Annotated in this window: 50 protein-coding genes and 1 pseudogene (1 of these 51 cut by a window edge); 31 read left to right on the top strand and 20 right to left on the bottom strand. The window is 61.8% G+C overall.

The features are described 5' to 3' along the window. The first annotated feature begins 393 nt into the window (after window positions 1-393). The 3 genes from J2Z31_RS02535 to J2Z31_RS02525 all read left to right on the top strand — a co-directional run bounded on the left by J2Z31_RS02535 (window position 394) and on the right by J2Z31_RS02525 (window position 4,211). Complete coding sequence (locus J2Z31_RS02535; RefSeq protein ID WP_209600305.1) at window positions 394-2,355, top strand: elongation factor G; 1,962 nt, start codon at window positions 394-396, stop codon at window positions 2,353-2,355. 337 nt (window positions 2,356-2,692) lie between these two features. Further along, entirely contained in the window at window positions 2,693-3,496 is an 804-nt protein-coding gene (locus J2Z31_RS02530) for a nucleotidyltransferase family protein (protein ID WP_209600304.1), read from the top strand. Window positions 3,497-3,500: 4 nt separating this feature from the next. Next, a complete protein-coding gene (locus J2Z31_RS02525) occupies window positions 3,501-4,211 on the top strand; it encodes a metallophosphoesterase family protein (protein WP_209600303.1) in 711 nt (236 codons plus the stop codon). Between the two features lie 24 nt (window positions 4,212-4,235). Here the strand turns inward: J2Z31_RS02525 and J2Z31_RS02520 are convergent, their stop codons facing one another. Next, window positions 4,236-5,405 (bottom strand): zinc-dependent alcohol dehydrogenase, encoded by a 1,170-nt coding sequence (locus tag J2Z31_RS02520; protein ID WP_209600302.1) that lies wholly within the window; start codon window positions 5,403-5,405, stop codon window positions 4,236-4,238. Between the two features lie 192 nt (window positions 5,406-5,597). Here J2Z31_RS02520 and J2Z31_RS02515 point away from each other — a divergent pair, with 192 nt between their 5' ends. The 9 genes from J2Z31_RS02515 to J2Z31_RS02475 all read left to right on the top strand — a co-directional run bounded on the left by J2Z31_RS02515 (window position 5,598) and on the right by J2Z31_RS02475 (window position 16,664). After that, window positions 5,598-6,434 carry an N-formylglutamate amidohydrolase gene (locus J2Z31_RS02515; protein ID WP_209600301.1) on the top strand — a complete coding sequence of 279 codons (837 nt, stop codon included), beginning with the start codon at window positions 5,598-5,600 and terminating at the stop codon, window positions 6,432-6,434. After that, window positions 6,431-8,323 (top strand): flavohemoglobin expression-modulating QEGLA motif protein, encoded by a 1,893-nt coding sequence (locus J2Z31_RS02510; RefSeq protein ID WP_209600300.1) that lies wholly within the window; start codon window positions 6,431-6,433, stop codon window positions 8,321-8,323. Before J2Z31_RS02515 ends, J2Z31_RS02510 begins: the two co-directional genes overlap by 4 nt. A 9-nt stretch (window positions 8,324-8,332) precedes the next feature. After that, a complete protein-coding gene (locus J2Z31_RS02505) occupies window positions 8,333-9,379 on the top strand; it encodes a glutathione synthase (RefSeq protein WP_209600299.1) in 1,047 nt (348 codons plus the stop codon). Between the two features lie 184 nt (window positions 9,380-9,563). Next, the gene (locus J2Z31_RS02500) at window positions 9,564-10,316 is read left to right on the top strand and encodes a FadR/GntR family transcriptional regulator (RefSeq protein ID WP_209600298.1); all 753 of its coding nucleotides are present in this window, start codon (window positions 9,564-9,566) and stop codon (window positions 10,314-10,316) included. A 64-nt stretch (window positions 10,317-10,380) separates the two neighbouring features. After that, window positions 10,381-11,286 (top strand): 5-dehydro-4-deoxyglucarate dehydratase, encoded by a 906-nt coding sequence (gene kdgD, locus J2Z31_RS02495; RefSeq protein ID WP_209600297.1) that lies wholly within the window; start codon window positions 10,381-10,383, stop codon window positions 11,284-11,286. Between the two features lie 84 nt (window positions 11,287-11,370). Further along, window positions 11,371-12,876 carry an ABC transporter substrate-binding protein gene (locus J2Z31_RS02490; protein ID WP_209600296.1) on the top strand — a complete coding sequence of 502 codons (1,506 nt, stop codon included), beginning with the start codon at window positions 11,371-11,373 and terminating at the stop codon, window positions 12,874-12,876. Window positions 12,877-13,113: 237 nt separating this feature from the next. Further along, window positions 13,114-14,028 (top strand): ABC transporter permease, encoded by a 915-nt coding sequence (locus J2Z31_RS02485; RefSeq protein WP_209600295.1) that lies wholly within the window; start codon window positions 13,114-13,116, stop codon window positions 14,026-14,028. A gap of 3 nt (window positions 14,029-14,031) precedes the next feature. Next, a complete protein-coding gene (locus J2Z31_RS02480; RefSeq protein ID WP_209600294.1) occupies window positions 14,032-14,955 on the top strand; it encodes an ABC transporter permease in 924 nt (307 codons plus the stop codon). Then, window positions 14,952-16,664 carry an ABC transporter ATP-binding protein gene (locus J2Z31_RS02475; protein ID WP_209600293.1) on the top strand — a complete coding sequence of 571 codons (1,713 nt, stop codon included), beginning with the start codon at window positions 14,952-14,954 and terminating at the stop codon, window positions 16,662-16,664. The genes J2Z31_RS02480 and J2Z31_RS02475 overlap by 4 nt, the downstream gene beginning before the upstream one ends. A 97-nt stretch (window positions 16,665-16,761) precedes the next feature. Here J2Z31_RS02475 and J2Z31_RS02470 read toward each other — a convergent pair whose 3' ends face one another. Further along, on the bottom strand, window positions 16,762-17,070 hold the full coding sequence (locus tag J2Z31_RS02470; RefSeq protein WP_209600292.1) for a hypothetical protein: 309 nt from the start codon (window positions 17,068-17,070) through the stop codon (window positions 16,762-16,764). Window positions 17,071-17,423: 353 nt separating this feature from the next. Between J2Z31_RS02470 and J2Z31_RS02465 the strand changes: the two genes are divergently transcribed. The 4 genes from J2Z31_RS02465 (at window position 17,424) to J2Z31_RS02450 (ending at window position 21,633) form a co-directional block, all read left to right on the top strand. Continuing rightward, entirely contained in the window at window positions 17,424-19,604 is a 2,181-nt protein-coding gene (locus J2Z31_RS02465) for a GDSL-type esterase/lipase family protein (protein ID WP_209600291.1), read from the top strand. A 229-nt stretch (window positions 19,605-19,833) separates the two neighbouring features. Beyond that, window positions 19,834-20,877 carry an acyltransferase family protein gene (locus J2Z31_RS02460; protein WP_209600290.1) on the top strand — a complete coding sequence of 348 codons (1,044 nt, stop codon included), beginning with the start codon at window positions 19,834-19,836 and terminating at the stop codon, window positions 20,875-20,877. Between the two features lie 160 nt (window positions 20,878-21,037). Then, a complete protein-coding gene (locus J2Z31_RS02455; RefSeq protein ID WP_209600289.1) occupies window positions 21,038-21,214 on the top strand; it encodes a hypothetical protein in 177 nt (58 codons plus the stop codon). After that, window positions 21,211-21,633 carry a DCC1-like thiol-disulfide oxidoreductase family protein gene (locus tag J2Z31_RS02450; protein WP_209600288.1) on the top strand — a complete coding sequence of 141 codons (423 nt, stop codon included), beginning with the start codon at window positions 21,211-21,213 and terminating at the stop codon, window positions 21,631-21,633. Before J2Z31_RS02455 ends, J2Z31_RS02450 begins: the two co-directional genes overlap by 4 nt. 49 nt (window positions 21,634-21,682) lie before the next feature. Here the strand turns inward: J2Z31_RS02450 and J2Z31_RS02445 are convergent, their stop codons facing one another. After that, a complete protein-coding gene (locus J2Z31_RS02445; protein WP_209600287.1) occupies window positions 21,683-23,155 on the bottom strand; it encodes a thiol-disulfide oxidoreductase in 1,473 nt (490 codons plus the stop codon). A 282-nt stretch (window positions 23,156-23,437) separates the two neighbouring features. On the opposite strand from J2Z31_RS02445, the gene J2Z31_RS02440 reads away from it, so the two are divergent. Beyond that, window positions 23,438-24,922 (top strand): lipopolysaccharide biosynthesis protein, encoded by a 1,485-nt coding sequence (locus J2Z31_RS02440; RefSeq protein ID WP_209600286.1) that lies wholly within the window; start codon window positions 23,438-23,440, stop codon window positions 24,920-24,922. A 171-nt stretch (window positions 24,923-25,093) separates the two neighbouring features. On the opposite strand, the gene J2Z31_RS02435 is transcribed toward J2Z31_RS02440, so the two are convergent. Genes J2Z31_RS02435 through J2Z31_RS02425 form a run of 3 tightly spaced genes read right to left on the bottom strand, consistent with a single transcriptional unit; the run spans window position 25,094 to window position 28,021 of the window. Next, window positions 25,094-26,089: a phosphoribosyltransferase family protein gene (locus J2Z31_RS02435; protein ID WP_209600285.1), complete on the bottom strand. Its 996-nt coding sequence runs from the start codon at window positions 26,087-26,089 to the stop codon at window positions 25,094-25,096. A gap of 34 nt (window positions 26,090-26,123) precedes the next feature. After that, window positions 26,124-26,567, bottom strand: a complete 444-nt coding sequence (locus J2Z31_RS02430; RefSeq protein WP_209600284.1) for a hypothetical protein — start codon at window positions 26,565-26,567, stop codon at window positions 26,124-26,126. A gap of 11 nt (window positions 26,568-26,578) precedes the next feature. After that, complete coding sequence (locus J2Z31_RS02425; protein WP_209600283.1) at window positions 26,579-28,021, bottom strand: GMC oxidoreductase; 1,443 nt, start codon at window positions 28,019-28,021, stop codon at window positions 26,579-26,581. 563 nt (window positions 28,022-28,584) lie between these two features. Here J2Z31_RS02425 and J2Z31_RS02420 point away from each other — a divergent pair. After that, a complete protein-coding gene (locus J2Z31_RS02420; RefSeq protein WP_209600282.1) occupies window positions 28,585-28,848 on the top strand; it encodes a hypothetical protein in 264 nt (87 codons plus the stop codon). Window positions 28,849-28,914: 66 nt separating this feature from the next. On the opposite strand, the gene bfr is transcribed toward J2Z31_RS02420, so the two are convergent. Both bfr and pepT read right to left on the bottom strand, forming a co-directional pair. Then, window positions 28,915-29,400, bottom strand: a complete 486-nt coding sequence (gene bfr, locus J2Z31_RS02415; protein WP_209600281.1) for a bacterioferritin — start codon at window positions 29,398-29,400, stop codon at window positions 28,915-28,917. 255 nt (window positions 29,401-29,655) lie between these two features. Further along, on the bottom strand, window positions 29,656-30,903 hold the full coding sequence (gene pepT, locus J2Z31_RS02410; RefSeq protein WP_209600280.1) for a peptidase T: 1,248 nt from the start codon (window positions 30,901-30,903) through the stop codon (window positions 29,656-29,658). Between the two features lie 246 nt (window positions 30,904-31,149). Here pepT and J2Z31_RS02405 point away from each other — a divergent pair, with 246 nt between their 5' ends. Next, window positions 31,150-31,359, top strand: coding sequence for a dodecin (locus tag J2Z31_RS02405; RefSeq protein ID WP_209600279.1), 210 nt, complete (start codon window positions 31,150-31,152; stop codon window positions 31,357-31,359). A gap of 157 nt (window positions 31,360-31,516) precedes the next feature. Here J2Z31_RS02405 and J2Z31_RS02400 read toward each other — a convergent pair whose 3' ends face one another. Continuing rightward, a complete protein-coding gene (locus J2Z31_RS02400; RefSeq protein WP_209600278.1) occupies window positions 31,517-31,918 on the bottom strand; it encodes a hypothetical protein in 402 nt (133 codons plus the stop codon). Between the two features lie 328 nt (window positions 31,919-32,246). Here J2Z31_RS02400 and treY point away from each other — a divergent pair, with 328 nt between their 5' ends. The 4 genes and pseudogenes from treY (at window position 32,247) to J2Z31_RS29915 (ending at window position 39,035) form a co-directional block, all read left to right on the top strand. Next, window positions 32,247-34,856: a malto-oligosyltrehalose synthase gene (treY, locus tag J2Z31_RS02395; protein WP_209600277.1), complete on the top strand. Its 2,610-nt coding sequence runs from the start codon at window positions 32,247-32,249 to the stop codon at window positions 34,854-34,856. 131 nt (window positions 34,857-34,987) lie between these two features. Beyond that, window positions 34,988-35,917 carry a pca operon transcription factor PcaQ gene (gene pcaQ, locus J2Z31_RS02390; RefSeq protein ID WP_209600276.1) on the top strand — a complete coding sequence of 310 codons (930 nt, stop codon included), beginning with the start codon at window positions 34,988-34,990 and terminating at the stop codon, window positions 35,915-35,917. Window positions 35,918-36,095: 178 nt separating this feature from the next. Next, entirely contained in the window at window positions 36,096-36,800 is a 705-nt protein-coding gene (locus tag J2Z31_RS02385) for a LysM peptidoglycan-binding domain-containing protein (RefSeq protein ID WP_209600275.1), read from the top strand. 773 nt (window positions 36,801-37,573) lie between these two features. Next, window positions 37,574-39,035: pseudogene (locus J2Z31_RS29915) on the top strand (DUF2254 domain-containing protein). An 80-nt stretch (window positions 39,036-39,115) separates the two neighbouring features. On the opposite strand, the gene J2Z31_RS02375 reads toward J2Z31_RS29915, so the two are convergent. Next, window positions 39,116-39,382 (bottom strand): hypothetical protein, encoded by a 267-nt coding sequence (locus tag J2Z31_RS02375; protein WP_209600274.1) that lies wholly within the window; start codon window positions 39,380-39,382, stop codon window positions 39,116-39,118. A gap of 156 nt (window positions 39,383-39,538) precedes the next feature. Beyond that, the gene (locus J2Z31_RS02370) at window positions 39,539-40,297 is read right to left on the bottom strand and encodes an SDR family oxidoreductase (RefSeq protein ID WP_209600273.1); all 759 of its coding nucleotides are present in this window, start codon (window positions 40,295-40,297) and stop codon (window positions 39,539-39,541) included. 355 nt (window positions 40,298-40,652) lie between these two features. Here J2Z31_RS02370 and J2Z31_RS02365 point away from each other — a divergent pair, with 355 nt between their 5' ends. Both J2Z31_RS02365 and J2Z31_RS02360 read left to right on the top strand, forming a co-directional pair. Further along, window positions 40,653-41,129, top strand: coding sequence for a COG4315 family predicted lipoprotein (locus tag J2Z31_RS02365; RefSeq protein WP_209600272.1), 477 nt, complete (start codon window positions 40,653-40,655; stop codon window positions 41,127-41,129). Between the two features lie 114 nt (window positions 41,130-41,243). Then, a complete protein-coding gene (locus J2Z31_RS02360; RefSeq protein WP_328243160.1) occupies window positions 41,244-42,179 on the top strand; it encodes a YihY/virulence factor BrkB family protein in 936 nt (311 codons plus the stop codon). A gap of 489 nt (window positions 42,180-42,668) precedes the next feature. Here the strand turns inward: J2Z31_RS02360 and J2Z31_RS02355 are convergent, their stop codons facing one another. From J2Z31_RS02355 to J2Z31_RS02330, 6 genes are all read right to left on the bottom strand, one after another. Next, window positions 42,669-43,082: a hypothetical protein gene (locus J2Z31_RS02355; protein ID WP_209600270.1), complete on the bottom strand. Its 414-nt coding sequence runs from the start codon at window positions 43,080-43,082 to the stop codon at window positions 42,669-42,671. Between the two features lie 63 nt (window positions 43,083-43,145). Next, entirely contained in the window at window positions 43,146-43,697 is a 552-nt protein-coding gene (gene petA / locus J2Z31_RS02350) for a ubiquinol-cytochrome c reductase iron-sulfur subunit (RefSeq protein WP_209601040.1), read from the bottom strand. A 338-nt stretch (window positions 43,698-44,035) separates the two neighbouring features. Beyond that, window positions 44,036-44,452 (bottom strand): hypothetical protein, encoded by a 417-nt coding sequence (locus J2Z31_RS02345; RefSeq protein WP_234939224.1) that lies wholly within the window; start codon window positions 44,450-44,452, stop codon window positions 44,036-44,038. A 394-nt stretch (window positions 44,453-44,846) separates the two neighbouring features. Beyond that, window positions 44,847-45,068, bottom strand: coding sequence for a hypothetical protein (locus J2Z31_RS02340; protein WP_209600269.1), 222 nt, complete (start codon window positions 45,066-45,068; stop codon window positions 44,847-44,849). A gap of 365 nt (window positions 45,069-45,433) precedes the next feature. Then, window positions 45,434-46,237, bottom strand: a complete 804-nt coding sequence (locus tag J2Z31_RS02335) for an ion transporter (RefSeq protein ID WP_209600268.1) — start codon at window positions 46,235-46,237, stop codon at window positions 45,434-45,436. A gap of 157 nt (window positions 46,238-46,394) precedes the next feature. Continuing rightward, window positions 46,395-46,844, bottom strand: coding sequence for an MgtC/SapB family protein (locus J2Z31_RS02330; RefSeq protein WP_209600267.1), 450 nt, complete (start codon window positions 46,842-46,844; stop codon window positions 46,395-46,397). A gap of 490 nt (window positions 46,845-47,334) precedes the next feature. On the opposite strand from J2Z31_RS02330, the gene J2Z31_RS02325 reads away from it, so the two are divergent. The 6 genes from J2Z31_RS02325 (at window position 47,335) to J2Z31_RS02300 (ending at window position 54,109) form a co-directional block, all read left to right on the top strand. Further along, on the top strand, window positions 47,335-48,855 hold the full coding sequence (locus J2Z31_RS02325; RefSeq protein WP_209600266.1) for an ABC transporter substrate-binding protein: 1,521 nt from the start codon (window positions 47,335-47,337) through the stop codon (window positions 48,853-48,855). 12 nt (window positions 48,856-48,867) lie between these two features. Then, window positions 48,868-49,806 carry an ABC transporter permease gene (locus J2Z31_RS02320; RefSeq protein WP_209600265.1) on the top strand — a complete coding sequence of 313 codons (939 nt, stop codon included), beginning with the start codon at window positions 48,868-48,870 and terminating at the stop codon, window positions 49,804-49,806. Further along, window positions 49,803-50,627, top strand: a complete 825-nt coding sequence (locus J2Z31_RS02315) for an ABC transporter permease (protein ID WP_209600264.1) — start codon at window positions 49,803-49,805, stop codon at window positions 50,625-50,627. Before J2Z31_RS02320 ends, J2Z31_RS02315 begins: the two co-directional genes overlap by 4 nt. Continuing rightward, window positions 50,624-52,033, top strand: a complete 1,410-nt coding sequence (locus tag J2Z31_RS02310; protein ID WP_209600263.1) for an ABC transporter ATP-binding protein — start codon at window positions 50,624-50,626, stop codon at window positions 52,031-52,033. Before J2Z31_RS02315 ends, J2Z31_RS02310 begins: the two co-directional genes overlap by 4 nt. A gap of 92 nt (window positions 52,034-52,125) precedes the next feature. Continuing rightward, window positions 52,126-52,575, top strand: coding sequence for a DUF2231 domain-containing protein (locus J2Z31_RS02305; RefSeq protein WP_209600262.1), 450 nt, complete (start codon window positions 52,126-52,128; stop codon window positions 52,573-52,575). Continuing rightward, a complete protein-coding gene (locus J2Z31_RS02300; RefSeq protein WP_209600261.1) occupies window positions 52,568-54,109 on the top strand; it encodes a PQQ-dependent sugar dehydrogenase in 1,542 nt (513 codons plus the stop codon). Before J2Z31_RS02305 ends, J2Z31_RS02300 begins: the two co-directional genes overlap by 8 nt. A 12-nt stretch (window positions 54,110-54,121) precedes the next feature. On the opposite strand, the gene J2Z31_RS02295 is transcribed toward J2Z31_RS02300, so the two are convergent. The 3 genes from J2Z31_RS02295 to J2Z31_RS02285 all read right to left on the bottom strand — a co-directional run. Further along, window positions 54,122-55,675, bottom strand: a complete 1,554-nt coding sequence (locus J2Z31_RS02295; RefSeq protein ID WP_209600260.1) for an adenylate/guanylate cyclase domain-containing protein — start codon at window positions 55,673-55,675, stop codon at window positions 54,122-54,124. 14 nt (window positions 55,676-55,689) lie between these two features. Continuing rightward, on the bottom strand, window positions 55,690-56,061 hold the full coding sequence (locus tag J2Z31_RS02290; RefSeq protein ID WP_209600259.1) for a response regulator: 372 nt from the start codon (window positions 56,059-56,061) through the stop codon (window positions 55,690-55,692). A 61-nt stretch (window positions 56,062-56,122) separates the two neighbouring features. Beyond that, window positions 56,123-56,202, bottom strand: the final stretch of a protein-coding gene (locus J2Z31_RS02285; RefSeq protein ID WP_209600258.1) for a response regulator. The gene runs 2,677 nt beyond the window's last position; only the last 80 of its 2,757 coding nucleotides appear in the window; its start codon lies beyond the right edge, outside the window; it ends in the stop codon at window positions 56,123-56,125.

Genomic DNA, 56,202 nt, shown 5'->3' with positions numbered 1-56,202 from the left:
TGCCTTTTGCGGCCGGGCTAATCTTATAGCCGCGGAATTCCCGGTTGCGGCACGTGGGAGGCCGTCTGCCTTGACAATGAGTTGCAAAGTTCCACGTTTTCAACGGCTTACAGTCCGATAAGATGCGGCGGTAAGTCGACGGCCGCCCTCTGTTTCCGGCAGCAATCGTGGGATTTGCGTGGGCAGTGCGTCGTTCTTGCGGCCAGCGACCGCCGCGGATCTTGCGCTCGCGCCTATAGCTTTGCGCGTCCACCCGGCGGCGCCAAGGCATGCACGAGCACCGTGCGGCAGGGTTTCCCGGGTTGTCGCAAGAAAAATCAACAATCTCTGGCGCTTTGGCCTTTCGAGAGGCATCCTGTCAGCAGTGTCATCCAGGCAGAGGGAGGAACGCCGATGCGCTGTTTCACTGTACTTGGTCCTTCGCAGATCGGAAAATCCACGCTCGTGGGAAGGTTGGGCTCGCTGGACGGCGAGCCGAAGAAGTCTGTTTCTCCATACGGTCTGGCAATCACCGAATTCGAGTTCGGCGGCGAGCCGTGGTGCGCCCTCGACGTGCCGGGCAATAATGAAGCGCTGGCGCTGGCGCAGGATGCGCTGCTCGCAAGCGACGCTTGCGTGCTCTGCGTTTCGCCGGTGTTGGAGGAGGCCGTTCTTGCCGCCCCCTATCTGCGTGTGATCGAAGCTTCGGGCACGCCCTGCATTCTCTTCGTCAATCGCATGGACGAGCCGCGGGCACGGCTCCGAGACGTCGTCGCGGCGCTTCAGGATTATTGCAGCCGCCCACTCGTGCTCAGGCAGATACCCATCCGCGACGGCGACAAGATCATCGGCAGTTGCGATCTCATCTCGGAGCGGGCCTGGCGTTATCGTGAGGGCCAGACATCCGCCTTGTTCGAAATCCCCGAAAGTGCGATCGAGCGCGAGCACGAGGCACGTACCGAACTGCTGGAGCATCTTTCGGAGTTCGACGACTGGCTGCTCGAGGAACTGATCGAGGATCGAGCGCCGGCGAGCGATACGATCTATTCGATCTCGACGCGGGTGCTCTCCGAAAACAAGATAATTCCTGTGCTCCTGGGGGCTGCAAGCCACAGCAACGGCATCATGCGGCTGATGAAGGCGCTGCGCCATGAGGCGCCGCGGGTCGAAGCGCTTCGTAAGAGGCTGGCCGAATCCGCCGGCATTGACGGCTCGACGCTCGTCGCCGTCAGCTTCCATGCCCATCATCGCCAGAGCGTCGGCAAAACCGTCGTCGCCCGCGCGCTTCAGAACGGCGTGAAACAGGGAGCGGCGCTCGGCGGGGCCGGCCTCGGCGCGCTGCAGGATCCGGCAAATGGCCGCCCGATGGCTTCGGGCATCACCGTGGCCGGGCAGATCTTCGCCGCCGTGAAGTCGGACCACCTTACGGTTCCCGCCCTGCTCACGGCCAACGCTGTGATCGCGCCGCCCGACTGGACGACGCCGCCGACGCCGATGTTCGAGCGGATCCTGGTGCCGGAAAGCGAGCGCGACGAGAACAAGCTCTCCGAGACGCTGGCGAAACTTGCCGAAACGGATCGCGGACTAAAGGTGATGCAGGAGGAGGGGACGGGTGCGCAGATGGTCTGCGCGCAAGGGCCGGTGCATCTTCGAGAAATCTCCAGAATGCTCTCCGACGTCTTCCACGTGACCGTGACCGACAGGGCACCGAGCCCGGTCTATCGCGAGAGCATATCGAAATCCTCCGACGTCCATTACCGCCACCGCAAGCAGACCGGCGGCGCCGGTCAATTTGCCGACGTGAAGCTCAGCATCCACCCGAATGATCGCGCGGAGGGGTTCACTTTCGCCGAGACGGTCAAGGGCGGCGCGGTTCCGCGCAATTTCATACCCGCCGTCGAAGCCGGTGCCCGGGAAGCAATGGAGAAAGGGCCGCTGGGCTTCAAGGTCATCGACGTCGGCGTAACCCTTACCGACGGGCAGCATCATTCGGTCGACAGCTCCGAATATGCATTCCGGACAGCGGGAAAGCTGGGCGTGCGGCAGGCGCTCACGCAATCCGCTTCGGTGCTGCTGCAGCCGATCTTCCGCGTCGAGATCCATGTGCCCTCGATCTACTCCGGCGGGCTCGTGCCGATCGTCTCTACCCTCAAGGGCCAAGTCCTCGGCTTCGACCGCGAGGAGGGGGCGAAGGGATGGGATATTTTCCGTGCGCTCATTCCGGGAGGCGCGCTGGAGGAACTGGCGCGCTCCCTGAGGTCTGCCACCCAGGGCATCGGCTATTTCGCGAAGGTCTTCGATCACTTCGAGGAACTCTACGGCAAGGAGGCGCAAGCGATCGTCGCCGCACACGGGACGCATGCCAACGAGCATTAGATCATGATGATTTGGGTCGGAACGAACCAAATCCTGATGGGATCGATTCTGCAGCGCCGCGCGCCTCCTCAGGCGTGAAATAGTCGCTGTGGGCTTTGTCCTTAGATCGAGGCCGATCAAGGTGACATGCGGTAGAAGGGCTGAATGCGGGCGGAAAATCGCGCACGCTCTTCCTCATTCCAAGCCGGAGGGGAGGGCGGCTGCTGCATGTCTCCTTGATGAAGCTACGACGGACTGTTGTGCATTTGCCACGGCGCGCGTCGCCACAGGCAAGACGAGGGGAACTACTCGAGTTCTCGAATGTTCTCGTAGGAATTCTTTCGTCGGAGACAAGAACATGGCGAGGTCACCGCAGCAGAAGTCCGGCGCTCGTACTCCACTGGCCCTGCCGCAACTCGCCGGCGCGGAGGCGGAAGATTTTGTCGCGACTGCCATCGCCGATCTCCTGAAGTCGAAAATCCCGTTCCTGGTCGCAGGCACCTTCGCCGTCAGCGCCTATACCGGCATCTCGCGGTTGACCAAGGACCTCGACATATTCTGCAAGGCGGGCGATTACACCCGCATCCTCAACCATTTTCAATCGCTCGGCTATACCGTCGAGATCGAGGACGACCGCTGGCTTGGCAAGGTTTACAAGGGCAAGCTCTTCTTCGACGTCATATTCTCCTCCCCGAACGGCACCATGCTCGTCAGCGACGCCTGGTTCGAACATGCGCTGACGGTGAAGATCAATGCCAACACCGTGTCGATCGTTGCCCCGACGGAACTGGTCTGGTCGAAATCCTTCATCCAGCTTCGCGAGCGCTACGATGGCGCCGACGTGGCGCACATGATCCTCAAGACCCACGATCAGATCGATTGGCACAGGCTGCTCAACTACATGGATGCGCATTGGGAGGTATTGCTGGTCCACCTGCTCAACTTCCGGTGGATCTATCCCTCCGAACGCGACCGGGTTCCGCCATGGCTGATCGACGAGCTCTTGCGCCGGCTGGCCGCGCAGCGGGAACTGCCGCTGCCGCAGACGAAGATCTGCCGCGGACGAATGTACTCGCGAGCCGATTATGAAGTCGACGTCACGGAATGGGGCTTCGCAGACGTCGGCGGCGACGTCGAGATGCGCACAGGAAACAAGGAGTAGCGCGATGGGCAAGACGAAAGTGGCTGCGGTCGCGGATCTTCACGTGAAAGAGGACGGCTCGGTCTCCTATTCGGAGCTGTTTTCAGAGATCTCGCGGGTTGCGGACGTGCTCGCGATAGCCGGCGACCTCACCGACCTGGGTAAACCCGCGGAAGCGGAACTCCTCGCCGCCGACCTGAAGTCTTGCACGGTCCCGGTGGTGGCGGTGCTCGGCAATCATGATCACCAATGCAACGCCGTCGAGGAGATATCGGCGATCCTGATGAAGGCCGGGGTTCACCTCCTCAATGGGCAGGCGGTAGAAATCGCTGGCGTCGGCTTTGCCGGCACGAAAGGCTTCGTCGGCGGCTTTGGCCGCTATATGCTCGGCTCCTTCGGCGAGGCCGCCATCAAGACAATGGTCTCCGAGACGGTCGACGAGGCGATGCGCCTCGAGAACGCCTTGCGAAAGACCAGCGCACCGCACTCCGTCGTGGTGCTCCACTATGCCCCGATCGCGGAAACGGTCGCCGGAGAGCCGGAGGCGATCTACCCGTTCCTGGGCTCCTCGCGCTTTGCGGAAACCATCGATCGGTTTCGCGTGAGTGCCGTCGTTCATGGCCACGCGCACAGGGGCACCTACAGGGGGAAGACACCCGGCGGTGCTCCTGTTTACAATGTCGCCGCCCATGTCGAGAAGCCGACCGGGCGGCCCTACGCGATTTTGGAGTTCTGACGGCTGCGGTGCAGGCCGACTTCCTCACGGCGTAAGGACTACTTTCACGCAGCCGTCCTTTCGCTCGTTGAAGGTCTTGTAGAGGTCCGGCCCATCCTCCAGTCTTCCGCGATGGGTAATGACGAAGGACGGGTCGATTTCGCCATTGCGGATGCGTTGGAGCAGCGACGGCAGATAGCGTTGCACCGGTGTTTGCGCCATGCGAAAGGTCAAGCCGCGATTGATCGCCGATCCGAAAGGTATTTTGTCGAGCAAGCCGCCATAGACGCCGACGATAGAAACCGTGCCGAAGTTGCGGCAGCAATGGATCGCCTGCCGCAGCACATGCGGCCGGTCCGTGCCGAGATAGGTCGCAACCTTCACCCGGTCGACAAAGGAATCGAGACTGGCCCGGCTGTGGGCTTCGGTCCCGACGGCATCGATGCAGGCATCCGCGCCGCGGCCATGGGTCATCTCCATGATGCGGTCGTAGATATCCTCTTCCATGAAATCGATCGTCGCCGCCCCGGCTGCCCCGGCAAGCCGCAAGCGTTCGGGCACGGTATCGATGGCGATGACGCGCTCTGCCCCGAGGAGGAAAGCTGAACGTATCGCCATCTGGCCGACTGGTCCGCAGCCCCAGATGGCGATGGTGTCGCCGGGCACGATGTCGCAGAACTCCGCCGCCATGTATCCGGTCGGAAAGATATCCGACAAGAAAAGCACCTGATCGTCCGTCAGCTCGTCAGGGACCCTGATCGGCCCGACGTCCGCATGCGGCACGCGCAGATACTCCGCCTGGCCGCCGCGATATCCGCCGAGAAGATGCGAGTAGCCGAACAGGCCGCCTGGCGAATTGCCCCACAATTTCCTTGCCTTTTCCCGGTCGGGGTTGGTGCGTTCGCAGGCCGAGTAGAAACCCCGCTGGCAGAAGAAGCATTCGCCGCAGGAGATGGTGAAGGGCACGACCACGCGGTCGCCGACCTTCAGCCCGGTCGCGGCCTTGCCGACCTCCACCACCTCGCCCATCGCCTCGTGGCCGATCACGTCGCCATGGTCCATCGACGGTATCAGCCCGTTGAAGATATGCAGGTCAGACCCGCAGATGGCGCAAGCCGTCACCTTGATGATGGCGTCGCGGTCGTCCTCGATCCGGGGATCGGGAACGCTCTCGCAGCGGATGTCGCCTTTGCCGTGCCAGGTCAACGCCCTCATCTCGATACTCCTTCACTCACGTTGAAGATCGCCTTCCAGGATTCCGCCGGCGCCAAGGTGCTGACCAACTGCGGGTGGGTTAATATGTTCCGCCGCGGACGGCAGCGCATGAGGTTCTGGAACTGAAAAGTCGTTTTCGGAATTGTAGCTCCATGACGCATTGGCCGAGTTCAGTGGGATGAGCGGTGGACGATGGACATGAAGAAAGCCCGGGATCCAATCGTGGACCTGGCGCCGCCCGTGACAGCCGAATGGTGGACCCAGCATCGCGGCTACTCGCCCGTCGTGGCGACGGCAATACATAACGGCCACATGACGCGCGATGCGGTGGAGCGCTGTTTCGCGGTGCCCGAGGACGCGCGCCTGCGCGAGGAAGACCCTTTCACCGAGTTCATCATTCGCGATTTCCCCAACCGGCTCGTCGTGCACCGCTCGCGTTTCGAGGTCGACATCAACCGACCGCGCCACGGCGCAATCTACATCCGCCCGGAGCAGGCCTGGGGCCTCAATGTCTGGACATGCGAACTTCCCCATGACGTGGTCGAGCAGTCGCTCGCCATTCATGAGGAATATTACGCGATGCTGAAATCGTTCCTTGCGGGCATCGAGCGGTGCCACGGGCGCTTCGTCGTGCTTGATGTTCACAGCTACAACCATCGGCGCGGTGGCCCCGAAGCCGAGCCGATGGCCGCGGCGGAAGCACCGGACGTCAATCTCGGCACCTTTTCGATGGATCGCCGCAAGTGGGCCCATGTGGTCGACGCCTTTGCCGAAGCCCTGCGGACCTTCGATTTTCCAGGAGGCCCCCTCGACGTCCGGGAAAACATCGCGTTTCAAGGGCGCGGTGAACAGGCGCGTTTCATCCATGAACATTTCCCCGACACCGGCTGCGCGATCGCCGTCGAATTCAAGAAGTTCTTCATGGAGGAATGGACGGGCACGCCATCCGTGGACAGCCTCGTCGCGCTCAGGCAGTTGCTCGCATCGACGCAGCCGGTGCTCACCGAAGCTCTGGAGAAGGGCAGATGAAACTTCCGAGCCCGCGGATTCCCCCAGAGGCGAACCTCCAGGACTGGATGGCAGAGGTTGTAGCGGCGATCGAGGCCGGTAAGCCCGTACGCAGGGAACTTGCAGGCGGCGGGCGTCTGCATGTCGATCGAGCGCTGCCCTTCATTTGCGTCCACCTCTCGGGCGACGACAGCGAGCCTGTGGCACGGGAAGTCGCCCAGGCGAATGCGTCCTACCTGATTGCTCCCGATGCGACCGTCGCCGCCGCGATCATAGCAGCAATCGGAACTGCGCTCGAACGCCGCTTCGGCGCCTTCATGGTGCTCGAGATCGGAGAACTGGCGGCGGACGAGTTGCTGGAAGACAAGGCGCCATTTCTTTCGCCCTTTACAGTGGAAGTCACGGCCGGGGCCCAACGGGAGATCCGGGCGGCTGCGAGGTCCTTCGTCGACGCCGTCGAGGCGATCCAGGCGAAGTTCCGCACGCCACGCGTCGAATTTCGCGAATTGGCGGATGGCGTAGACGACGAAAGCCTCAAGGTGCCATTTCAGAAACTGCGTGTGCGCTTTGCACCGATCTACCGCCAGCGCCAGTCGAGCAAGATCTATCCGGAGATCCGCGAGCGCTTGATCGCCAGCATCTTCGACGCCGGCCTGCACGCCTTTGCTGCGTTTGCAAGCGCAACGGGAAGCCTGACGATCACCACGCATCGCGCGCTCGGACGGAGGGCCTTCGTCGATGCCGTGGAGCGCGCCGATCGCAACATGGACGAAGTGGCTGCAAGCTTCGACTTCCTGCTTGCCGTCACTCCGATCAATGCAGAAGCCGCCTGGAACGAGTTCGCCGCAAAGGATTGCTCGCGGGCGCCTCGCTTTCTCTACCGGCCTCTGGCGCTCCAGGTGGAGGCGGCGAAACGAAAGCTCTTCTCCATTCCCTTCGACCACCTCGAAGATCCGGTGCTTTACCAGCTCTACCGCGAAAAACAGCAGGAGCTTGATCTGCAGCTGTCGATGCTTTCTGCGCGGGAAACGGCAAAATTCCTGGAATTCGGCCGCGCGCTCTACGGTCCCGTCGAGCCAGCGCTCTGGCAGGCGGCAAAGGACATCCTTGCCCGCAGCAACGGCCGCGCGGACAAGGGCGGTTTCGGCACGCGTCCACCCGAGCCGCCCGCAGACTGTCACCTGATAGAAAGGCGGGCGCGCGAAATGATCGGCGAATATGCCCACCGTTGCAGCGACTTCGACGCGCGTGTCGAGGTGCGGGACGACCTTCCCCCTGGGCTGCTCGTCTCAGGCAAGCGGCTGCTCATCGCTCGAACCACGGTGATGGACAAAGATCGTGTCGAGCCAATCCTCAGTCACGAGATCGGTGTCCATCTGCTGACCTATTTCAATGGGTCGGCGCAAGGGCTGCGCCTGTTTCGCTCCGGCCTCGCCGGCTACGAAGGCATGCAGGAGGGCCTGGCCGTCTTTGCGGAATACCTTTCGGCCGGCATGACGGCCGAGCGATTGCGGCTCATCGCTGCCCGTGTGGTTGCCTGCGCTGCCATGCTCGACGGCGCATGCCTGCCCGAAACCCATCGGCTGCTCGTGCACGAGCATGGCTTTCCGAAAGCGGATGCGTTCAATGTGGTCCTGCGCGTCTATCGCGGCGGCGGGCTCGCCAAGGATGCGATCTATCTCAGGGGGCTTCTGCAATTGCTCGACCATTTGGCAGAAGGCGGGGCGCTCGAACCCTTCTGGATGGGGAAGATTGCCGCCTCGCACTTCGGCGTGATGCAGGAACTGAATGCCCGAGGCTTGCTCGGTGGACCGGCGGTCCGCCCGATTTTCCTCGATTCCGCGGGTGCGACGCCGCGGCTTTCCAGGGCGCGATCGGCAAGGACTCCGCTCGACCTTATGGACCAATAGGAGCCGGATATGCGTATTGCCTTTCTCGTCAATTCCATTGAAGGCGAGATGGCGTACTATACGACGACCTGGCTCGCTCTTGCCGCGCTCGGGCGTGGGCACGAGGTTTGTTACGTCACGCCGGGCGATTTCGTGCTCCGGCAGGATAACAGCCTGCTGATCCGCGCGATTACGTTGAACGGCTCGAAACCGAAAAAGCCTGAAACATTGCTCAACGCGCTCAAGCGCGAACGCGCGAAGATCTCCACGATCGATATACGGGAAGTCCAGGTGCTTTTCCTCAGGAACGATCCCTCGGAGGATGCCGAAAGACGTCCGTGGGCAGTCTATGCCGGAACCAATTTCGGCAGGCTGGCGGCGGCTGCGGGCGTCATCGTGGTCAATGATCCCGATGGCTTGGCGCTTGCGCAGAACAAGCTCTATTTCCAAGGTTTTCCTGATATTGTCCGTCCGACGACGCTGATCTCCAGGAGCATCGAGGAGATCCGCGCCTTCATCGAGGACCATCCCGACGGCGTCATATTGAAACCCCTGCAGGGATCGGGCGGCAAGAATGTCTTCAAGATCCGGTCCAAGGAAGAGGCGAATCTCAACCAGATCTTCGAGGCGGCAAGCGGCGCCGGATATCTTATAGCCCAGAATTACCTGACAGAGGCTACCGCCGGCGACATCCGACTGTTCCTGATGAACGGGCGTCCGCTCGAGCGTGACGGCGTTTATGCCGCCTTCCGTCGGATCCCGGCACAGGGCGACGTCCGGTCGAATCTGCATGCGAGCGGCACGGCCGAGCCGGCGACGATCACGCCGCAGATTCTCTCGGTCGCGGAAAAACTGCGCCCGAAGCTCATGGATGACGGCATGTTTCTCGTCGGGCTCGATATCGTCGGCGACATCGTGCTCGAGGTGAACGTCTTCACGCCCGGCGGCTTCCCCGAGATCGCCGCGATGCACGGGGTCGATTTCAGCGAAGATGTGGTGATCGCGCTCGAAGACAAGCTTCGCGTGCGAACGCTCTATGGCGGCGCCCTGTCCAACCATGCGCTCGCAACCCTTTGAACGAGCGTTCGGATGAGCGCGGGTCCGTGGCCATCGCCGGCGGCGTCACGGCTGGATGGATTTCCAAATCAGTTTAATTCATACTATGACTTTGAAGAAGGCATAATGGATTTCATAAGGTGGTCTTGCCTTTGGCGCCCGCCGGAGTATTCCAGGTCCGAGAATGACTAAGTCTGGAGGGATCATGCAGCAGGCCGAACATCCCACGTCACGCCGGTCATTGGCGTCGCAGGTCGCGGAGGCCCTGCGCGGGCAGATTGAAGCCGGCTTCTACGCGCCGGGTGACAAGCTGCCGACCGAACCCGCGCTCATCGACCGCTTCGGCTTCAGCCGCACCGTGATCAGGGAGGCGATTGCCGAACTGCGTGCCGACGGGCTGGTCGAGTCGCGGCAGGGGGCGGGCGTCTTCGTGATCGGCGCGAAACCGGCCGACGAAGGGCTGAAGCTGTTCACGGACGAGACGGACAAGATCTCCGACATCATCGAGGAACTCGAGCTTCGCATCGGTATCGAGGTCGAAGCCGCAGGCCTTGCGGCGGCCCGCAGTTCGCCAGCGCAAGAAGCCGAAATCCAGGCACAAGTCGACAGGTTTGCCGATCTCGTGGAGGAGGGAAAACCCACTGACGAGGCGGATTTCCAGTTCCATATGGCGATCGCCGCCGCGACGAACAATGCCAGGTTCAAGGCCTTCCTGGATCATGTCGGTCGTCGGATGATCCCGCGGGTGAAGTTCAAATCCGTCATGGGCGGGGTCGATCCCTTGCCCAATCGCGACCAGCCGATCCTCGAGGAGCATCGCGAAATCGCCGAAGCGATCCTTGCCCGCGATCCGGAGAAGGCGCGCGAGGCGATGCGCCGCCATCTCGTAACCGGCATCAAGCGCTATCGCGCATTGATGATCCGCCGCTCCGCGGGTCGAGGCAACAGGGACGATTGACTCATCGAGAAAGTCATCATATGAATCTTCCACGACATCATACTACTTCGTGGGAGGAATTCCTTTGTCGCCAGATGAAATCAAGTCCCGAATCGGCTCGGGCCTGCTGTCGTTCCCGGTCACGCACTTCCATGACGACTTCAGCCTCAATCTCAAGAGCTATCGCGAGCACGTGGCATGGCTTTCCGGCTTTGGGGCAGCCGCCCTCTTCGCCGCCGGAGGCACGGGCGAATTCTTCTCCCTCACCCCTGAAGAGGTCGGGCGAGTCACCCGGGCGGCCAAGGAAGCATCCGGCGACGTACCGATCATCGCTGGCTGCGGCTACGGGACGGCGCTCGCCAGGGAGACGGCCCGCCAGGCCGAAGCCGCCGGCGCGGATGGTCTGCTGCTTTTGCCGCACTATCTGACCGAAGCGCCGCAGGAGGGCATCTACCGGCACGTGAAGGCCATATGCGAATCGACTGGCCTTGGCGTCATCATCTACAACCGTGCCAATTCCGTCGCCGGTGCCGAAACCGTGGCGCGCCTTGCAGAAGCCTGCCCGAACCTCATTGGCTTCAAGGACGGCACCGGAAAAGTCGATCTGGTCCGTCACGTGACGGCGAAGCTCGGCGACCGGCTCTCCTATATCGGCGGCATGCCGACCCATGAGCTCTTCGCCGAGGGCTTCAACGGCGTGGGCGTCACGACCTATTCCTCAGCCGTCTTTAACTTCGTCCCGCAACTGGCGCAGCGCTTTTACGAGGCGATGCGCGCGAGCGACCGGGCAACCATGGAGGGGATCCTGCACCGCTTCTTCTTCCCCTTCGCGGCTTTGCGTGATCGCGAGCAGGGCTACTCGGTGTCGATCATCAAGGCGGGCGTGGAACTCATTGGCCGGACTCCGGGCCCGGTTCGCCCGCCGCTGTCGGACCTGAAGCGCCAGGAAAAGGAGATGCTGCGCGACCTGATCGAAAAGGCGGCAGCTTAAGGAAGCATGCTCAGCGGCCGGTGGTCGACGGGACGAGGAAGTCCACAGGCCAGATCGAATACAAAACACCAAGGGAGGAGAAACATGCGCAGAACAGGTGTTCTTACGATTGCGTCCGCCATCCTGAGCGCCGCGGCCTCATCGGCCATGGCGCAGGGGGCACAGGAAATCCATGTGGTCTTGCCGGAACAGCCGGCCAATCTGGAGCCCTGCGGCACGATCATCACCAATGTCGGCCAGATCCTGAGCCAGAATGTCGTCGAGCCGCTGACGGCCATCGATCCGAAGACCGGGCAGCCGCAGCCGAAGCTTGCGACCGAATGGACCCAGGTCGACCCGACTGCGTGGCACATCCGGCTGCGCGAGGGCGTGAAATTCCAGGACGGCTCGGACTTCAATGCGGAAGCCGTCGTCTTCTCGATCAACCGCATGACCGGCGGCAAGATCACCTGCAGCAACAACGCCAAATTCGGCGACGCGAAGCTGACGGTCACCGCCATCGACGACCTCACCGTCGAGATCAAGTCGGACAAACCGCAGCCGATCCTGCCGACGCTCCTCAGCGTCGTCATGGTCGTCTCGCCCAAGACGGCGGAGGACAAGGCCGTCAACGATCCGGTCGGGACCGGCCCCTTCAAGCTTTCGAGCTTCTCGCCGCAGGCCGTCGTACTAGAGGCCTTCGACGGCTATTGGGGCAACAAGCCGGAAATCACCAGGGCGACCTATGTCTGGCGTCCGGAATCCTCGATCCGGGCGGCGATGGTCGAAACTGGCGAAGCGGACCTGACGCCATCGATCGCCATCCAGGATGCGACCAATCCGGAAACGGATTTCGCCTATCTGAACTCGGAGACGACAGCGATCCGCATCGACACGAGCCAGCCGCCGCTTGATGACCTGCGCGTTCGCAAGGCGCTGAACCTTGCGATCGACTGGGAAGGCATGGGGCAGCTCTTCGGCGACGACGTCAAGCGTGCGTCGCAGATGGTCGTTCCCGGCATCAACGGCCACGACGCTACCCTGGAGCCATGGCCGTATGATCCGGAGCAGGCGAAGAAGCTGCTCGAGGAGGCGGCAGCGGACGGCTTTGCGATCGATGCAGAGATCAAGCTCATCGGCCGCAACGGCATCTATCCAAACGGTGCCGAGGCGATGGAGGCGATGATGACGATGTGGCAGGCCGTCGGCCTCAACGTCAAGCTCACCATGCTCGACGTCGCCGATTGGCTCAGATACCTGCAGAAGCCCTTCCCGGAAGAGCGCGGCGCCAACCTGTTGCAGATGATGCATGACAACAACAAGGGCGATGCGGCCTTCACGATCCCGATCTTCTACCGTTCGAGCGGCAACTACTCCACGCTGTCGGATGCAGCTCTCGACAAGGAGATCGATGCCGCAATGGCCGCCACCGGCGAGGCGCGCACGCAAAGCTTCAAGGCGCTCTTCGACAAGGCGCGCAAGGAGGTCGTTGCCGACATCCCGATGTTCCACATGATCGGATACACGCGGGTCGGCCCGAGATTGGATTGGGCGCCGGACATCACGACCAACAGCGAAATCCCACTGGCCAATATCCGGCTCAAGGACTGACTAGGATTTTAGGATGCGGGCAGAAAACCGCGCAGGGTTTTCCGCATCCCGCGCTACGGCGCCGCGCGTCTTATCAGACGCGCAAAGGTCGCTGTAGCACTTTGAAGCGCTGCATGTCTTTGTCCTTAAATCGAGGTCGATTTAAGGAGACATGCAGTAGAGGGCAGGGCGGTGAAGCCGCCCTGCATTGCCCTCGAAGCGGTTTCGGCAAGCCATGTCGCCTGAAGGACATTGGAAATGTTCAGCTATATTGGACGCCGTGCGTCCCACAGCATTCTGTCGGTCATCGGCCTTTTGACGTTGGTCTTCTTCCTGACAAGGCTTACCGGCGACCCATCGGCCCTGTACCTGCCGCTCGACGCAACGGCGGAGGCGCGGGCGGCTTTCGCCAGTCTGAATGGCCTCGACCAACCCGTTCATTGGCAGTTCGCGGAATATCTGAAGGATCTGCTGCAACTCGATTTCGGCCAATCGCTGCGCCAGAACCGCTCGGCGATGGAGGTCGCGCTCCAGGCCTTTCCGGAAACGCTGAAGCTTGCCCTCGTCGCGATCACGCTCTCAACGGCATTGGCGATCCTGGTCGGATCGCTCGCTGCCGCGCGCGCCGGCAGCCTCTTCGACCGTATCGCCGGCGTCGCCTCCCTTGCCGGCGCCAGCGCGCCGGATTTCTGGGTGGCGATCGTCGGCATTCTCGTCTTCGCGGTCGGCCTCGAGCTCCTGCCGACATCCGGCACGGGAACCTGGGCGCACTGGATCATGCCGATCTTCGTGCTGACGCTTCGACCCTTCGGGCTTCTGGTGCAGGTCGTGCGCGGGGCCATGCTCTCGGCACTTGCCTCGCCTTACATCAAGACGGCGCGGGCGAAGGGCGTTCGCCGAACGAAGATCATCTTCGGCCATGCGCTGCGCAACTCGCTTCTGCCGATCGTCACCGTCGCGGGCGACCTGGCGACGAGCCTCGTCAACGGCGCTGTCGTCGTCGAGACGATCTTCGGTTGGCCGGGCATCGGCAAGCTGATGATCGATGCGATCATCCAGCGCGATTTTGCCGTCGTCCAATCGACGATCCTGGTCACGGCAACCGCCATCTTCATCCTGAACATCGCGGTCGATCTGCTCTATGCGTTTCTCGATCCGCGCATCCGGTATTAAGCCATGACGATCCTCCTTCCCGACACGAAGTCCACAGAGGAACCGGGCACCGCTCGTGTCCTGCATGCCTATCTGAAGCGCGACAGGCTTGCGCTGGCCGCCGCAGTTTTCCTTGCGCTTTTCGTCTTGGCCGCGATGCTGGGACCATGGCTCGTTGGCGACGCAGCTTCGCGGCTCGGGCTGCGCCAGCGCAATCTGGCTCCCTTCTCACTTGAGCAGTCGTGGATCTATTTTCTTGGCGCCGACACTCTTGGCAGGCCGATCCTCGCAAGGCTGATCGTCGGCGCCCAGAACACGCTCGGCATTGCCGCCGCCGCCGTTTTTTCCTCGATGCTCATCGGAGGCGCGCTTGGTCTGGTGGCGGGTTATTCGGAACGCTGGTACAGCCATCTCATCTTGCGGCTCGCAGACGTCATCATGAGCTTTCCGTCGCTGCTGCTCGCCCTCATCGTGCTCTACACGCTCGGCCCGAGCATCACCAATCTCGTGATCGTTCTCGCCATCACGCGCATGCCGATCTATCTCAGGACCGCGCGCGCCGAAGTGCTGGAACTGCGCGAGCGCATGTTCGTGAGCGCCGCGAGATCCATGGGCGCGAAGCCTGTTCGCATCATCCTCAGGCATATCGCGCCTCTCGTCCTGCCCACCCTGGTGACGATATCCGCGATCGATTTCGCAACGGTCATCCTGTCGGAATCCGCCCTGAGTTTCCTCGGCCTCGGCATCCAGCCGCCGGACTTCACCTGGGGCGCCATGGTGGCGAACGGCCGCGGCTATCTTTCGACGGCCTGGTGGATCGCCTTCTGGCCGGGTCTCGCCATCATGCTGACGACGCTGTCGCTCAACATTCTTTCGAACTGGGCGCGAACCGTCGCCGATCCGCAGCAACGCTGGCGTCTGCAGACATTGCGAAAGGCGGCGCGATGAAGAACGTAGGCAATCCCATTCTCAAGGTCGAAGGGCTGACGGTCGATTTCCTCTCGAATGACGAGCCGGTGCGCGCCGTCGACAACGTCTCGTTCCACGTCAATCGCGGCGAGACGCTCGTAATCCTCGGGGAAAGCGGCTCGGGCAAGAGCGTCAGCACGAGCACCGTGATGGACCTCATCGATTGCCCGCCGGGTGACATCGTTGCCGGCTCCTGTCTCTTCGACGGCACCGAGCTCTCTCGTCTTGACGCCGATGCCAGGCGAAACATCAACGGGCGGCGGATCGCTATGATCTTCCAGGATCCGCTCGCCTATCTGAACCCGGTCTACACCGTCGGTCGCCAGATCGAGGAGGTCTACGAGAGCCACGGCGAGGCGGGCGGCAGAGAAGCACGCGCCCGGGCAATGGAACTGCTGCAACGTGTCGGAATTCCGGAGCCGGAGACGCGTATCGACTATTACCCGCATCAGTTTTCCGGCGGGCAGCGCCAGCGCATCATGATCGCCATGGCGATCGCGCTGAAGCCGGACATCCTGATCGCCGACGAGCCGACGACGGCGCTGGACGTCAGCGTTCAGGCCCAGATCCTCGATCTTCTGCGCGACCTCCAGCGGGAGACCGGTATGGCGCTGATCCTGATAACCCATGATCTCGAGGTCGCCGCCTCCATGGCGGACCGCATCATCGTCATGAGCGCCGGCAAGGTCGTTGAGACAGGCCCCGCCCGGGAGGTCTTTAGCAATCCGAAGCACGCTTATACCTGCCGCCTGATTTCCGCATCGCCCGATGGCGATCCGGCGGAAGCCTCGAACAAGCGGGCGACGAAGATCGGCAGCGAAACGCTCCTGAAGGTGGAGCACCTGACGAAGGAATATGCGCTTTCCTCCGGTGCCTTCGCCCCCAAGCGCAGGTTCAAGGCGGTGGATGACGTCAGCTTCGAAGTGAGGAGAGGCGAGACGCTCGGCATCGTCGGCGAATCCGGCTCGGGCAAATCGAGCATTGCACGCATGCTCCTGCGGCTCAGCGACCCAAGCTCCGGCAAGGCCCTCTTTTCGGGCGAGGACGTCTTCGAGATGGGCGGAAAGACCCTCATGGCGTTTCGCCGCAAGGTCCAGATGGTGTTCCAGGACCCGTTCGGCTCCATGAACCCGCGCATGACCGTCCGTTCCATCATCTCCGAACCCTGGGCGATCCACCGCGATATCCTGCCAAGGCACCAGTGGAAGGAGCGTGTGGCGGAGCTTCTCGAACTGGTCGGTCTGAAGCCGGACCATGCCGATCGTTACCCGCACCAGTTCTCCGGCGGCCAGCGGCAGCGCATCGCCATCGCCCGGGCGCTCGCGAGCGAGCCGGAATTGATCGTCTGCGACGAGGCCGTCTCCGCGCTCGACGTCTCGATCCAGGCACAGGTGATCGATCTGCTGGCCGATCTCCGCACGAGGCTCGGCCTCTCTTACATCTTCATCACGCATGACCTGCCGATCGTGCGCCAATTCGCCGATCGAATACTCGTGATGAAACAGGGAAAGGTGGTCGAAGAAGGCGACACCGCGACCTTGTTCAGGGCGCCGCGCCACGAATACACACGCGGCCTGCTGCAGGCGGTGCCGAAGCCGAAATGGCTGATGTCGGAGAACGAGCCGCCGGCCGAAGGTGCCGATGTATTTTGGTCCGACCGGCCGCGGAGCGGGAGTTTCTCAGGATGACTTCAGCGGGACCTGCTGCAGGCGAATAGGTCGGCGACGCCGGCGCCGCAGCGCACACGAAGCCGTTCGTCGCCGGCGAGCCTCGATGGGACGCCGACTACCGCTCGCCGCCCCAGATCACCCGCCCGCCATAGCGATAAGCCAGGTTGCGCGCTTCACGACAGCTCGTCGGCGGCGGCTGGTGGCCAGGCGGACGATCGTCGAACCACACGCGGCAGCTTCCCGGAGGGGGTAGATGCCCGCGGGGAATGTCGTAGTGCCTGAATTCGTACCCGTCTGGCTCTAGCCAGTCACGATCCCGGTAAACGCGGTAAGAGCCCTTGCCGCTCTCATCATTATAGGGATCACCGAGCGCGGGGGAGGCGATTAGAGCGACGACACCAGCAAGGAAGAAATATCTGAGCATTGCTGCATACCTCGCCAGCAGTTTGATGCCGCAAACCCCTCTCATATGCCGCCTGAACAGGCGCTGAATGGCGCTGCAGATCCGGTCCGATTTGAACCCGAAAGCGCGCCCCGGCCGCAATGGAGTTGGAGCGGAAACAATTTATCTTGCACTGCACAACTTCTCTGATAAGATGCAGCAAGGAAGTTATTCTCCTAAAAGCTGTGTTCAGCGGCATATCATGCGTGTCAGCGGGCCGCATGCCCGCAAAAACCCCCGAGACTTTTGGCGCAGAAGCAATCCGAACAGCTTTGCGCCTCCTCGCGGGACTTTCCTGACCGAAGCTCGACGCTCTGCTTTAGAGGAGAGATTCCATGGCAGAAACCATGATTGTCGGCGGTCCTGGCCGCGATGTGTTCCATGACGACAACGAGCCGCATGCGTTCGATGGCGGCGGGGGAGTGGACACCGTCAGCTATGCGGGATCCAGCCGCGGAGTCATTGCCGATCTCGCATCCGGATACGCTTACAAGTTGCTCTCGATATTGCCCTTCGGCGATTCCATCACCTACGGCGTGATCGCAAGTTCGAGCGATACCGAAAGTGGCGGGTATCGGACATTCATGCAGGATCAACTGCGCGCCCTCAATGTGACTGTCGATTTCGTGGGATCGCTGGCCAACGGCCCGGCCGACATGCAGGACCGCGACCACGAAGGGCACCGTGGTTGGACGCTCAACCAGTTAAATAGCATCGACGAAGGCGTCCTGGCAGCAACCCGGCCGGACGCGGTGCTGCTGATCGCCGGCACCAATGACAGTTCGACCGACAGCGTGTCGACGATGCTGCAGGACCTGCGCAACCTGTTGAGCAGCCTGACGTCTGAGGATCCCAACGTCACCATCTTCGTTGGTTCCTTGCCGCCCGTGCGTGTCGGACAGCAGTCGCAGGCGCGGGCCGACCGGGTCGACGCCTACAATGACGCAATGCCCGCACTGATCGAGGAACTGGCCGCTGAGGGGCGGAAGGTGGTCTTCGTCGATATGCGCGACCTGACGCCCGATGACATCACTGCGCCGCCGCTCGACAGCGGATTGCATCCGACGGCCGAAGGTTATGCGAAGATCGCCGAACACTGGCTCAATGCGCTGGAGCAGCATTTCGGCCTGAGCCAAACGGGGATCGGAACCGATCGCGATCGCTTCATCAGCATCGAGAACCTCACGGGATCGACCTTTGCCGATCAGTTGAGTGGTAATGATGGCGCCAACACCCTGGACGGCCTCGCCGGGGACGACGTGCTGCGCGGGCGGGGCGGTGCCGACGTGCTGATCGGCGGAACCGGCGCCGATATGATGACGGGCGGGGCCGGCGACGATGTTTATTATGTCGACAATTCCGGGGACCGGACGATCGAAGAGGCTGGCGGCGGCGTCGACCAAGTGCATGCTTATGTCAGTTGGACCCTTGCCGATCACGTCGAAAATCTGTTCTTGAGGTCGGCCGCCAACCTGGCGGGAGCCGGCAATGCCGGGGCCAATGCGATCATCGGAAATAGCGGAGCGAACAGCATCGAGGGGCGCGGCGGTGCCGACGGCCTCGACGGACGCGGCGGATCCGACCGCATCATCGGCGGCACCGGCAACGACATGCTGACCGGCGGGACCGGCGACGACACATTCGTCTTTGCCAAGGGCGACGGCCAGGACGTCATCACGGATTTCGACGTTTCCGGCAATGATACCTTGGAAATTGCGGGCTACCAGGGCTACAGCGAGCTCCGTCAGGTCGGCGCCGACACCTTGGTCGTCTTTTCCAGCAGCGATACCCTGCTGCTGAAAGGCGTGGAGAGCACGTCCTTGAGTGCGGCAGACTTCATTTGGACCAACCCACCGCAACCCACGCCTTCCGGAGCGATCGTCGGAGATGCCGGAGACAATACGCTCAGGGGAGGAAGCGGTGCCGACCAGATTTATGGATTGGGCGGAAACGACATTCTGGATGGAAAGGCTGGAGCCGATACGCTTGTCGGCGGCACCGGCAATGATGCCTACGTCGAGAACATCGGAGACGAGACCGTCGAAGAGCCGGGCGGCGGGATTGACGAAACCCATGCCTATGTGAGCTGGACGCTGGCCGACAACGTCGAGAACCTGTTCCTAAGATCGTCCGCCAATCTCGATGGCCGGGGCAATGCGCTCGCCAATGCGATGATTGGCAATAGCGGCAACAATGGACTCGAAGGCGGCGCCGGCGACGACGTGCTGGACGGGCGCGGCGGCAACGACCGGCTGGCGGGTGGCACCGGCGACGATGTCCTGACGGGCGGGACGGGGGATGACGTCTTCGCCTTCACCGCCGGTGACGGCCACGACACGATCACCGACTTCAACCCGTGGGGCGACGATCTGATGGAGATTGCCGGATATCTCGGCTACCAGGAACTGCGCCAGGTCGATGGCGATACCCGCGTCGTGCTCTCCGATAGCGACACGCTCATGCTGAGGGGCGCGATGGCGTCGAACCTGTCGAGCAGTGATTTTGCCTTCGTATAGCCGTGGCTAGATGTGGAGCCTCAACAGGTTGTCCTCGGTTAGACCGAGTCTGCTGATGGGTGTCTTTGCGTTCAGACTGCCGTGCGGCCTGTGCCAATTGTTAACCAGGAAAGGCTCTAAAACCCCAACTTTATGAGGGTTGCTAATCCTTTCGGGCTACGCACAATCTTGCTGGTCTTAAAAATGCCCCTCGAGCGAGCTATTCGATCGCGGCACTGGAGGCTTAGCAATGCGCCAGACTTGGCTCGACGTGGCCAAGGGCGTGGGCATCGTTCTCGTCGTCCTGGCCCACGTCCTGACCCACAGCAAATGGCAATGGGCACCTGAGGTCTATTTCACGATCTCGTTGTTCTACATGCCTTTCTTCTTCGTGATCTCGGGATATCTTTTCACCGCGTCCGACCGACAGGCGCTGCTGTCGAAGCGGATACGTGGTCTGCTGATCCCGTATGTCGCCTTTCTCGGACTCATCATTACTGGCATGCTGCTCGTCGACGTTTTTCGCGGTGACATACCAGCTCCCTGGCAAATCAGGCACTTAATGACAGAAGCCGTGTTGGGCGGGCGATACCTGACCCGCGAACTCGGCGTCTTCTGGTTCGTCACCTGCCTCTTCGCGACCCAGCTTCTCTACAACGAGGTTGCGCTTAGGAGCAAAGGGCCGACCGATCCCGTCATACTGAACTTCGTGGCGGGCTCTGTCGTCCTTGCCTATGTCATTCAGGCCGCTTGGCCGGAAATCCGCTCGCCTCTTGCCCTCAGCAATGTGCCTCTCGCCATCGGCGCCTTCTGGTTCGGGCACCTCCTGCGCGAAGGAAAACCGGGCAGTATTGCGATTGCCTCGGCTGCAATTGCGGTCTTCGGTGTCTCGATCGCAGCCGCCTCTGCGGGGTTCGACTTCACCTTCAGCATGAAGAACACCAAATTCGGACCGCCTGTCCTCGGCCTGCTGCTTGCGCTAGCCATCTCCGTCGCCGTACTCGGTCTCATCCGCCTGATAGCGCGGGATGCCGCCGATCCGATCGCACCGGTGGCCGAACTCGGCAAGGCCTCGCTGGTCATCATGTTCGCCCACCAGTTCGTCCATTTCACCCTGCGCGAATCGGGCCTGACTTCGGATCTTCCGCTGATTGTCCTCTCGATTGGAGTACCCTATCTCCTCTATCGCCTGCTGAAGTCGTCGGCCGTGCTGTCGCCCTGGTTTTTGGGGGAGGGATCGCTGTCGCTCAGCGTTCACCGGATGCGGCGGACCTTGGCTAGCCGCGCGAAATGAATGTCGCGGCGCCGAGTTCTGCAGGCCCGTTGCCGCAACCTATGCGTTGAACATGGCTTGATCTTCGCGCTGATTTGAGCGATATTGTGCAGTGCACAAGGCGGATGAAGCAAATCAGATGTTGCAAACCCATAGGGAATGAACCGGGATGCTTCGGGAGATGCCAGTTTACAAGAAACTGATTGCGCTCGGCATCGTCGCCCTCGCATTCATCGGCGTGCTTGATGCGCTTGCCAACCTGCCCGTCGTCTCCGGCTGTTCGTTCTACGGCAACTGCGCTTTGAGCGACGCTTCGACGCCGCCGACGGACCTCGGCAGCGATCCGGTGGCGCAATGAACAGCCCCGCGAAAGCGGCGCTTATCGTCTATGACGGCGACTGCGTCTTCTGTCAGAACTATGTCCGTTTCATGCGCCTGCGCGACACCGTGGGTCCGGTCGAGCTCATCGACGCCCGCTCGGGCGATCCGCGCGTGACGGGCTTTCAACGCCAGGGCTACGACCTGAACGAAGGCATGCTCTTCGTTTTCGACGGCTGCGTCTATCATGGCGACGAGGCCGTCAATCTGTTGGCGATCCTCAGCTCGCCTTCGACGCTGTTCGGCTGGCTCAACCGCGCGCTCCTTTCGAGCAGGACGGCCGCAAGGCTGATCTACCCGGCCCTCAAACTCGGCCGCCGCGTGACGCTGCGGCTGCGCGGCCGACAGCTTATCCCCGACGATCTCGGCCGCTCGCCCGATCCGGGCCGAGACTGGTGAAGAGACCGCGCGAACGCATGTGAGCGCGTCACGCCGCCGGCGACATTCATCAGTGCGTGCAGACCTTCGGGCGGGAGAAGTCCACCAGCTTGAAGATCAAGAGCTTGCGCTCGAGAATGTTAGGCATCTCGTCGGCCAGACTTGCTGCCGTCGCGCGTGTCACGGTGACGCCATCCTTCATATAAGTTACCCATGCGTCCGGATTCCACCGAAGCCGAAGCTTCAGATCGTGCAGGATGTGATAGTTGCCGGCCTGCGACTCGCGCACCCAGCGCTGCTCGGAGGAATCGGCGACCTTCACCACCTCGTTCTGATAATTGAAAAGATAAGGCGGCTTGGAAAAGAGCAGGTGATTGGTCTGACCGGCCTCCGTATGCAGGTTGCTGAACATGTTGATGGAACTCTCGGTTTTCAGGCCGAGATAAGGCGACCAGCAGGAGACGAAAAACAGGCAGGGCACCACATAGACCCAGGTCGGTGGGCGAGGTGCGGAGACATTTTCGCAAGGCAGGTTCTGCAGCGCCACATAGGTGAGCACAATCATGGCCGCGCCACCCGTGACCGCCCAGACGAGAATCCAGACCGAGTGGACGACCATGTCGAAGGAACGTTCCGGAAAGCCAAGCGTCAAGAGCATGACGATCGCTGCGGCGTTCAGCATGAGAGCCAGGCCGGGCAAGAGCGTACCGATCCGTCCGAAGTTCTCGCGCAGCCCATTGGCTACCTTCAGCGAAATGCCATAGAGCATCTCGCTCGCGGGCATCGGGATGCTCAGCACGTAGAGCGCAAAGACCAGGCTGGAAAAATCCATGTACCAGGAATAGGCGGAAATCGGGATGATGTAGTGGAAGACCAACGCCAATATGAAGCCGATGGCGAAGTAGCGCTTCCAGTAAAGCGATATGATGGCGATCCCCTCGATGATGAAGGTGGCGTAAATCGCCAGATACCTGCCGAACAGGTTGTCCTCGAGGCCGAAGGGTCGCGCGAGCGGGACATAGAGCCCGACCGCGCAACTGACGGTGGGATCGAGGAAATCCGTGTTGATCTTATGGAAAATGCCGTAGAAATACATGATCGCGAGCAGGGAACGCGCGACGACGCGGACCTGATCGTAGAGGGCCATGCGGTCGATGGCGCCGCGGCCGGCCCTCAGGTAGAGCACGGCGGCACTGAGCAGGATCGCGCCGTTCATGACGGCGGTGATCGTCTTGTTGTTGGAGGCGACCGGCAGGCGAAGAGCGTAAAGCGCCAGCGAGACGGCGACAAGCGCCAGGAGGATCCAGGTGCGTCGCGGATAGAGGAAAAGCAAAAGGCTGAACAGGACGATCGCCCAGGCGAGGGACATGTAGACCGTGCCCTTGTAGCCAACAAGGCCGTAGACATCGCCGGCGACGCTGAAGATCGCGGCCATGGCCCAGAACGGCGTGAACGCCGTAAGACCGTCGTAGCTATAGGTCAGATCCCGGACATTGGCTTTGCCCCGCCCAATGTTCCAGAAAGGTATCGCATCCGCCGTCATCTGAACCCCACTTCAAGTGACCTTTCGTTGTGCGCCTCGGGTTTTGGTTGCTGATCTTGCAATCCGACCAGCTGCAAGCTTTGGGTGCGCGAGGCGCTAAAAAAATACTCGAAATACGATAAATATGCGACCTGTGGTTCAGTCGGCGTGAAATTACCCCGAGGAATGCTGTAACGCAATAAGAATTGTGCAACGCATCATAAATTGCACCTCCTGTTGCGCCGCAAAAGAAATCCCGATATTGAAAGAGAAACTTGTATTGAACCGGAAGGGTTAGGGGACGTGGACGCCAGCCCATTCGATCCGCCTGAGGGTTCGCTTCGCAGGTCCGTCGGACGCGGCGTCGTGGCAACCGGCCTGGCGCAAGTCGTAAAGGTTGCGACCCAGATCCTGTCGGTCATCGTCCTTTCACGCCTGCTGTCGCCTGAGGATTTCGGCATCGTGGCCATGTCGGCGCCGGTGCTTGCATTCATCGCGCTTTTTCAGGATTTCGGCCTGACCCAGGCGACCGTGCAGAAGAACGCGATAACGCATGGCGAGGTCAACTACCTCTTCTGGGTCAATGTCGCCGTCAGCACCGCACTCGCCTGTCTGATGCTGGGACTCGCGCCACTGGTGGCCGCCTTCTATGGTGAACCCCGGGTCGGTCCGTTGATCGCGGCGATGGCCGTGCAGATCGTCGCTTACGGGCTTGGTGCTCAGCATCTTGCGCTGCTCAACCGCCGCATGGCTTTCGGCCGTCTCGCGCTCATAGAAGTGGCAAGCGCGGTCGCAGGCCTCTCCGCCGCGGTCGCCTGGACCATCATCATAGACCGGTCCTATTGGGCGCTTTACGCGGGCACTCTTACGAGCGCCATACTGCCGACCCTGTGCTACTGGGCGAATTCGCGGTGGCGCCCGGGGCTGCCGCGAAAGGTCGAGGGGGTCGGAGCATTGCTCAATTTCGGAGCCGGGATTACAGGTTTCAACTTCGCCAATTTTTTCGCCCGCAATCTCGACAACATCCTGATCGGCCGATACTGGGGCAATATAGAACTCGGACTCTACGACCGGGCCTACAAGCTTCTCCTCTTTCCCCTCAGTCAGATCGCAAACCCGCTCTCGAAAGTCATGGTGCCGGCGCTCTCACGGCTGGCCGGCGAGCCCGACCGCTACCGCAGCGCCTATCTCCGCGTGATGCCCCTGATGCTGGTCGCCGCACTTCCCGGGGTGGCGGCCGCCGTGGCGGTCGCCGATGTCATCATTCCCTTCGTGCTCGGCGAGCAATGGCGGCAGAGCGCCGATATTTTCAGGGCACTCGGATTTGCTGGCCTGCTGCAGCTCCTCAACAACCCGGCAGGCTGGCTGTTCATTAGCCAGGGACGATCCACCGACTTCATGCGCTGGGGTATCGTCACGGCCGTGAGCTCGGCCATGGCCTTCGTCATCGGCCTGCCCTATGGCGCGCTCGGCGTCGCGACCGTCTACGCCGTAAGCGAATATCTCCGAACGCCCTTCCTCTGGCTCTATATCGGCCGGAAGGGGCCGTTGAGAGCCCGGGACATGGTCCACGCTGCGGGGCCCTTCATGCTCGGGGCTCACATCGCGCTGGCGATCCTGTGGCTGGCGCGGCCGCATCTGCCGGATCAGGCGATCTTCTCCATGGCAGGTGCCGCGGTTCTGTCCTATTCGGTGACGGTTGCCGTCGCGCTTCTCTTCCCCTTCGGCCGTCGAACATTGCGCGAGGCGCTCGACCTCCTGCCGAGGCGAGGGAGCAGACAACGCTGAGGAAAGGCGGGCCGGCCAGGGGGTAACGTCCCGTACAGCGCCGCGCGTCTTATCAGACGCGCAAAGATCACTGTAGCACTCTGAATCGCTGCATGTCTTTCTCCTTGAATTGAGGTCGATTCAAGGAGACATGCAGTAGCACGTACTTTCAACCATCTGGCATGCCGGCCATCAGGCGGGCTTCCTGACCTTGCTCTTCAAGACCTCATAGCCGCGTTCACCCAGCATTGCCCGCGCCGCTGCCTTCAGCAGGGCATGTCTTCCCTCTGCCGTCCTTGCCTGGTTCAGCCGCTCGCGCACGAGGGCTGATGTGGGTGTGATGATCTCGTGCGTCTCCAGGCAAAGGACCGGCTTGCCCGAGAGTTTCGCGATGTTGACGGCCTGACTATGCTCGCTTTCGATGAACAGGATGGCATTCGAGCGCTTGTAGACCTCTGCCTTGAAGCGGCCGTGGGCAGCGAGGCGCTGGCGCTCCTCCTTGCTCGGCAGGTCGAGCATGACGAGCTCGTCGTACTCGATACCCCGCATTCTAAGCCAGGCTTCCGTCTCGGAGCGGTATTTCTCCAGCCGGCTGGTTACCAGCGAGGAGATCCTGCGCGTCGGCACGTAGAGCGGGTGTGCTTCCGCGAGGAAACGCTGATAGGCGGGACCATCGTCGTTCTCCTCGTTCGTCGGGTCGAGGCAGAGGACGCCGTCAATGTCGACGCAGCTCTGTCCGAGGTACTTGTGATGCATGAAGTTCCATTGGAACAGTCGCGGCTGTTGCACGACCTCGAACACGAAATCGGTCTCCTCGTACCGTTCATAGGCGCCGTAGACGGCCGCAAAGATCAACCGGTCACGCGGAAAGCCCGCCGCGGCTGCCTTCACCCGGGCCTCCCTCATGGCACTGCCGCCATTGATGCTGTCGTCAAGGATGAGGATCCGGCGCATTTCTGCCATCGTGCGTGCCAGTGCGGTGGAACGCTTGGTGATGCCGCTGGAGAAAATCTTGCCGGCAACGAAGCTGTCCAGATCGGTCATCTGGATGTTTGCCGTGAGGCTGAGGAGATTGGCGGCCAACATGCCACTGCGGGGAATGCCGACGACCAGGTCGATATCGCCCGGCAAGCGGTGCAGGTTCCTGGCAATCGTGGCATTCATGTCGGCAATCGATCGATAATGCATCTGGTTGCACCTCTAGATGGTATCAGCGGGCAAGTTAAGCCAATTCGAAATTTGCAAACGGGTTCCTGCAGGGCTGGCTTCCGGAATAGGTGACGGGATCATCCGGCCCACTCCGCCAGGCGTAATCGGTCAACAGATGGAACTCGGCGAGCAACAGCCGCTCAAAACGCTCCAGGCGCCGCGCGGGATCTTCGGGCAGGAGCGTACGGGCGATGTCGCCAACCTGGAGCCGCTCGAAAAGCGCCGTCGCGTCCGCCAGTTTCTCCGTCGGGAAATCCCACGGGTTGCGCGTTTTGAAGTCTAGCATGAAAGCGCGCAGGTGGTCGTCCGACACGTTGATCGTGCCGAGATAGCTCTCGAGCGTCGCACGCACCACGTCCAGGTCGGAAAAGGACCGCACGGCGGCATAGGCAAGTCCGGTCGATGCCAGCCCGCCTGCTGCAAGGGCGAGCACGGTGCGCCTCGAAACTCCCTTCATTCGTTCCTCCTTCACGCGATGCGACTGGCGGCTCTGAGCGACAGTGCCGCGGCGGTCAGGCTGGGATTGGCGCAGGAGCAGCTCGGAAAGGTGCTCGTCCCGACAGTCACAAGGTTGCGGAAATCGTGGTGGACGAGGTCCCGGTCGACAACGGAGTCGCTTCGGTCCCTGCCCATGCGAAGCGTGCCCTGGACATGCGATTCGGTGCCCCGGATGCCACGATCCATGATCTTCTCCACCGGCAGCGGAGCGAGAATATCAGGCAGCTTTTCCAATGCCCGCGCCATGCCCTCAACCGCATAATCGGCCGGGCCCTTGTAGTTGATGAAGGCGTTCTCATTGTCGTCGAGACTGACGAAATTCTCCGGCTCCAGCAGATCTTCGGTGACGATCACCAGCGGCAGCGTCTGCCGCAATCGCCCCTTCTCGGCCCGTAGTCCATGCTGCCAGCGATTTTCGAAATAGACCAGCGCGGCCGCCTGTCTCGACCGGTGCTCTCCGTCGTAAAGGCCGAAGTTCAGCCCCGTGGTGATCGTGCTGCCGTCGAAATTGTCGACGCCGGCGAGATAGGCCTCAAGGTTCCTGCCGTAGGATTCGTGCAGGCCGCGCCCCACGAATTCGCCGCCGAGACCGGATCTCAGCATGATGGCCGCGCTCTGAATTCCATTGGCGCCGAGCACGAAGAGATCGCCGCTGACGGCGTACTCCCGGCCGCCATGGCGGAAGGTGACCGAGCGGATGGACCCGCCGGCGTGGTCCAGCCGGCGCACTTCCGAACCGAGGCAGACGGAGACGTCACGGTGCTCGAAGACATGCATCAGGCCGTTGTTCGCAGTGAATTTCGCGTCTGCCGGGCAGAGCCAGCAGCGAAGCGAGGCACAGCACGCCGAGCGTTGCTCGGTGGCGATCCGCGCGCGTGCCGTCGGCATGACGAAATGCCGGTCGGGCTGCGCCGCCTTCATCAGGCGATCGGGTGTCGACGGGCTATGCGGCGGCTGCGGAAAAGGCATCGACCTCGGCATGATCGCTGCCATGTCCGGGTCGCCCGAAATCGACATGACCGTTTCCGCCTGACAGTAGAAGGGCTCGAGATCGTCATAGGAGATCGGCCAGTCCTGGCCGATTCCGTAAAGGCTTCTCAGACGGAAATCACTCGGATGCAGCCGGGGCGTTTGCGCAAACCAGCAATTGGTTCCGCCTCCAAGGCCTATCGTGTAATTCCACGGCTTCGCCGAATTGCTCGTGTAGGTCTGTTCGTCCTTCAGATCGGTGTTGGCGCCGTGTTCCAGCTGCCATGCATGCGAATTGTGGCGGCCCCATTCGATGAGGAGAATGCGCGCTTTGCGGCGTTGAGCAAAGCCGTGAAGAAAGAAGGCGGAGCCAAAGCCGGAACCGATCACGACAATGTCGAAATGCTCTCCGGCGACCTTTTCGGGGCGGACATCCAGGACCATTCTCTAGCCTTCGTTCAAGGCGGTGAGTCGGACTGCGGGGGCAACGAACGTCGCGCAGCCGGTGAGGCCGCAGCCGGGTCGAGCCGGTTTCACTTCAGTAAGGATCAAGTTCATTCGGTCACGTCCTCTGCAGACTGGATCCCGAACGCCAAGGCCACTGTCGGCCGCTGCCGGTATACAGCCGGCCGCAGAAGCATTCGTATACAACCGCTAGAAGTATTGCGGTTCACCGCACACCTTAACAAAATAGGATCGCATTGCAACATGCACGTGAAGGCCCGGTATGAACATCAATCTTGCATATGCAAAACACCATAAAGAAACCGGGCGCGACGCCCGTGCTTTCGCGCCGCCATCTTCAATGCTCCGCAGGGCTGGGGTTTTCCGACACTGTCGGCCAAGGCCGCGCTATGACCGAAGGTGGCACAGACGGATTCCGGATGCTGCCCTCTTCCTGAGGAACCGATCGTTCTGCTTGTGGTTAACGCTGAAGCTGATGCCGAACCCGCATGCTAACGGAAGCCGGTAGCCGAGGGACATGCAATCTCCGGAGAACCGCCAAAATGCAAACCTATCGTCAAATTGCCGATCAGGCCGTCCCCGGGGCGGTGCTGGTGAAATTGTACCACTCCGACGGTCAGGTGCGAGGATATGTCCAGAAGGTCACTGATCATTCGGAGGATGATACGATCTTTCCAGGAGAGGAAATGGGGCCGGAAGAAGCCTTGAGGCTGGCAAGCACTCACAGCCTAGGCGCAGCGCCGATCTATGTCGAACTAGCCGAAGGCGTCCAATGGAATCCCTCCTGGGGGCGCCTCATCGATTGAGCGCCTGATCAGCAGCACGGGCGCCTCGGTGAGAGCCGGGGGCAGTCGCGCGCTCTTCGATCCCTTTCAATCAGCCGATTCGGCCGAGCCCGCATTGAGGAGCCCGTATCTCTGCTCGCCGATGTCCGAGAGGAGTCCAAGCTGGGTTTCAAGGAAGTCGATGTGACCCTCCTCGTCGCTCAGCAGCTCTTCGAAAAGCTTCATCGAAACGTAGTCTCCCGCCTGCCGGCAGACGTCTCGCGAAGCCAGGTAGGCGTTGCGGGCGTCGATCTCGCCGGCGAGATCGGCTTCCAGAACTTCCTTCACGTTCTGGCCGATGCGAAGCGGCGCGACCGATTGGAGATTGGGATGGCCCTCGAGAAAGATGATGCGCACGACAAGCTTGTCCGCATGATGCATTTCCTCGATCGATTCCTCGCGTTCTCTCTTGGCGAGCTTGGTGTATCCCCAATTTTCGAGGAGCCGGTAATGCAGCCAATACTGGTTCACCGCCCCCAATTCGAGAAAAAGCGCTTCGTTCAAGCTGTCGATGACTTTCGGATCACCCTTCATCTGACGAACCTCCGCTGGAATTCCGCGGCCTTACCTTAGCTCCGAGACCCCCTCCGTGTCGAGGTATTTTAGAATCATTCTAAAATTGGTGAGTGCCGAACTCATGTTAAACCGGGTAGACCTCACGCAGTGAACGGGATGCGGCCGCACCGACTTTGCGTGGTTCAGTCTACAGCGCCGCGCGTCTTATCAGACGCGCAAGGTCGCGGTAGCACTTTGAAATGCTGCATGTCTTTGTCCTTAATCGAGATCCATTTAAGGAGACATGCGGTAGCTCCGCTCCGCCCAGATCTTCGCCAGTTCGACGATCGTGCTCACCGCCTTCTCCATATCCTGCCGGCTGATCCATTCAAGCGGCGAGTGGAAGGCGTGGCCGCCGGCGAACAGGTTGGCAGAAGGCAGCCCCATGAAGGACAGGCGAGAGCCGTCGGTGCCGCCGCGAATGCTGCCGCGCACCGGCATCATGCCGGCACGGCGGATGGCCTCCATGGCGTAATCGACGATTTCCGGATGGCGGTCGAGAACCGTCTTCATGTTGCGGTACTGCTGCTTGACCTCGAATGAGTAGGCGGAGCCCGGATAGTCCTCGAAGACCCCCTTCACCAGGCTCTCGAGCATCTCCTCCTTGGCGAGCAATCCCTGTTCCTCGAAGTCGCGGACGATGAAGCTCAGATGCGCCTTCTCCATCGAGCCGGATAGGCCCGTCGGATGGATGAAGCCCTGGCGACCCTCGGTCGTCTCGGGTGCCATGTCTTTCGGCAGCCGATCGACGATCGCCGCGGCGATCTTGATGGCGTTCTCCATCTTGCCCGTGGCGAAGCCCGGATGGATGGCGACGCCCTGGATGGTAATCTCGACGCTGTCGGCCGAGAAGGTCTCGTCCTCGATATGCCCGGCCGTCTCGCCGTCGACGGTATAGCCGAACTCTGCGCCGAGTTTGCCGACATCCACCTTGTCGACGCCGCGTCCGATCTCCTCGTCGGTGGTGAAGAGGATCTTGATCATTCCGTGCGGGATATCCGGATTGTCGACGAGAACCTGCGCCGCGGTGACGATCTCGGCAATGCCGGCCTTGTCGTCGGCACCAAGCAGGGTGGTCCCGTCCGTGGTGATGATATCGTTGCCGATCTGATCGGCAAGCGCAGGGTTGTCGCGAAAACGGATCACCTGCTGCGGGTCGCCAGCAAGCTGGATATCCCCGCCGGAATAGTTGCGAACGATCTTCGGCTTGACTCTCGAGCCGGTGAAGTCCGGTGCCGTATCCATGTGCGAGCAGAAGCAGATGACCGGCACCGGCTTTTCCACATTGGACGGGATGGTCGCGTGAACGTAGCCGTGTTCGTCCATATGCGCATCGGAAAGGCCGATCGCCAGCAGTTCCGTGACCAGCAGCCTGCCCAGGTCCTTCTGCTTTGCGGTGGAGGGCTGCGTCGCGGAGCTCGGATCCGACTGGGTGTCGATGACGACGTAGCGCAGAAATCGGTCGGTGACGGTATCGGTCATGGCCTGTCCCGGTGCATTGGACACCGATCGCTATAGCTCGCGCCGGCGCTCGAGTGAATGGCATTTCCGTCGGAAGAGATCGTTTTGCAGATCCGACATCGTCGTTTTCGCGCTCTTTTTCTGGCGCTTCAATCCTGACGGGCGCATGATCGAGGGGCGGCGAAGACATGTGCTCGCCGGAAATGCGATGCTCCGCCTCGCGCGGAAGAGCCGAGAAACGAAAACGGAAAGCCGAAGGAGGAAACCGTGAGCGGACACGTCTACAAGAAGGTGGAACTGATCGGCAGTTCGCCGAACTCGATTACCGACGCCATCGAAACGGCGATTTCCCGAGCCTCACAGACGATGCGCAATCTCGACTGGTTTGAAGTAGACCAGGTGCGGGGACAGATCGTCAACGGTAAGGTCGCGCACTATCAGGTGGTCATGAAGGTGGGATTCAGGATAGAGGATTAGAGGGATTCAGTCAGCTCAGCTGACAAAAATACAACCTCGCGGGACGAGAACGCCGCCGGCGACCACGTCCCGCTTGAAGCTGCCGATATGCAAGATCGCCGAAGGCCGGCCACACCTCGCCCCGCTCCGATTGGAGGGACCGAATGTGCGCGCCTCGTCAGCGCCAGCCGCTCGACCAGTATCGATCCTTGAGATCGCTCAGGCGGTCTTCGATATCGGCGACCAAGTCCTCGAAGCGCGATGACCGGCGGGAAGACCAGTAGGGACGGCCGGTGCTCGCAAGGATGAGGCTGACGACGCCGAGAAGCACGAGCGCGGTCCAAGCAGGGTGCTCCCTTGCCATTTCACCGGCCCGCCGGCTCGTGTCAACCACCGTGTTCGTGACTGCCCTGCCGGAGGAGATGCCCATCTCGGTCAAAGTATCCTTTAGTGTGTTGACCTGTTCGCGCAACCAGCGGACCTGCTCTTCGACGCTCTCTTCTTTCTGAGCGCCGACCGAACCCGTTTTCGTGTCGACGACTCCACGCGGTACGGCGGAACCGATCGGTTTCTGTGCCATATCTGATCCTCCATCTTGTGCGGATTTGTTTTGCAGTCCGGGAGGGAAACGGCTGCTTGCCACTCCCGGTTCCCGTGCTGCGTAAAACAGGCAATGGAAGGATGGTCAAAGCGGGTTCTCGGGCGCTTCCGCTTGCGAAATGCTGTTCCAGAGCGGCGTTTCAAGTTCTGGAACAATAGGCGGTTCATGGTTGTTCAGCCGGATAAGCGCGGGATGAGAAACGTGTTCACGGGTTCCGCCCGCATGCCGCGCCAACATCTTAGAATCGACCTCACAGGATTCTGCCCGACCCGACCTAAAATCATCGTGATCTGAGATCCAGACCGCCATGCACCTGCCCAATGCAACCTATCGGCTGCAATTTCGCAACGGAATGGACTTCGCGAGAGCCGCGGAGCTGATCCCGTATCTCGCACGACTCGGCATATCCCACCTCTATGCCTCACCCATTTTCACTGCGGTGCGCGGCTCAACCCATGGCTATGACATCGCCAACTTCAATGAGATCGATCCCGCATTGGGAGGCGAAACGGGATTTCGCGAGCTTGTGCGGGCGCTGAAGGCCCATGGGCTTGGGATCATACTGGACATCGTACCGAACCATATGGCCGCGCATATAGAGAATGACTGGTGGCACAATGTCATCGAATGGGGCCGCGCCAGCCACCGCGCAGCCTGCTTCGACATCGATTGGCAGCAGCCGCTGACGCTGCCGTTCCTCGGCCAGTCATTCGAGGCGGAACTGGCGGCCGGCGCCTTGCGCCTCGCCTTCGACCGGAACCGACACTGCCTGGCATTCGATTATCGCGGTACGCCCTATCCGCTCCATCCAAAAACTTATGTGGAGGCACTCGATGAGGGGAATCCGGCATTCGACGGGATCGCTGCCATCGCCAGGGCGGCCGAGCCGGTAGAGGCCGCACGGTTTCATGCGGAGCTGGCAGCGGTCGCGACCATACCCTCGATCGCCGCGGCGCTCGACAGGCACCTCGCCCGCGTTCCCGCCGAGAAGGTAATTCGGCTGCACGAGCTGCAGGCGTGGAGGCTCACCGACTGGAGAACGGCGCGGGACCATCTCAGCTACCGACGGTTTTTCGAGATTACCGGGCTCGTCGGTGTCCGCGTCGAAGACCCGGCCGTCTTCGCCGATACGCATCGGCTTGCGCTTGAGCTGATCGGCCAAGGCCTGGTCGACGGACTGAGGGTCGACCACATTGATGGGCTTGCCGATCCGGAGCTCTATCTTCATCGGCTGCGGCAGGAGGTCGGCAGCGGGGCCTACGTGATCGTTGAAAAGATTCTCGAGGCGGCGGAACCATTGCCGGGGCAATGGCCGGTCGAAGGCACCACGGGCTATGAGTTCATCTCGGCTCTGGCAGAGCTTCTGACCGATGAGTCGTCTCCTTCGGACCTATGGAACGAGAAGCGCCGAGCCCGAGTGGAAGAGGAGGTCAGGGAATGCAAGCTGATGCTGCTCCGCCACAATTTCAATGCGGAAGTGACCCGGCTTGCAAGGCTCCTCGGCGATGGCGGGCGGGCGGGCGGCGAGCGCATCGCCGAAGCCATCCGGCAGTTGATCGCCGCGCTTTCCGTCTACCGGACCTATGTCAGCGACCGCGGCGTCCACGCGCGCGACCAGCAGATCATCGATGGGATCACGGCGAAGGCAGCGGCTGCCGCGCCGGCTGTCGCCGTCGAGATCGCGCTCGTCGCTGCTGCGCTGACGGCGAAGCACGGTCTGGCGGAAGGCGAAAGGTCATCGGAATTCCGGCGGCGTTTTCAGCAGGTGAGCGGCGCCGTCATGGCCAAGGCGGTAGAGGACACGTTTTTCTACCGGCGGGGCGACTTCCTCGCCGCAAACGAGGTCGGGGCCGATCCCTGCTGGCCACCGGGGGGAGTGGAGCGCTTTCATACGATGATGCGGACGCGCTCGAGCGACGCTCCGCACGGCCTGTCGGCGACCTCAACCCATGACACCAAGCGCGGCGAGGACGCCCGCGCTCGCCTTTACGTCATCAGCGAAGCGTCGGAGACCTGGAGAGGCGCGGTGGCGCGCTGGCACGACATGAACAAGGCGAGCATCCGTCCGTTGCCGACCGGCGATGCGCCGGAAATCGCTATCGAGCAATTCCTCTATCAGAGCCTCCTCGGCATCTGGCCCGTCGGCAAATTGCGCGAGGAGGGGGAGCTGTCGTCCCTCAGCGAGCGGATGAAGGCCTTTGCCGTCAAGGCGGTCAGAGAGGCGAAGCTGCGGAGCAATTGGGACTGTCCGGACGGGCCCTACGAGGCTGCGGTCAGCGGATTTTTGCACGAACTCCTCGATTGGCGCAACCGCGCGTTCATCGAGGACTTCGACAGGACGGTGCGGCCCTTCATCGTGGCCGGCCTGATCAACAGCCTCTCCCAGACATTGGTGAAGCTGACCGCGCCGGGAATTCCGGACATCTACCAGGGCAGCGAACGCCTCGATCTATCGCTGGTCGATCCCGACAACCGCCGCGGCTTCTCGCCCGTCCCAACGCTTGGAAAACTGCCGCGCCGCCTGACGGCCAGCGAGTTCGAAGACTTGAAGCAGTGGATGATTGGCAAGTGCCTCTCCTATCGCGGCCGAGAGGGCCGGAACCTGCTGGGAACAGGCGAATATCGTGCGCTCATCGTAGAGGGGCCCGCCGCGCGCCATGCCGCTGCCTTCACGCGTTGCTCCCCGGGCGATCTCCTGCTCACGGTCGTTCCGAGGCTCGTCTTCGGCCAGACGGAGGCAAGCCGCCTCTCCGTTCGGCCCGAGTTATGGCAGGAGACCGCGCTCGCGTGGCCGGTTGGTTGCGAGCGCGTGCGGCTCAGGAACCTTTTCACGGGTGCGAAACTGGAGCCGCGGGATGTCCTGCCGCTTGTCGAGATATTCGACGGCTTCCCCGTCGCCTGCTTCGTTCGGGCGTGACGGGCCGATATCAGCGCTGCGCGTCTTGTCAGACGCCACGGGGTGATCGCGCCTTCTTTCCGGCGACTATTTTAAACGGTTAGGCAAAGTGCTATTTCTGAGCGCTCGGTTAACTAGCGAGTTATGGGTCCATGATTGACGCTCGCATCAAGTTTCGCCATCTGCAGACATTCCTCGAAGTCGCCCGCCAAAAGAGCGTGGTAAAGGCAGCCGAGTTTCTGAATGTCACTCAGCCTGCCGTTACCAAGACGATCCGCGAGCTCGAGGGGGTGCTCGGCGTTGCCGTGTTCGAGCGCGAGGGGCGCGGCATCAAGATCACCCGCTATGGCGAAGTCTTCCTGCGCCACGCCGGTGCGGCGTTGACGGCGCTGAGGCAAGGCATCGATTCCGTCTCACATGAGCGCTCCGGCGACGCGCCGCCGATCCGCATCGGCGCACTGCCCACGGTGTCGACACGCATCATGCCGCGCGCGATGACACTCTTCCTCGACGAGAACACCGGGGTTCGCACCAAGATCGTCACCGGCGAGAATGCGGTATTGCTCGAGCAATTGCGCATCGGCGACCTGGACCTCGTGGTTGGCAGGCTTGCGGCGCCTGACAAGATGACCGGCTTTTCCTTCGAGCATCTCTATTCCGAGCAGGTGATCTTTGCCGTGCGCGCCGGCCATCCGCTCGTCGCCGGCAATCAGTCGATCTTCGCGCATCTCGCCGACTATCCGGTGCTGATGCCCACGCGAGCCTCGATTATCCGGCCCTTCGTCGAGCGCTTTCTCATCGCCAACGGCATCGCCGGGCTGCCCAACCAGATCGAGACGGTATCCGACTCGTTCGGACGCGCCTTCGTGCGCTCGAGCGACGCCATCTGGATCATCTCCAACGGCGTCGTCGCCACCGACATCGAAGACGGCCTGCTCGTCGCCCTGCCGATCGACACCAGCGAGACGAAGGGACCGGTCGGGCTGACCACACGCGCCGATGCGATCCAGTCGCTGCCGCTCTCCATCCTGATGCAGACCATCCGCGAGGCGGCCGAGGCGGTCATCGCGAAAAACTCCTGATGGCCGAATCGCGCTTTCGCTTAGGGTTCGACTGTATGTCGCACTCGGGGTTCACCCGATGAACGGTTGCCGCAGCTTCATGCAATCACGAGGACGTGTTTCCGGAACCAGAGCACACAGGCTCGGTTAGGTACCAGCATACCCTCGAAGAAGCATCACCAACGAAGAGGAGGCACGCATGCGTCAGCTGAATCCGACTGCGGGTTTCGTGGCTGCGGCTCTTTGCGTCCTCGCGTTTCCCGCGGCTGCGCAGCCTTGCGGCAAAACCGAGGCGCTTGCGACAGGCGAAACGCTTGAACAGCTTGCCGGCCGGTGCAGCACGACCGTTGAAGCAATTCTTTCCGCCAATCCCTCGCTGGAGCGTAACGAGATTCGCGCCGGGCTCCAATTGGAGATGCCGGCAGAAGCCGCGGATGACGACTGGCTCGATCGCGCCCGGGATGCCGTCAGGGAGGCAGGTGAGCGGGTGGATGAGGCCGCAAGGGCCGCAGGGAGATCGGTCTCCGATTACCTTTCGGATCAGCCGGACCTCAACCGAGACCTACTGGAATTCGGTGAGCGATTGGGCCTGCCGGGTATTTCGCCGTCCCCGACCAAGGGAGCCGAACTGGTCGTAGCTTCGAAAGGCACCGCTCCAGGAGAAGAAGTGAGCCTCGAGGCGTGGGGCCTGCCGGGCAACGCCGAGGTAACGGTCGGTGTCCGGATCGGCGACGAGCCCGATTTCCGAACCGTTTCTCGCGCAAAGACCGATCAATCGGGAATGCTCAAGGTCACCATTCCCGTTCCTGAAGAGGCAAGGGCAGGACAGGAGATCGCTTTCGTTGTCGAGACGGTGAACCGACGGGTCCGGCTGGTTTCCGATCCTTTCGAGATTGGCTCCTGACGGTGCCCCCGGGGGGCAGGTTGCCGCAGCGGGTTCAATGCGTCGCCTGCGGGCACGCCTGCGGCGCTCCGATTGCGGGCGGAGGCAGGTTCCTTTCCGGACGTATTCGGAGCAGTTGCGCGACTTGATGTTCTTGCCGAACGGCCCTCGGAACCAACCCGACCACCCCGGGGTCTGGCTTAGGAAGCCAAATCTCGACCCCGCTCCCCCCGGAAAAGCGGCGTTTCCTGTTGGAGCCTGTTAGAAGGAGCCAGTCCGATGAGGAGGCATAGGCAATCCACTCGATCTGTCTTGGGCGCATTTCTCACAGTTACGGCTTTGGTCGCAACATCAGCTCTGGCGCAGATTGCCACGAACAGCGTCGACAGCCATCGTTGTCGAGTCGCTCCTGATGTGGACACCCAGCAAAGGGCATTCGCCGAGAAACTTGACGAGTGTAATGGGGTTCTGAAGCCGCCCCGCGTCGGCGACACTGAGATTGTAGAGCCGGCGCCTGATCTCGGGAAAACGCGAGTGATCCGCCCGGGGGAACTGCCTCCCCAGCAAAGTGGGTCCGGTTCCAGGTAGATCACTATAAGACGCGGAGGGCTCCAGGAGGGCGCTCCCTATCCAACCGAACACCGGTAATGCCAAACCTGCGCAGCTCCCAGCCCGGGTGCTGCCGATGCCGGCGGCCCTGTCGGTCGGCCTGCCCCCTTAGCAACTGCACCGCCTGCTTTTGACTGTTATTCGCCGCAGCGCTCCTGGCTATCGCTCTCAGCTCGCTGTCGCAAGTGATCACTGGGTCGGTTCTAGCTGGAACCACCCCCGCCATCTGCGGGTTAGCTTTGTGGGACGACGGGGGCGTGGAGGTCATAGTGAAGGCTCGCCTCAATCAGGCTCTCGCGGCAATCAGCGATAGCTTTTGGGTCCTCCCCGCGATCCTGAGCGCCGGGGGAGCCTTTCTTGCCTTAGCGCTGGTCCGTCTCGACCAGAACGGCACCGTTCCTCTTTGGATGGTGGAAAGCTCCTGGCTTTACAATGGCGGCGCCGAAGGTGCCCGCACGTTATTGGGTGCGGTCGCCTCCACGACAATCGGCATTGCCGGCACCGTCTTTACCATCACCATCGCGGCGCTCTCCCTGGCGGCCCAGCAGATGGGCCCGCGACTGTTGCACAACTTCACGAGAGACCGCGGCAACCAATTTGTCCTGGGGGCATTTCTCGGCACCTTCTCCTATGCCTTGATGGTGCTGCGGACAGTCCGGACCGAGGCCGAGGGTGCTTTTGTCCCGCACCTCGCCCTCACGGTTGGCATCGGCCTCGCATTCGTCTGCGTCGCGACGCTGGTGTATTTCGTCGGCCATATGGCGGGGCGGATAAATGTCGACACGGTGATCGACCTGGTCAGCAAGGATGTCAGGCGTGCGATCGACGGCCTGCCCGCCAATGGGCCGCAGGCTCGACCGCCGCCGGCGGCTTTTTGGCGCGACGCCGTCCCCGTGGTCGATCAACGGCGCGGCTATCTTCAGCAACTCGATGAGGCTAGCCTGGCAAAATGGGCCGCCGATAGTCACACGGCCATCCGTTTGCTTGTCACCCGGTGATCGCGTATTTCCCGGGGCACCGATTGCTCTCATCAAACCGCCGGTCGACGGTGTAGCGGAGGCAATCCGCAGCGCCACCGCGCTCGGCTGGAGTCGCAGTAGTGCTAACGATATCGAATTCGCGATAAGGCAGCTCGTCGAAGTCGCGGTTCGCGCCCTCTCGCCCGGTGTGAACGACCCTCATACGGCGATCAGCGTTGTCGACCGGCTCGGCGCAGCCCTTTGTGATTTGGCGCCACTACGTCTGCCAAGCGGCATCGTTCTTCATGAGGGGAAGCCCTCCCTGGTTATGCCGGCGGTGGACTATGATGCGCTTGTCGACGTCATGTTTCACATGATCAGGCAAAGCGGGTCGGGTAGCACCGCTGTGCTGATCAGGGTTCTCGATGTGCTGACGGCCGTCGTCAGTTGCGAACGCCAGCCAAAGCGCGTCGCGACGCTGCAGCGCCACGCCGATCTCGTGATGGGCGACGCGTGTCGGTCTGTCGCCAATCCAGACGACCTTGGTGATGTCCGCAAGAGATATCGCGGCTTTGTCGCAATGAAGCTTTCGGGGCCTGCGGGCTATCTCGAGGCGATGGCATCCGAGCAGAAGGCTTGCCCCTCTTCCCAGCCACATGACCCCACCGCCATTTCCGGCGAGATTTGAGGCAGGCCCCTTTCGAACACGTGCGGCTGCTTTTCAGGTTTGCCGCGATGCCGCCCAATTTCGGGGTCAGCGCTGCGGCTTCACATCGGGTCGCTCTTCGGCTTGGCTGCAGTGGTGACTTCCCCCATATGCAGCTTACAGCTTTCTGTATCGTTCGCAGCCAGTGCTGCCTTAGCTTTGGTCAGCGCCTCTTTCGCCTCGTTCTGCCGCTGGAGGTCCGTGATCTGGGCGATCTCGGCCTCGAGCGCTTGTAATCCATCCTGATCGCAGACGAGGTCGGCTTGCGCAAGGGCGGGAGACGCGGAGGTCGCAATCATCGCAACCGCAACAAGGATTTTCTTCAACATATTCTCCTCCATCCGTGACTAGGCGCCGAACCGCCGGTCGGCGGTTCTGTTCCCCAGATGACCCCTGTCGAGACGCGCTGATTATCGCTCCTGGCGGATCGACGATGGTCACCCAAATGGCCCTCGTGGCCAATTTGGGCGACCTCTGTGTGGCCGCTACGTGAGCCGAACGGACATGCCGCCATCCACGGTCATCGGGCTTCCCGTCATGAAGCTCGACCGGTCGGAGAGGAGGAAAAGGGCCGCCTGGGCGATTTCCTTCGGGCTTGCCATGCGCTTCATGGGATGCAGGTTCGCGATGAATTCCAACGCGGCGGGATTCCCTTCTCCTCCGCTTGGGGTGACCGTACCACCGGGCAACAGCGCATTGACGCGAATGCCTTCTGCCGCGTGGTCGGATGCCAACGACTGCGCCAAGCCGATCAGGCCGGCCTTGGACGCCGCATAGGCTCCCATACCAGGCATGCCGCCGTTGCTGAAGCCAACGAAGGACGACGTGAAGACGATAGAGCCTTGCCCCTGCTTCTTCATCGCCGGTATCTGGGCTTTCGCTGCAAGGAAGGCGGCCGTAAGGTTGACCGATATGACGTCGTGCCAGTTGCCGATTGTCATATCGGGTACTGGGCCCATCTCTCCCACGATGCCGGCATTATTAAACGCTCCGTCCAGCCCGCCGAACTCCTTCTCGGCGAGGGCGACGAGAGCATCGGCATAGCTCTCGTCCTTAAGATCGCCGGCCAGGTATACGGCGTTGCCGTCGCCGCGGTCGATTGTCTCGGCGAGGGTTTTCAATTCCGCCGACCGACGCGCGCCGAGGACCACATTGGCTCCCTCTGCAGCAAACAGTAAAGCTGCCGCGGCGCCGATACCACTGCTGGCTCCGGTGACAATGATTGATTTGTTTGCTAGTTCCATGACGTGCTTCTCCTGAACATTGCGTCACGGATGTCTAGCTGCGGGGCGAACTCCGCAGCCACCCGTTTCCTGCCGCGAAAAGGCAGCTCTGTTTCCCCACCAATTGAGAATCAGCGTAGTCGCAGCAGCGACCCTCAAAGAGCGGAGCAGCCGAAGGCAACCCCTGGCCATGTCGCTGGGAAGGCGTGGATCCCGGGCGGCAGGTTCGAAAGCTTCGCCTCGACAAGCGCGCCGTTTGGCGTCGACTCGCGATCCATGTGCTGTCGGCGAGCGTGCCGAGAAATCGACGATGATCCGGAACCTTTTGTCCATCCATCAATTGGGCGCGCGGGTGACCGCGCACAGGAGGCTCGACATGAAGAGGAAGATCCTATTTTTGACCGGAACGGGCTTGCTGTTTGTCGCGGCCGCTTCGGTCGGCGCGCAGCAGACTTCCGAGGTCAAGCTGACGGTTGCGAACAGCCCTGAACACGGAGATTACGTCGCCGACGCTGAAGGCCGTGCACTCTACATGTTCGAAGCGGACCAGCGCGGCAAAGGCGAGGAAAAAGCCTCGAGCACATGCTATGATGCATGTGCGGAAGCCTGGCCGCCGTTGATCGCCGAAGGGAAGCCGACAGGAGGCGAGTCGCTTACCCCCGACCTCATCGACATGTCCGAGAGGAGAGGCGGCCAGATGCAGGTCAGCTACGGCGGCTGGCCACTGTATTATTACGTAAAGGATGGAGGCGCCGGCAAGACGACCGGGCACGATGTCGAGGACTTCGGCGGGGAATGGTATCTCGTGGCGCCGAGCGGCGATGTCGTAGGACACCATACGCCTGGCGAATAAGCCGAAACAACCTCCGATATAGGCCACTGACAAGTCGGAAGGCTCCTCTCGGCACGCCGCCTCACCGTACCTCTGCACCCTTCTTCCGGGTGGCCTCGTCCGTAGACCGCGAGCATGGGTGCCCGTCGAGGGATGACCGAAACGAACAGGCAAGCGAGACGTGCGCGCCAAGCGCCGGAACACGGACACGAACCGATCGTCGAGTCGGTGGCTGCCGAGGTCAGGCGTGAAATCTTCAGCGATCACGTGCTCATGGTGGCGTCCGGGCTTGCGTTCCATGCTATGCTCGCGGTGCTGCCAGTGCTCGCGGCGATAGCCGCCGTTTGGCAGCTCGTTTCAGATCCGGCGATCCTCGAAAAGGCGCTTGAGCAGACGAAGGGGCTGCTGCCCTCGACGGTCGTCGAACTGACCGGGAGCTTCGTTACCAGCGTGCCCGAGGGGTTCGGATTGGGTGTCGGGCTTCTGCTCAACCTGGTCTTTGTCCTTTGGACGGCACAGCGCTCCGCCAGTGGATTGATTTCAGCGCTTAACATCGCCTTCGATACGAAGGAAACGCGAGGCAGATGGGGGCGCGCTTTCGCCGGATTGGGTATCGCGTTAGGCGGGGTAGCTTACCTTCTGGTTTCGCTGGGGACGCTCGCGGTGTTCCCATTCCTGGTGGGGCGCATGGACGCTGCCCCCCTGCAGCAACTTGCCTTTCTCCGTTGGCCCCTTCTTGGGCTCACCTTTTTCGCGGGGGTGGGCCTGCTCTTTAGTTTCGGGCCATGCCGCAAGAATCCGAGATGGCATCCGTTCACTTGGGGAGCCTTGGCCGCCACGCTGTCATGGCTGCTGATCTCGTTTGGATTGACGATCTATGTCGAACATGCGGGATCCTTCGGCCGCCTCTACGGATCCATCAGCTCGGTGATCGTCGCACTCCTTTGGTTTTACCTGAGTGCTCTCTCGCTGCTTGCGGGTGCTGAAATCGACGCGGCACTCGAGCAGCGAAAGACGGGTCGGCATCGCAGCCGTTTAAAAGAAGGACTGCGCGAGAAGGAGAAGGCTTAGCAAGGCGCATGGCTTCCCGCAGCAGGCTCATACGCTTATGGACGGCATTTTTGCCGACCGGGCAGTAGAAGTGTGCCCAGCCTGAGGCCCGGCCGCCAAATGTGACCGGTTGAGTGCGGCTGTCTCGGTCGCGCGGATCAAGTTTTCGTGTCCAAGGAACGTGCAGCGCCGCGACTTGTTCGGCTGACCTGAACGGAGCGGCGGGGTGCGCGAGCGGACTCCTCTTGCGGCCCCGCCGGGGAGGCGGTCGGGGACCCTTAGACGTGAGAATGTTGCGATCGTACGCTGGATCGACTCACCGCTCTCTCTATTTAGGACGACCAAGGTAGCCGCCGCCGAAGCGTTTTTGCGGAACGCCCAACAACCCCGCCAAGGCTAAGCGTTGCTGCACTTCAGGAGGACTTTGTCGTGGGGAGCCCGAAAGCGTATGCCGCAATTCTTCAGGGTCGGCAGCTGCGCGATGGCGCAGGATCGGATTCCACGCATGTCTCACCGATCTTGGCGGTCTGAAAGGAAGGGTCGGATGAGAAGTGCGGCAAGTCCTGCCCCGGCGGTGTCCATTATGATGTCCCATATCGTGTCATTCTTCCCCTTAATGACATTCGTGGACGCCAACATGTCGACTCCCCACTCGAAGACTTCCCATATGGCCCCCGCGGCGACTCCGACGGAAAGCATGATCAGAAAGACGCGTAGGCTTCGCCCGTGATACGGCTGTAGCGCGACTAGGAAGTAGAATATGCCCAGCCACAGGGTCAGGGCAAAAATTGTGAAACCGTGCAGTACCCGATCAAACCACCACCATTGCCGGTAAAAACCAAGACTATAGCCGGCGATATTGGCGATCAGCGCCAATGCTACGAACACCCAAGCGATTCTGCGGCCTTCTTTAGTCGTCTGCATTTTAGTCTCCGTCACCGCCAAGTTGACCAGGTTGTGCCACAGGGAGGTTAGGGACTGGCGGATCTATCCAATCCGAACGGTAGAGTCCGAGACGAACTCGTATGGGGGAACAGCCAAGTTCGACGGCGCCGGCCCTCTTCGAACTCTGCCGGCGGTGTCGTAGTGAGACCCGTGACAAGGGCAGAACCAGCCGCCGAATTCGCCAGCCTCCCCGAGCGGCACGCAACCAAGATGGGTACATACGCCGACCATGATGATCAAGTTCTCCCGCCCTTCTGGCGATCGGGCATCGTTGGTGGCCAGCGCATCGCCGGCAATATTCGCGTTGCGGGCCAGAGGGTCCTTAAGCTCCGAAATGTTCACAAGTCGCGCTGCCACGACCTCTTCTTCGGTGCGATTGCGGATGAACACCGGAACGCCTCGCCATTTTACGGTCAACGACATTCCAGGCTCGATTGCGGAAATGTCGACTTCCACCGTCGACAGAGCCAGTGTCCCCGCGTCGGGGCGCATTTGGTCGATGAAGGGCCATGCGGCGGCGGCCAAACCGACTACGGCCCATATGCCGGTCGCGACATAAAGGAAATCCCGCCGTGTCGGCTCGCCTTCGTTCATCGTGTCATGAGTTCGTTCAGCAGTTGGATGTGCGGGGCCAGAACGATGCACCCTGATAACCTCGAGCGGGCGAGGTTGTTCCAACGTTGGCGCAAGTGCAGTCAATTCGAAAACCGCCCGCTAACCACAAATAGAATTCGCGCAACGTGAGTTTGAAGCAGCTGCGGCTCTGACCAGCTGCGAGGGTGGTGAACGCGAATAATCGACCCATTGTTGTCGTTGGTATACGCGGTTAGCCGACACGCCGTACCGTCAATTCTCTACGAGGTGACAAAATGCAGTACGGCGCGCCTAGGCAGGGAGCACGTCCCGCTCCGAATCATGGCCTCATTCAAGCGTCAGGGTGTCGGCGGAACGATGCCGCGATAGTACCTGCCTTCCCCGGGGATGTACCGTGGAAGGCGCTCGTCGCGAGGCTCGCGAGTCGGCTCGATACTGCCCGTCGCCATGGTATCAACACCCGGCGTCTCTAGCTCCGGCGGAAGGGTACCGAAATAGTACCGGCCCTCCCCGGGGATGTACGGCGGAAGGCTCTCGTCGCGCGGCTCGCGAGTCGGCTCGATACTGCCTGTCGCCATGGTATCAACCGGCGTCACCAGGACTGGAGGCAACGACATCGTTGGTTCGAAGTGCCGTTTTGCCTGCGGGGCATGGGGATCAAGGCCCTGATAGTAACCGTTTGCCAAAGCCGGTGCCGCGGCTCCCGCGAGTGCGGAAGACAGGACAAGTGCGGTGATCTTCAGAGAAACGTTCATGGTGCCAACTCCTTTCCTCGTTCAGCATACGGCCTCCTGCGAATGCTGAGTTTTCGCTACAGCGCCGCCCGTCTTGTCAGACGCCAAAGGTCGCCGTAGCACTCTGAATCGTTTGTCTCACTGTTCTTAAATCAACCTAGAGACATGCAGTAGAATAACGCTCTCACTCGGCGGTGGTTCGCGGCAATCGACCGACGCTAGCTCACGATTGCTCATACGACTGTGAAGTGAATAGCGAGACTTTGAATTGACGCATCCCGAAATGAAGCCCTCCTCTCGCCCCTTGCGAGTTTCGCCGTTAAGCTACGAGAGAAAGCCACCGGCACCCAATTTCGGGCGCGGGAGGAGGCGTGCCGGTCTGCGCCCGCGGTCGACGGCGAACAGGCGTAACCCTCTACCGCCAGCCGTGTGTTTGTTCGCCTTCACGCTTCGCCTCCTCCAGATCCTCATCAGATAACAAGCGGGTATCCGGATCGGCGGCGCTGGCGTCAGCGGGAACAAAACGAAGCCCCTCCATGTAGGGCGTCGGCTTTTTCCGGCGATAATCAGCGAACTCTTTGGCGTAGTAGTCGCGGGCCTCATCGACACTCCTGGCGCCCGTGACGATGTCATGCATCAGATTGAGTCCCAGGAAATTCGCTTGCTCGTCATGGCAGCGCGCCGATACTTCCCCCGCCGTGCGTTCAACGATGATGATAGAGCCATCAAACTGGGAGCGTTCAGAAGTGTTCCGGAAGAAAATAGAAAAAGATTAATTGATCAACGCTGATCAGCAGCATGATCTACTCTGCTATTGAAATAATATACCCTTTAATGTCGATAACGGTGACTTCATATTTGCGCTTTGCGAAGACGGGACCTGGGCTTCGTTCCGAACGATTCCCGGCGACTGCAATCATGATCCTCCGTCCATCAGCAGGCCGCGACTTTGAACGCTGCGGCGAAGATGGCGACCGTTGACCAGTGCTGACGTTGTAGGCATCAAGCAATGTCGGTTTCGCCACCATCCCTACGCAACTCCTTTCGGAGGAGCGCGATCTCCCGCCGCAGCTGAGCCAGCTCAATTGAACCGGCGATCTCGCCATCGATCGCTCTCGCCTCTTGACCGACAAAGAACGTGGCAATGCTGGCCGTGATGTAGCCAAAGATAGCAAGCCCGTACATTGAAAGAAGCAGCGCCAGTACTCTTCCCTCCGCAGTTTCCGGCCAGAACCCTGATCCCATCGTCGCGACCAACATCGCCGTCCACCAGAGAGCGTCGCCATAGCTTTCAAAACCTCCTTTCACCTCGCGTGCCGGTTCTAACGCGAGCATGCCCCCAGCTCCCAGGAGAACGATCAAGGCCGTAGCCAACAACACGTAACCCACGCCCCTGCGGTCAAAACTCGTGCGCAGGGCCATCAGCCCGCGGTTGGCTGTTCCCACTATGCGGACCAGTCGCAGACCGCGGGCGAACCGCAGGAACCGGAGCGCGTTAAGGAATCGGAATGCTGGAGCAATAAGTGCAACCATCGTAATCGGATTGCGCCGCAAGAATGCCCATTTGCGCGGTGCAAGGGCAAAACGAAGGAGGAACTCAAGGATAAAGACCACCCAAATGATGGTACCAAGCAGTTCGAAAACGCCGTATGTCGCCCATACAAGCTCTACCAGCACCAATGCCAGCCATAGGAAAGAGAGGACCAGCATCGGTCTTTCGAGTGCGTCCTCCAGTTGATTGAGAACCTGCCACCGCTCCCTCTGCTCGTCGGGTTCCTGCGGGGGCAGTGCGCCTGGTTCCACCATTTTTGCTCTCCTTCAGTCGCATGCCGGGCCAACCGCGACGATCTCCCGGAGCGTGCGTTTGCCCGTCAGTCGTAGAATGCGTGTCAGATCGCGGATGCCGCTGCCCACGAGAACGGACTCATGCGGCTCGCGCAGCCTTCAAGCAGCACGACCTTTTTCAATCTTCGCTCGAATCTTCGTCGCCGCGGATATTGAAATATGCCAAGGTCCACAGCGTCAGGACGTTGACGGCGCTCAGGACAATGGCAATGTTGAGCCGGCTCAAACCAACAGCCACACCGATCGCTCCGGCATTCCAGATGCTGGCTGCTGTAACCAGGCCCTTCACATTGCCTCGCTGCTTGACGATCGCACCTCCGCCTATGAAGCCTATGCCAGTGACGACGCCCTGGAGAACCCGAGCTTGAGCTTCCGCGTTGGCGGGAGAACTCGTGTCGACAACAAGTGCGAAGCCGCAAGCTGCTATCGCGACGATCGGGAGAGTTCTGAAGCCGACGCTGTGGCGGCCGCGGCCACGCTCCCAGCCGATCGGAAAGGCTAGAGCGAAAGCGATAGCTACAGTGATCACGTCATGGAGCAACAGCTCTAGATCAAAGCCCAATCCCACGGTCCCTGCATATGGTTGACGTGCAACGGTGATTTACGACACCGGCGCTCATTGGATTTCGAAGCGCAAGCGTCACCACGGGGAACTGACGCCACCGGCAGTACGTGCCGCGGAGGTCTCGACGCTTGCCCGAGGGTGACATCGCTCAGACCGAGGGAAGCACACCGCCGCTACCGGCGAGGAAATCGCGCGCGATGTGCCCGGCAGCGGCAGTCGATGGTGAAAGTGTCCAGATCCTCGGCACCCCTGTATCTGACCGGCTCCAAACAACGCCGGGCATGCTTTGTTCCTCGTAGAGCGCTGCCGGCGGGCGCTTCCAACCAAGCACTGGATTGAGGAGGGGCCGAAGAACCGGGGGGAATATGTTATTACGTTACCTTTCTGGTTGACGAATGTAATAACGTAACATAAGCAGGAATCGCCTGTCTGCCGGGGTGGATCCGGCGCCTGTCCAGTCACATAGAAATCGAAGCGGATAATGGAGATCTGAATGCGCATGCTACGCGGCTTGTTCATGACTGTTGCACTCGGGTTCCTGGCAGCGGAAGCGCCAGCGAATGCTCAGCCTCTCAAGGTCGCGGGCCCCTGGGAGATCACCGGCGTTGAACCGGCCCAGACCGGCTATGTCTTCAGCCGCCTGCAAGTGGCTGAAACCTTGGTCACGGCCGACCGGCAGGGCAAGCTCGTACCGGCGCTCGCCGAGCGATGGAGCGTCAGCGACGATGGCCTGATATGGCGATTTCTCCTCCGCGATGATGCTCTGTTCCACGACGGCGCGCCGGTCACGGCGGAAACGGCCGCCGCAGGCCTGAAGCGAGCTTTCTCCGGGGCAGGCGTGTTGTCACAGGCGCCGATCACCGAAATCGCCAGTGAAGGCCGCGAGGTGGTGATCAGACTGGCAAAGCCTTTCTCGGCGCTGCCGGCTTATCTCGTCCACTTCAGCACCATTATCCTTTCGCCGTCCTCCTACGACGCCTCCGGCCGGATTTCGCGGATCGTCGGCACCGGTCCTTACCGGGTGAAGAGCCTGACAGCACCGGCAAAAATGGAACTCGAGGAATCTGGCCACTGGTGGGGCGGCAAGCCAGGCATCGGCGAGGTTCACTATCTGGCCGTGGGGCAGGGGGAGACGCGCGCCCTGATGGCCGAAAGCGGTGAAGCCGACCTTGTCTTCTCCATGTTGCCGGTGTCGGTCGAACGGCTGAAGGCAAATCCCGAACTCGACGTGCAGGTTGCCACCATTCCTCGCACGCGCCTGCTGAAGGTCAACGCCGGCTCCGTGTTCTTCGATGACGTCGAGGAACGCCAGGCGTTGAGCTATGCAATCGACCGGGTGGGGATTTCCAAAGTCATCCTTCGCAATCCTGACCTTGCCGCGACCCAACTCTTCCCGCCGGCGCTCAAGGGCTGGCACGCGCCAGATCTTGCCCCGCTCACCCGCGATGTCACGCGAGCCAAGCAATTGCTGGCCGATGCGGGATGGATGCCTGGCAGCGATGGCGTCCTGACGCAGGATGGCAGGCGCTTCAGCGTTACGCTGCTTACCTATGCCAGCTGGCCGGAGCTTCCGCCGATCGCGACCGCGCTTCAGGCGCAGCTGCGGGAAGTCGGCATCGATGCCAAGGTCTCCGTGGGCAATACCTCCGAAATTCCCGCTCGTCATGCCGACGGCACATTGGAACTGGCGCTGATCTCCCGCCTCTATTCGATCGTCCCCGACCCCGTCGGCACGCTGCTGCAGGACTATCGTGCCGGTGGAAGCGACTGGGGTGCGACAGGGTGGGAGAACACTGACGTCCAGGCGGAGACTGCAAGACTCGCCGCCGTCAGTGACGCGAGCAAACGCGCCCCGTCGCAGCGCCGTGCGGTCCAAATCCTGCAGCAGGAGCTGCCGAGCATTCCGGTCACCTGGTCGGAGCTGGCGATCGTCTCCAGCAAACGGATCACCGGCGTTCAGGTCGACCCGCTTGAGGTGAACTACGGACTTTCGGCGATCCGCTGGGCTGAATGAGGGCGGGACGGCATGGGAAACTTTCTTGTCGCTCGTCTGGCACAGGCCGCCATCGTGACCATTGTCGTCGGCGCACTCTCTTTTGTGCTCATCCGGATATTGCCGGGGGACGCCGCCATGCGGATCGCCGCCGGACGCTACGGCCCGGACGCGTCCATCACCGAAGCGGCAGCGAAGGTCAGGCTGGAACTCGGCCTCGATCGACCCGTCGCGGTGCAATTCCTCGAATGGCTCGGCAATCTATTGCGCTTCGATCTCGGTCACTCGCTGGTGACGGCTGCTCCCGTCGTGCATGAGCTGCAGGTCCAGCTCGGGGCCTCCGCTTGGCTGGCGGCGGCAGCGCTCACGCTGTCGATCCTGATCGGGCCGGCGATCGGCGTCCTCTCCGGCCTCAGGCCGGGAGGTGTCGCCGACCGGCTCGGCCTTGCCGGCGCCGCAATCTTTCGCGCCATGCCTCCCTTCGTGCTCGGCCTCCTCCTCATGCTCGTCTTCTCCAAACAACTCAGCTGGCTGCCGCCCGCCGGCTTCGGCTCGCCGCGGGAAATCCTGCTGCCGGCCCTCACGTTGGCGCTGGGGCTCGCCGCCATGTCGAGCCGGGTTGCCCGCAACTCGGTCGCCGCGGTCGTGAAGGCGCCGTATTTCGCCTTCGCCCGGCACAAGGGCCTGCCGGAAGCGGTGGTCGTCAGGCGGCATGGACTTCGCAACGCGGCCATTCCCGTCGTCTCCTATCTCGGCCTCCAGGCAATCTACCTTGTCGAAGGGGTCGTGGTGGTGGAGTCGCTCTTTGCCTATCCGGGGATCGGCCACGCCCTGGTGCATGCGATCATCGAGCGCGACGTTCCGATGGTGCAGGGGACGGCACTCGTCATGGGACTGATGTTCGTAGCCATCGCAGCCCTGGTCGATGCGATTTCACTTTGGCTTGATCCCCGCTTGAGGAGAACCGCATGAGCATGATCGGCGAATTTACCGAAGCGCGAGCGCGCCCCCGGCTCTCCGGCAGCGGCATCTTCGGGCTGGCGCTTTTGTCACTGCTCGGCAGCTTCGCACTTGTCGGACCCGTCGTCATTCCGACGGATCCGGCGGCACAGGATTTCAGTGCCAGCCTCGCACCGATCGGCGGCGACTATCTGCTCGGGGCCGACCACTATGGCCGCAGCCTTCTTGCCCGTCTCGCCCATGGTGCACGGCTCTCCTTCGGCCTCGCTTTCCTCACCATGCTGGCGGCCGCCCTCCCGGGCGTCCTTTTCGGCCTGGTCGCCGCCTGGAAGGGCGGATGGATCGAAAGGCTGATGGAACTGCTGGCGACCGTTGTCCTGGCCTTGCCCGGATTGATGCTCGTGCTCCTGTTGCTCGCCTTTTCGCCCGGTAATTACGGCCCGCTCTTCCTGGGACTTTCGCTGACACTTTGGGTGGAGTTCTATCGCGTGACGCGTGCGACCTCGAAGACTATTCTCGCCCAGCTGCACATCGAAGCGGCGAGGGTCCTGGGTTTCGGGTCGGGATATATCCTCCGCAATCACGTGTTGCCGGTGATCGCGCCGACGATCGCGACACTTGCTGCTTTCGCCATGGCGACGGCGATCATCGCCGTGTCGACGCTCAGCGCCATCAGCGTCGGTTTGCAACCGCCGACGCCCGAGCTCGGCAGCATGATCGTCGAGCTTCTGCCCTACTATGCCGAGGCGCCGCTGCATGTACTCATGCCGGCTATGCTGATCTTTCTTCTCGTCCTCGGCCTGCAACTCGTCGCTGAGGGAGACCGCGGATGAACGTGCGAACTGCGATACAGGAACTGTCGGTCAGCGGGCTTGCCGTCGAGTCCGCCGCCGGCCGCGTTGTTTCCGACATCTCTTTCACCATAGGCAGGGGCAGACCGCTGACGCTGCTTGGCGAGAGCGGATCGGGCAAGTCGCTCGTCGCGCAAGCGATCATGGGAAGTCTGCCGCCCGAGCTCAGGGCCACTGGAAAGGTTCGTCTCGACGGCAATGATCTCCTCGCCGGTTCGCGTGGCGTACAGCGGCGACTCTGGGGACGCGAGATTTCGCTGCTCCCGCAGGAGCCGTGGCTCGCGCTCGACCCGACGATGCGGGTCCAAGGGCAGGTGGCGGAGGTTCATCGCTATGTCAAAGGGCGGGATGCGCGGCGGAGCAGGCAACTGGCGGCAGGCAACCTCGGCGAGGTCGATCTTCCGGGAGCTGGCCGCCTTTATCCGTTCCAGATGTCCGGTGGAATGGCGCAGCGGGTGGCGATCGCCATCGCTCATGCGGCCGGGAGCGACCTGTTGATTGCCGACGAGCCGACGAAAGGGCTCGACGCGGCCCTGCGCGATTCCGTTACTGCACGGCTCCGCCAGGAAGTCGAAAACGGACGCTTGCTGCTGACCATCACCCATGACGTCGCTGTGGCGCGGGCGCTCGGCGGCATGGTGGGCGTGATGCTGAATGGCGAACTGATCGAGTGCGGCCCCGCGGAAAGACAGTTGTCCGCGCCGACGCATGATTACAGCCGCGCGCTGCTCGCCGCCGATCCCGAGAGCTGGAGCCGACAGGCACCAACGACGCCAGGCGGAGTGGTGCTTGCCGGATACGGGCTCGCCAAGGCCTTCGGCGAGGCGTCGCTGTTCGCCGATCTCAACGTCGAGATACGCGCCGGCGAGATCGTAGCCGTCGTTGGACCGAGCGGTTGCGGCAAGACCACCCTCGGCAACATCCTACTGGGACTCGTCAAGTCCGATTCCGGCTCCGTGGAGCGGCGGAACGATTTGCCTGCCCTACGCTACCAGAAGCTCTATCAGGACCCGCCCTCCGTCTTCGCGCCACATCAGCCGATCCGAAAGGGGCTTGCCGACCTGGCTCGGCTGCACGGACGAAGCTGGAACGTGGTGGAGAGGCTGGTTTCGAGGCTGCGCTTGCAATCTTCTCTGCTGGACCGGCTGCCCGGCCAGATCTCCGGCGGTGAGTTGCAGCGCTTCGCGCTGGTACGGGCTCTGTTGCTCGAGCCCGTGTTTCTCTTTGCCGACGAAGCCACCTCCCGGCTCGATCCGGTCAGCCAGAGAGAAGTCGTCGCGTTTCTGCTGGAAATCGTCCGCGAGACTGGCCTTGGCGTCCTTCTCGTCACCCACGACCGCCATCTCGCCGAACGCATATCGAACCGGGTCATCGACTTCGCGCAATAGGCGGGTGCAGTCTGGCGACGCCTGTGCTCGTATCGAGAAAGGAACAAAACGCGGGAAGTGACGTTGGGTTGCCGACAAGACAGGAGGCGCCGATGAGCCTGGAGGAATCTCCGTCGACCGCCACAACCGCTTGGGCCCCGATCCACCTGCTGTTCGTGCCGTTTCCGATCGCCTGCTTCACGCTGGCGCTTCTGACCGACACCGCCTACTGGCAGACCGGCGATATCATGTGGCACCACTTCTCTGCCTGGCTGCTCTTTGCCGGAATGGCATTCGGCGTCGTGGCCGGCCTGACCGGGGTCGTGGCATTGCTGCTTCGAACGGAGCGACGCGGCCATAGGACGTGGCTGCATGCGATCGGTTACGTCGTCATCCTCGTCCTCGCCTTCATCAATAATCTCGTCCATGCCGGAGATGGCTGGACGGCCATAGTGCCGACGGGGCTGGTGCTGTCGGCGGCGACGGTGCTTCTCATGGCCGTCGTCGCCGTGCTTGACGGAACGCTAGCCGTTCGGCGCGTCGGAGTGAGCTATCATGCATAGGCCGGCCTTCCTACGCGCGCCTGCGCTGGCCGCGAGCGCTCTGGTAATCACCATGCTTGCCGGCTGCGGCGACGATGCAGATTTCGACGTCTCGCAGCAGATCGGGCCCGATCCGGTCCTGCCCGAGCCCACGTCCGAGCTTCTCCCCGATCTCAAGATCGCCGAGATCGTCGGCTGGCAGGATGGTCAGGCCCCGGCCGTCCCGGAAGACCTGGCAGTCAGCGTTTATGCGAAGGACTTCGCCAACCCGCGCACGGTCCATACCTTGCCGAACGGCGACGTACTCGTCGTGCAGGGGCGGGAACCGCCGGGCAAGCCGATATCGACGCCCAAGGACCTGGTCCGCGGCTGGATCATGTCATGGGCCCGAGGGGGCGGCGGCAATCAGAAGGAGAGCAACCTGATCACGCTGCTGCGCGATACCAATCGCGATGGGCAGGTGGATGAACGGCACGATCTCCTGACCGGGCTCAACTCTCCCTTCGGCGTTGCGTGGTACGATGGGACTCTTTACGTGGCCGCGGCCGACGCGATCCTCGCCTATCCCTATCAGCTCGGCCAGACGGAAATCGCCGGCGATCCTCGCGTGCTGACGCCGCTTCCCGGCGGCCCCATCAATCACCACTGGACCAAGGATCTGGCGCTCAGCCCTGACGGCCGCTACCTCTACGCTTCCGTCGGCTCCAATTCCAATGTCGGCGAACGTGGGCTGGAGGCGGAGAAGGGCCGCGCCGCCATTTGGCAGGTGGACCGCCAAACGGGCGCCGCCCGCATCTTCGCTACGGGCCTGCGCAATCCAAACGGGCTTGTCTTCCATCCCGAGACCGGCGTCCTCTGGGCCGTCATCAACGAGCGCGACGAACTCGGTCCGAACCTCGTGCCGGATTACATGACCTCGGTGCAGGAAGGCGGATTCTACGGCTGGCCCTGGAGCTATTTCGGCAATCACGTGGATGAACGGGTCTATCCGCCGCGGCCGGAAATGGTGGAGAAGGCAATCGTCCCGGATTACGCGCTTTCGAGCCATGTCGCCGCACTAGGATTGGTCTTCACCTACAACTCCGCTTTGCCGGAGGCCTATGCCGGCGGCGCCTTCGTCGGCATGCACGGCAGCTGGAACCGCCAGGCCTTCAACGGTTACAAGGTCGTATACATACCTTTCGAAAACGGCCGCCCGGCGGGTAAGGCACAGGATGTCGTGACCGGCTTCCTCGAGGGGGAGCAAGCCCGCGGCCGGCCGGTGGGCCTCGCAATCGACGGCACCGGTGCGCTGCTCATCGCCGATGACGCAGGAAACGCCGTCTGGCGTGTCGCCGCCGCGGACGGCTCCGTGACACCGAGTCCGATCGGAACGGACGGACAGCGGGCACCCGCGCTTACGAGCGACACCGGCGGCGAGCCGGATACGACCGGGTCGACGCAAGCGCCGCTGCCCGAGGCACCGGCCCCGGAGGCGCAAATCCCCGAGGCGCAGGCCCCCGAGGGCACGGCGCCACCGAGTCCAACTCCCATGGAGACCGCCCCGGTGCAATAGGACGATGCGTGCCTACCGCATGAGATAGGTCTTGACGGTGCCGATACCTCGCAGCTCCAACCCACAACGCGGCTCGAATGTCCAGGAGCCACTCAGGGCGCGCATGGTCGCTTCGGAAAACTGTATGTGATCGGCTACGCCCTGGGACTCGAGCCGGCTCGCAATGTTCACCGTTTCTCCCCACACGTCGTAGACAAAGCGATGCCGGCCGATCAGGCCGGCGACGACCGGTCCCGAATGGATCCCGATTCTTATGCGAAAGCGGTCGCTGTCCGGGGGCATAGCGTCCAACGCGTTCAGCATGGATCGTCCGAGAGCGACGATCCTGTCGGCGTGATCCGCTGCCGGCTCCGGAATTCCGCAGGCGGCCATGTAGGCATCTCCGATGGTCTTGATCTTCTCCACCCGATGCTGCTCGGTCAGGAGATCGAACTTGCTGAACAATCCGTCCAGCCGCCTTACGAGCTCTGACGGCGGCAGCCTCGTCGCGATTGGCGAGAAACCGACGATATCCGCAAACAGGATCGAAACCGCATCGAAGCGGTCCGCGATGATTGCCTCGCCGCCCTGCAACCGCGCGACGATCTGGTCAGGCAGGATTGCATGGATCAGCGCATCGACACGGCGTTTCTCCGTTTCGATCTGCTGCAGATAGCGGTGTTCGCGGTCGAGCCAGCGCTTCTTCTCGAGCGCGGAGTTGATGCGCGCGCGCAAAAGTGTCGCGTTGAATGGCTTCGTAAGATAGTCATCGGCCCCCGCCTCGATGCACCGGGCAACGGCGGCGACCTCGCTCAAGCCGGATATCATGATCACTGGGACATGGCGCCAACGGCTCTCAGACTTCAGCCGCGAGAGAATCTCGATGCCGTTCATGTCCGGCATCAATATGTCGAGCAGAATGAGGTCGAACTCGTCCTTCGCCAATCTCGCAAGGGCGGAGAGGCCGCAATCGGCGGTGAAGACGCGATGACCATCGCGCCGCAGGCGCCGCGACAGCAGGTCACGGTTGCTGGCGACGTCGTCGACGATCAGAATCTTGCCGGCCAGATCGGGGAATGTTTCGTGCCTGGCCTTGAACAGGATCCGTTCGAGTGCTGCCGCGTCTATCGTGGTTTGCTCCGCCGGCTGCAGCGCTTCGATTGCTTCTCCGCGCCAAAGACCGGCAAGGGAGTCGACCTGCTTCAGGAGTTCGGCCGCTGCCGCAAGGATGACGTTGAGATCCTCCTTCAGCGGCGAATCCGCCACCTCTTCGAGAATCATTTCCGAGTAGCCGATGATGGCATTGAGCGGAGTACGCAGATCATGGCGGAGCCTTGCCTCCGCCTCGGGTTCTTTTCCCTCGGGAGAACAGGCCTTGCCGTCGAGCAGCCCGTCGATGAGCCCGTTCAATTGTCGTGCCGCGGCGCCGATCCGCTCCAGGTCTGCGTCGACATGGTTCAGCCCCAGCTCCCGCGCCTGCTCGAACAGCAATTCCTGATATCCCAGTATAGCCCGCGCCGGGCCGGCGAGCCGTTGTGACACGTGGGCGGCGATGACCTGGCGCTGAAATTCGTTGCCGAGACTCATTTTCCGAACGCCGTTCAGTGAGGTGCGGCGAGCAGCTGTTCGATCTTGCGGAGCAGCTGGGGCAGATCGATCGGCTTGCTGTCATAGTCGTCGCAGCCTGCCTCGAGTGCCATCTCCCGGTCGCTTGCCATCGCATGCGCCGTCAGGGCGATGACGGGTATGGCGGATGTGGACGGATTGGCTTTGATTCGTTTGGTCGCTTCCCAGCCGTCCATCACCGGCAAGCTCATGTCCATCAGGATGAGGTCCGGTTTTTCCGCGGCGGCGACTTCGACGCCGGCTCTACCATTCTCCGCGATCAGCACATCGAAGCCGCGACGGGACAGCCGTCGCGAGAGCATGTCCCTGTTCATTTCATTGTCTTCCACCAGAAGGATTCTCGTCATTCCGGGTTCTCCTCCGGCTATGCTCCTAAAATCGCCAGCGTGCGCGAGGCGCAGTAGCGGTTCATCCGTCGGCGACGGCCTCCCCGGCCGTTTCGCCTGATCCGATCTGGCGCTCGAGCGCGGCGACCAGTTGAGACCTGC

This window comes from Sinorhizobium kostiense (assembly GCF_017874595.1).
In the GTDB taxonomy this organism is placed as follows: Bacteria; Pseudomonadota; Alphaproteobacteria; order Rhizobiales; family Rhizobiaceae; genus Sinorhizobium; species Sinorhizobium kostiense.
The sequence above is the reverse complement of the archived record's forward strand: the minus strand, read 5'-3'. Positions and strand labels throughout refer to the sequence as shown.

What these genes read in the sequence shown, in the direction of transcription:
- J2Z31_RS02295 (WP_209600260.1), bottom strand. Translation starts at nt 55,675, where the DNA reads ATGAGTCTCGGCAACGAATTTCAGCGCCAGGTCATCGCCGCCCACGTG.
- petA (WP_209601040.1), bottom strand. Translation starts at nt 43,697, where the DNA reads ATGAACGAAGGCGAGCCGACACGGCGGGATTTCCTTTATGTCGCGACC.
- J2Z31_RS02375 (WP_209600274.1), bottom strand. Translation starts at nt 39,382, where the DNA reads ATGTTGAAGAAAATCCTTGTTGCGGTTGCGATGATTGCGACCTCCGCG.
- J2Z31_RS02300 (WP_209600261.1), top strand. Translation starts at nt 52,568, where the DNA reads ATGCATAGGCCGGCCTTCCTACGCGCGCCTGCGCTGGCCGCGAGCGCT.
- J2Z31_RS02335 (WP_209600268.1), bottom strand. Translation starts at nt 46,237, where the DNA reads ATGGTGGAACCAGGCGCACTGCCCCCGCAGGAACCCGACGAGCAGAGG.
- J2Z31_RS02320 (WP_209600265.1), top strand. Translation starts at nt 48,868, where the DNA reads ATGGGAAACTTTCTTGTCGCTCGTCTGGCACAGGCCGCCATCGTGACC.
- J2Z31_RS02370 (WP_209600273.1), bottom strand. Translation starts at nt 40,297, where the DNA reads ATGGAACTAGCAAACAAATCAATCATTGTCACCGGAGCCAGCAGTGGT.
- J2Z31_RS02460 (WP_209600290.1), top strand. Translation starts at nt 19,834, where the DNA reads ATGCGCCAGACTTGGCTCGACGTGGCCAAGGGCGTGGGCATCGTTCTC.
- J2Z31_RS02470 (WP_209600292.1), bottom strand. Translation starts at nt 17,070, where the DNA reads ATGCTCAGATATTTCTTCCTTGCTGGTGTCGTCGCTCTAATCGCCTCC.
- J2Z31_RS02525 (WP_209600303.1), top strand. Translation starts at nt 3,501, where the DNA reads ATGGGCAAGACGAAAGTGGCTGCGGTCGCGGATCTTCACGTGAAAGAG.
- pepT (WP_209600280.1), bottom strand. Translation starts at nt 30,903, where the DNA reads ATGACCGATACCGTCACCGACCGATTTCTGCGCTACGTCGTCATCGAC.
- J2Z31_RS02315 (WP_209600264.1), top strand. Translation starts at nt 49,803, where the DNA reads ATGAGCATGATCGGCGAATTTACCGAAGCGCGAGCGCGCCCCCGGCTC.
- J2Z31_RS02435 (WP_209600285.1), bottom strand. Translation starts at nt 26,089, where the DNA reads ATGCATTATCGATCGATTGCCGACATGAATGCCACGATTGCCAGGAAC.
- J2Z31_RS02480 (WP_209600294.1), top strand. Translation starts at nt 14,032, where the DNA reads ATGACGATCCTCCTTCCCGACACGAAGTCCACAGAGGAACCGGGCACC.
- J2Z31_RS02530 (WP_209600304.1), top strand. Translation starts at nt 2,693, where the DNA reads ATGGCGAGGTCACCGCAGCAGAAGTCCGGCGCTCGTACTCCACTGGCC.
- J2Z31_RS02455 (WP_209600289.1), top strand. Translation starts at nt 21,038, where the DNA reads ATGCCAGTTTACAAGAAACTGATTGCGCTCGGCATCGTCGCCCTCGCA.
- J2Z31_RS02510 (WP_209600300.1), top strand. Translation starts at nt 6,431, where the DNA reads ATGAAACTTCCGAGCCCGCGGATTCCCCCAGAGGCGAACCTCCAGGAC.
- J2Z31_RS02340 (WP_209600269.1), bottom strand. Translation starts at nt 45,068, where the DNA reads ATGCATGACATCGTCACGGGCGCCAGGAGTGTCGATGAGGCCCGCGAC.
- bfr (WP_209600281.1), bottom strand. Translation starts at nt 29,400, where the DNA reads ATGAAGGGTGATCCGAAAGTCATCGACAGCTTGAACGAAGCGCTTTTT.
- J2Z31_RS02445 (WP_209600287.1), bottom strand. Translation starts at nt 23,155, where the DNA reads ATGACGGCGGATGCGATACCTTTCTGGAACATTGGGCGGGGCAAAGCC.
- J2Z31_RS02310 (WP_209600263.1), top strand. Translation starts at nt 50,624, where the DNA reads ATGAACGTGCGAACTGCGATACAGGAACTGTCGGTCAGCGGGCTTGCC.
- J2Z31_RS02520 (WP_209600302.1), bottom strand. Translation starts at nt 5,405, where the DNA reads ATGAGGGCGTTGACCTGGCACGGCAAAGGCGACATCCGCTGCGAGAGC.
- J2Z31_RS02345 (WP_234939224.1), bottom strand. Translation starts at nt 44,452, where the DNA reads ATGAACGTTTCTCTGAAGATCACCGCACTTGTCCTGTCTTCCGCACTC.
- J2Z31_RS02475 (WP_209600293.1), top strand. Translation starts at nt 14,952, where the DNA reads ATGAAGAACGTAGGCAATCCCATTCTCAAGGTCGAAGGGCTGACGGTC.
- J2Z31_RS02465 (WP_209600291.1), top strand. Translation starts at nt 17,424, where the DNA reads ATGGCAGAAACCATGATTGTCGGCGGTCCTGGCCGCGATGTGTTCCAT.
- J2Z31_RS02355 (WP_209600270.1), bottom strand. Translation starts at nt 43,082, where the DNA reads ATGCAGACGACTAAAGAAGGCCGCAGAATCGCTTGGGTGTTCGTAGCA.
- J2Z31_RS02385 (WP_209600275.1), top strand. Translation starts at nt 36,096, where the DNA reads ATGCGTCAGCTGAATCCGACTGCGGGTTTCGTGGCTGCGGCTCTTTGC.
- pcaQ (WP_209600276.1), top strand. Translation starts at nt 34,988, where the DNA reads ATGATTGACGCTCGCATCAAGTTTCGCCATCTGCAGACATTCCTCGAA.
- J2Z31_RS02490 (WP_209600296.1), top strand. Translation starts at nt 11,371, where the DNA reads ATGCGCAGAACAGGTGTTCTTACGATTGCGTCCGCCATCCTGAGCGCC.
- J2Z31_RS02535 (WP_209600305.1), top strand. Translation starts at nt 394, where the DNA reads ATGCGCTGTTTCACTGTACTTGGTCCTTCGCAGATCGGAAAATCCACG.
- J2Z31_RS02400 (WP_209600278.1), bottom strand. Translation starts at nt 31,918, where the DNA reads ATGGCACAGAAACCGATCGGTTCCGCCGTACCGCGTGGAGTCGTCGAC.
- J2Z31_RS02500 (WP_209600298.1), top strand. Translation starts at nt 9,564, where the DNA reads ATGCAGCAGGCCGAACATCCCACGTCACGCCGGTCATTGGCGTCGCAG.
- J2Z31_RS02290 (WP_209600259.1), bottom strand. Translation starts at nt 56,061, where the DNA reads ATGACGAGAATCCTTCTGGTGGAAGACAATGAAATGAACAGGGACATG.
- J2Z31_RS02505 (WP_209600299.1), top strand. Translation starts at nt 8,333, where the DNA reads ATGCGTATTGCCTTTCTCGTCAATTCCATTGAAGGCGAGATGGCGTAC.
- J2Z31_RS02425 (WP_209600283.1), bottom strand. Translation starts at nt 28,021, where the DNA reads ATGGTCCTGGATGTCCGCCCCGAAAAGGTCGCCGGAGAGCATTTCGAC.
- J2Z31_RS02485 (WP_209600295.1), top strand. Translation starts at nt 13,114, where the DNA reads ATGTTCAGCTATATTGGACGCCGTGCGTCCCACAGCATTCTGTCGGTC.
- J2Z31_RS02305 (WP_209600262.1), top strand. Translation starts at nt 52,126, where the DNA reads ATGAGCCTGGAGGAATCTCCGTCGACCGCCACAACCGCTTGGGCCCCG.
- treY (WP_209600277.1), top strand. Translation starts at nt 32,247, where the DNA reads ATGCACCTGCCCAATGCAACCTATCGGCTGCAATTTCGCAACGGAATG.
- J2Z31_RS02420 (WP_209600282.1), top strand. Translation starts at nt 28,585, where the DNA reads ATGCAAACCTATCGTCAAATTGCCGATCAGGCCGTCCCCGGGGCGGTG.
- J2Z31_RS02365 (WP_209600272.1), top strand. Translation starts at nt 40,653, where the DNA reads ATGAAGAGGAAGATCCTATTTTTGACCGGAACGGGCTTGCTGTTTGTC.
- J2Z31_RS02515 (WP_209600301.1), top strand. Translation starts at nt 5,598, where the DNA reads ATGGACATGAAGAAAGCCCGGGATCCAATCGTGGACCTGGCGCCGCCC.
- J2Z31_RS02325 (WP_209600266.1), top strand. Translation starts at nt 47,335, where the DNA reads ATGCGCATGCTACGCGGCTTGTTCATGACTGTTGCACTCGGGTTCCTG.
- J2Z31_RS02450 (WP_209600288.1), top strand. Translation starts at nt 21,211, where the DNA reads ATGAACAGCCCCGCGAAAGCGGCGCTTATCGTCTATGACGGCGACTGC.
- J2Z31_RS02360 (WP_328243160.1), top strand. Translation starts at nt 41,244, where the DNA reads ATGGGTGCCCGTCGAGGGATGACCGAAACGAACAGGCAAGCGAGACGT.
- J2Z31_RS02430 (WP_209600284.1), bottom strand. Translation starts at nt 26,567, where the DNA reads ATGAAGGGAGTTTCGAGGCGCACCGTGCTCGCCCTTGCAGCAGGCGGG.